Annotated in this window: 55 protein-coding genes (1 of these 55 running past the window's edge); 15 read left to right on the top strand and 40 right to left on the bottom strand. The window is 42.4% G+C overall.

What is annotated here, in order from left to right; genetic code table 11:
- Together R2Q85_RS20150 and R2Q85_RS20145 are read left to right on the top strand one after the other, a co-directional pair.
- Window positions 1-169, top strand: partial view of an SIMPL domain-containing protein gene (locus tag R2Q85_RS20150; RefSeq protein WP_316813597.1) — the 3' end only. Its footprint begins 536 nt before the window's first position; the window shows 169 of its 705 coding nt (coding positions 537-705); the start codon falls outside the window, past its left edge; it ends in the stop codon at window positions 167-169.
- A 110-nt stretch (window positions 170-279) separates the two neighbouring features.
- The gene (locus R2Q85_RS20145) at window positions 280-594 is read left to right on the top strand and encodes a hypothetical protein (protein ID WP_316813596.1); all 315 of its coding nucleotides are present in this window, start codon (window positions 280-282) and stop codon (window positions 592-594) included.
- Window positions 595-676: 82 nt separating this feature from the next.
- Here R2Q85_RS20145 and serS read toward each other — a convergent pair whose 3' ends face one another.
- The gene (gene serS, locus R2Q85_RS20140; protein ID WP_316813595.1) at window positions 677-1,948 is read right to left on the bottom strand and encodes a serine--tRNA ligase; all 1,272 of its coding nucleotides are present in this window, start codon (window positions 1,946-1,948) and stop codon (window positions 677-679) included.
- Window positions 1,949-1,990: 42 nt separating this feature from the next.
- Between serS and rsmI the strand changes: the two genes are divergently transcribed.
- The 3 genes from rsmI to lnt all read left to right on the top strand — a co-directional run bounded on the left by rsmI (window position 1,991) and on the right by lnt (window position 5,098).
- Entirely contained in the window at window positions 1,991-2,701 is a 711-nt protein-coding gene (gene rsmI, locus R2Q85_RS20135) for a 16S rRNA (cytidine(1402)-2'-O)-methyltransferase (RefSeq protein WP_316813594.1), read from the top strand.
- 125 nt (window positions 2,702-2,826) lie between these two features.
- The gene (locus R2Q85_RS20130; protein WP_316813593.1) at window positions 2,827-3,468 is read left to right on the top strand and encodes a PH domain-containing protein; all 642 of its coding nucleotides are present in this window, start codon (window positions 2,827-2,829) and stop codon (window positions 3,466-3,468) included.
- A 10-nt stretch (window positions 3,469-3,478) separates the two neighbouring features.
- On the top strand, window positions 3,479-5,098 hold the full coding sequence (lnt, locus tag R2Q85_RS20125) for an apolipoprotein N-acyltransferase (protein ID WP_316813592.1): 1,620 nt from the start codon (window positions 3,479-3,481) through the stop codon (window positions 5,096-5,098).
- Here the strand turns inward: lnt and R2Q85_RS20120 are convergent.
- Window positions 5,095-6,735, bottom strand: coding sequence for an NAD+ synthase (locus R2Q85_RS20120; protein WP_316813591.1), 1,641 nt, complete (start codon window positions 6,733-6,735; stop codon window positions 5,095-5,097). The genes lnt and R2Q85_RS20120 overlap by 4 nt on opposite strands.
- A 31-nt stretch (window positions 6,736-6,766) precedes the next feature.
- The gene (locus tag R2Q85_RS20115; protein ID WP_316813590.1) at window positions 6,767-7,432 is read right to left on the bottom strand and encodes a porin family protein; all 666 of its coding nucleotides are present in this window, start codon (window positions 7,430-7,432) and stop codon (window positions 6,767-6,769) included.
- A 40-nt stretch (window positions 7,433-7,472) separates the two neighbouring features.
- On the opposite strand from R2Q85_RS20115, the gene gldB reads away from it, so the two are divergent.
- Window positions 7,473-8,501 carry a gliding motility lipoprotein GldB gene (gldB, locus tag R2Q85_RS20110; RefSeq protein ID WP_316813589.1) on the top strand — a complete coding sequence of 343 codons (1,029 nt, stop codon included), beginning with the start codon at window positions 7,473-7,475 and terminating at the stop codon, window positions 8,499-8,501.
- Here gldB and R2Q85_RS20105 read toward each other — a convergent pair.
- From R2Q85_RS20105 to R2Q85_RS20075, 7 genes are read right to left on the bottom strand one after another with little or no spacing between them, the layout of a single operon-like run.
- Complete coding sequence (locus R2Q85_RS20105; RefSeq protein WP_316813588.1) at window positions 8,494-9,216, bottom strand: 2-phosphosulfolactate phosphatase; 723 nt, start codon at window positions 9,214-9,216, stop codon at window positions 8,494-8,496. The two genes, gldB and R2Q85_RS20105, sit on opposite strands and share 8 nt — an antisense overlap.
- A gap of 33 nt (window positions 9,217-9,249) precedes the next feature.
- On the bottom strand, window positions 9,250-10,329 hold the full coding sequence (gene gcvT, locus R2Q85_RS20100) for a glycine cleavage system aminomethyltransferase GcvT (protein ID WP_316813587.1): 1,080 nt from the start codon (window positions 10,327-10,329) through the stop codon (window positions 9,250-9,252).
- Window positions 10,330-10,370: 41 nt separating this feature from the next.
- The gene (locus tag R2Q85_RS20095; RefSeq protein WP_316813586.1) at window positions 10,371-11,573 is read right to left on the bottom strand and encodes a glycosyltransferase family 4 protein; all 1,203 of its coding nucleotides are present in this window, start codon (window positions 11,571-11,573) and stop codon (window positions 10,371-10,373) included.
- A gap of 18 nt (window positions 11,574-11,591) precedes the next feature.
- Window positions 11,592-12,203: a ribonuclease HII gene (locus R2Q85_RS20090; protein WP_316813585.1), complete on the bottom strand. Its 612-nt coding sequence runs from the start codon at window positions 12,201-12,203 to the stop codon at window positions 11,592-11,594.
- Between the two features lie 30 nt (window positions 12,204-12,233).
- Window positions 12,234-13,325: an ABC transporter permease gene (locus R2Q85_RS20085; RefSeq protein WP_316813584.1), complete on the bottom strand. Its 1,092-nt coding sequence runs from the start codon at window positions 13,323-13,325 to the stop codon at window positions 12,234-12,236.
- A complete protein-coding gene (locus R2Q85_RS20080; protein WP_316813583.1) occupies window positions 13,325-14,461 on the bottom strand; it encodes a glycosyltransferase family 2 protein in 1,137 nt (378 codons plus the stop codon). The genes R2Q85_RS20085 and R2Q85_RS20080 overlap by 1 nt, the downstream gene beginning before the upstream one ends.
- On the bottom strand, window positions 14,439-15,416 hold the full coding sequence (locus R2Q85_RS20075) for a hypothetical protein (RefSeq protein ID WP_316813582.1): 978 nt from the start codon (window positions 15,414-15,416) through the stop codon (window positions 14,439-14,441). The genes R2Q85_RS20080 and R2Q85_RS20075 overlap by 23 nt, the downstream gene beginning before the upstream one ends.
- A gap of 42 nt (window positions 15,417-15,458) precedes the next feature.
- On the opposite strand from R2Q85_RS20075, the gene ruvC reads away from it, so the two are divergent.
- Window positions 15,459-16,022, top strand: a complete 564-nt coding sequence (ruvC, locus tag R2Q85_RS20070) for a crossover junction endodeoxyribonuclease RuvC (RefSeq protein WP_316813581.1) — start codon at window positions 15,459-15,461, stop codon at window positions 16,020-16,022.
- A 10-nt stretch (window positions 16,023-16,032) separates the two neighbouring features.
- On the opposite strand, the gene R2Q85_RS20065 is transcribed toward ruvC, so the two are convergent.
- From R2Q85_RS20065 to R2Q85_RS20025, 9 genes are all read right to left on the bottom strand, one after another.
- Window positions 16,033-16,875 carry a DUF4349 domain-containing protein gene (locus R2Q85_RS20065; RefSeq protein WP_316813580.1) on the bottom strand — a complete coding sequence of 281 codons (843 nt, stop codon included), beginning with the start codon at window positions 16,873-16,875 and terminating at the stop codon, window positions 16,033-16,035.
- A gap of 140 nt (window positions 16,876-17,015) precedes the next feature.
- The gene (locus R2Q85_RS20060) at window positions 17,016-17,231 is read right to left on the bottom strand and encodes a hypothetical protein (protein WP_316813579.1); all 216 of its coding nucleotides are present in this window, start codon (window positions 17,229-17,231) and stop codon (window positions 17,016-17,018) included.
- A 159-nt stretch (window positions 17,232-17,390) separates the two neighbouring features.
- Complete coding sequence (atpG, locus tag R2Q85_RS20055) at window positions 17,391-18,272, bottom strand: ATP synthase F1 subunit gamma (RefSeq protein WP_316813578.1); 882 nt, start codon at window positions 18,270-18,272, stop codon at window positions 17,391-17,393.
- A 79-nt stretch (window positions 18,273-18,351) separates the two neighbouring features.
- Entirely contained in the window at window positions 18,352-19,926 is a 1,575-nt protein-coding gene (gene atpA, locus R2Q85_RS20050) for a F0F1 ATP synthase subunit alpha (RefSeq protein WP_316813577.1), read from the bottom strand.
- A 58-nt stretch (window positions 19,927-19,984) separates the two neighbouring features.
- Entirely contained in the window at window positions 19,985-20,533 is a 549-nt protein-coding gene (gene atpH / locus R2Q85_RS20045; RefSeq protein WP_316813576.1) for an ATP synthase F1 subunit delta, read from the bottom strand.
- 32 nt (window positions 20,534-20,565) lie between these two features.
- Window positions 20,566-21,063 (bottom strand): F0F1 ATP synthase subunit B, encoded by a 498-nt coding sequence (locus R2Q85_RS20040; protein ID WP_316813575.1) that lies wholly within the window; start codon window positions 21,061-21,063, stop codon window positions 20,566-20,568.
- A gap of 87 nt (window positions 21,064-21,150) precedes the next feature.
- Window positions 21,151-21,363: an ATP synthase F0 subunit C gene (gene atpE, locus R2Q85_RS20035; protein ID WP_012780570.1), complete on the bottom strand. Its 213-nt coding sequence runs from the start codon at window positions 21,361-21,363 to the stop codon at window positions 21,151-21,153.
- Window positions 21,364-21,405: 42 nt separating this feature from the next.
- Window positions 21,406-22,530 carry a F0F1 ATP synthase subunit A gene (gene atpB / locus R2Q85_RS20030; protein WP_316813574.1) on the bottom strand — a complete coding sequence of 375 codons (1,125 nt, stop codon included), beginning with the start codon at window positions 22,528-22,530 and terminating at the stop codon, window positions 21,406-21,408.
- A 450-nt stretch (window positions 22,531-22,980) separates the two neighbouring features.
- Entirely contained in the window at window positions 22,981-23,205 is a 225-nt protein-coding gene (locus tag R2Q85_RS20025; protein WP_316813573.1) for an AtpZ/AtpI family protein, read from the bottom strand.
- A gap of 207 nt (window positions 23,206-23,412) precedes the next feature.
- Here R2Q85_RS20025 and R2Q85_RS20020 point away from each other — a divergent pair, with 207 nt between their 5' ends.
- The 3 genes from R2Q85_RS20020 to uvrC are packed head-to-tail and all read left to right on the top strand — an operon-like array spanning window position 23,413 to window position 30,111.
- Window positions 23,413-26,070 (top strand): tetratricopeptide repeat protein, encoded by a 2,658-nt coding sequence (locus R2Q85_RS20020; protein ID WP_316813572.1) that lies wholly within the window; start codon window positions 23,413-23,415, stop codon window positions 26,068-26,070.
- Between the two features lies 1 nt (window position 26,071).
- Entirely contained in the window at window positions 26,072-28,291 is a 2,220-nt protein-coding gene (locus tag R2Q85_RS20015) for a transglycosylase domain-containing protein (RefSeq protein ID WP_316813571.1), read from the top strand.
- 23 nt (window positions 28,292-28,314) lie between these two features.
- Complete coding sequence (uvrC, locus tag R2Q85_RS20010; protein ID WP_316813570.1) at window positions 28,315-30,111, top strand: excinuclease ABC subunit UvrC; 1,797 nt, start codon at window positions 28,315-28,317, stop codon at window positions 30,109-30,111.
- A gap of 52 nt (window positions 30,112-30,163) precedes the next feature.
- Here uvrC and gldN read toward each other — a convergent pair whose 3' ends face one another.
- From gldN to R2Q85_RS19965, 9 genes are all read right to left on the bottom strand, one after another.
- Window positions 30,164-31,051 carry a gliding motility protein GldN gene (gene gldN, locus R2Q85_RS20005; protein WP_316813569.1) on the bottom strand — a complete coding sequence of 296 codons (888 nt, stop codon included), beginning with the start codon at window positions 31,049-31,051 and terminating at the stop codon, window positions 30,164-30,166.
- Between the two features lie 6 nt (window positions 31,052-31,057).
- Window positions 31,058-32,599: a gliding motility protein GldM gene (gene gldM, locus R2Q85_RS20000; RefSeq protein ID WP_316813568.1), complete on the bottom strand. Its 1,542-nt coding sequence runs from the start codon at window positions 32,597-32,599 to the stop codon at window positions 31,058-31,060.
- Between the two features lie 46 nt (window positions 32,600-32,645).
- Window positions 32,646-33,458, bottom strand: a complete 813-nt coding sequence (gldL, locus tag R2Q85_RS19995; RefSeq protein ID WP_316813567.1) for a gliding motility protein GldL — start codon at window positions 33,456-33,458, stop codon at window positions 32,646-32,648.
- Between the two features lie 39 nt (window positions 33,459-33,497).
- Window positions 33,498-34,865, bottom strand: coding sequence for an SUMF1/EgtB/PvdO family nonheme iron enzyme (locus R2Q85_RS19990; RefSeq protein ID WP_316813566.1), 1,368 nt, complete (start codon window positions 34,863-34,865; stop codon window positions 33,498-33,500).
- A gap of 169 nt (window positions 34,866-35,034) precedes the next feature.
- Complete coding sequence (locus R2Q85_RS19985; protein ID WP_316813565.1) at window positions 35,035-35,805, bottom strand: uroporphyrinogen-III synthase; 771 nt, start codon at window positions 35,803-35,805, stop codon at window positions 35,035-35,037.
- Between the two features lie 18 nt (window positions 35,806-35,823).
- Window positions 35,824-36,801 carry a DUF4271 domain-containing protein gene (locus R2Q85_RS19980; protein WP_316813564.1) on the bottom strand — a complete coding sequence of 326 codons (978 nt, stop codon included), beginning with the start codon at window positions 36,799-36,801 and terminating at the stop codon, window positions 35,824-35,826.
- Window positions 36,802-36,843: 42 nt separating this feature from the next.
- On the bottom strand, window positions 36,844-40,047 hold the full coding sequence (locus R2Q85_RS19975; protein WP_316813563.1) for a multidrug efflux RND transporter permease subunit: 3,204 nt from the start codon (window positions 40,045-40,047) through the stop codon (window positions 36,844-36,846).
- An 18-nt stretch (window positions 40,048-40,065) separates the two neighbouring features.
- Window positions 40,066-41,229: an efflux RND transporter periplasmic adaptor subunit gene (locus R2Q85_RS19970; RefSeq protein ID WP_316813562.1), complete on the bottom strand. Its 1,164-nt coding sequence runs from the start codon at window positions 41,227-41,229 to the stop codon at window positions 40,066-40,068.
- Complete coding sequence (locus R2Q85_RS19965) at window positions 41,226-42,587, bottom strand: TolC family protein (protein WP_316813561.1); 1,362 nt, start codon at window positions 42,585-42,587, stop codon at window positions 41,226-41,228. The genes R2Q85_RS19970 and R2Q85_RS19965 overlap by 4 nt, the downstream gene beginning before the upstream one ends.
- A 104-nt stretch (window positions 42,588-42,691) precedes the next feature.
- On the opposite strand from R2Q85_RS19965, the gene hemW reads away from it, so the two are divergent.
- Both hemW and R2Q85_RS19955 read left to right on the top strand, forming a co-directional pair.
- Window positions 42,692-43,831, top strand: a complete 1,140-nt coding sequence (gene hemW / locus R2Q85_RS19960) for a radical SAM family heme chaperone HemW (RefSeq protein WP_316813560.1) — start codon at window positions 42,692-42,694, stop codon at window positions 43,829-43,831.
- Between the two features lie 18 nt (window positions 43,832-43,849).
- Window positions 43,850-44,638: an SDR family oxidoreductase gene (locus tag R2Q85_RS19955; protein ID WP_316813559.1), complete on the top strand. Its 789-nt coding sequence runs from the start codon at window positions 43,850-43,852 to the stop codon at window positions 44,636-44,638.
- Between the two features lies 1 nt (window position 44,639).
- Here R2Q85_RS19955 and R2Q85_RS19950 read toward each other — a convergent pair whose 3' ends face one another.
- The 3 genes from R2Q85_RS19950 to R2Q85_RS19940 are packed head-to-tail and all read right to left on the bottom strand — an operon-like array spanning window position 44,640 to window position 49,058.
- Complete coding sequence (locus R2Q85_RS19950) at window positions 44,640-45,770, bottom strand: formylglycine-generating enzyme family protein (RefSeq protein WP_316813558.1); 1,131 nt, start codon at window positions 45,768-45,770, stop codon at window positions 44,640-44,642.
- A 40-nt stretch (window positions 45,771-45,810) separates the two neighbouring features.
- Window positions 45,811-47,079, bottom strand: a complete 1,269-nt coding sequence (locus R2Q85_RS19945) for a DUF1501 domain-containing protein (RefSeq protein ID WP_316813557.1) — start codon at window positions 47,077-47,079, stop codon at window positions 45,811-45,813.
- A 17-nt stretch (window positions 47,080-47,096) separates the two neighbouring features.
- Window positions 47,097-49,058, bottom strand: coding sequence for a DUF1800 domain-containing protein (locus R2Q85_RS19940; protein WP_316813556.1), 1,962 nt, complete (start codon window positions 49,056-49,058; stop codon window positions 47,097-47,099).
- A 122-nt stretch (window positions 49,059-49,180) separates the two neighbouring features.
- Here R2Q85_RS19940 and R2Q85_RS19935 point away from each other — a divergent pair, with 122 nt between their 5' ends.
- The 3 genes from R2Q85_RS19935 (at window position 49,181) to R2Q85_RS19925 (ending at window position 53,001) form a co-directional block, all read left to right on the top strand.
- Window positions 49,181-51,286 carry an alpha-galactosidase gene (locus tag R2Q85_RS19935; RefSeq protein WP_316813555.1) on the top strand — a complete coding sequence of 702 codons (2,106 nt, stop codon included), beginning with the start codon at window positions 49,181-49,183 and terminating at the stop codon, window positions 51,284-51,286.
- A gap of 53 nt (window positions 51,287-51,339) precedes the next feature.
- Window positions 51,340-51,891 carry a fasciclin domain-containing protein gene (locus tag R2Q85_RS19930; protein WP_316813554.1) on the top strand — a complete coding sequence of 184 codons (552 nt, stop codon included), beginning with the start codon at window positions 51,340-51,342 and terminating at the stop codon, window positions 51,889-51,891.
- 552 nt (window positions 51,892-52,443) lie between these two features.
- Complete coding sequence (locus tag R2Q85_RS19925; RefSeq protein WP_316813553.1) at window positions 52,444-53,001, top strand: hypothetical protein; 558 nt, start codon at window positions 52,444-52,446, stop codon at window positions 52,999-53,001.
- 10 nt (window positions 53,002-53,011) lie between these two features.
- Here R2Q85_RS19925 and R2Q85_RS19920 read toward each other — a convergent pair whose 3' ends face one another.
- From R2Q85_RS19920 to R2Q85_RS19880, 9 genes are all read right to left on the bottom strand, one after another.
- A complete protein-coding gene (locus R2Q85_RS19920) occupies window positions 53,012-53,647 on the bottom strand; it encodes a DUF6266 family protein (RefSeq protein WP_316813552.1) in 636 nt (211 codons plus the stop codon).
- Window positions 53,634-54,302 carry a hypothetical protein gene (locus R2Q85_RS19915; protein WP_316813551.1) on the bottom strand — a complete coding sequence of 223 codons (669 nt, stop codon included), beginning with the start codon at window positions 54,300-54,302 and terminating at the stop codon, window positions 53,634-53,636. The genes R2Q85_RS19920 and R2Q85_RS19915 overlap by 14 nt, the downstream gene beginning before the upstream one ends.
- A gap of 185 nt (window positions 54,303-54,487) precedes the next feature.
- Window positions 54,488-54,937 (bottom strand): peptidoglycan-binding protein, encoded by a 450-nt coding sequence (locus R2Q85_RS19910; protein ID WP_316813550.1) that lies wholly within the window; start codon window positions 54,935-54,937, stop codon window positions 54,488-54,490.
- A 59-nt stretch (window positions 54,938-54,996) separates the two neighbouring features.
- A complete protein-coding gene (locus tag R2Q85_RS19905) occupies window positions 54,997-55,383 on the bottom strand; it encodes a hypothetical protein (RefSeq protein WP_316813549.1) in 387 nt (128 codons plus the stop codon).
- Between the two features lie 52 nt (window positions 55,384-55,435).
- A complete protein-coding gene (locus tag R2Q85_RS19900) occupies window positions 55,436-56,077 on the bottom strand; it encodes a DUF6266 family protein (RefSeq protein ID WP_316813548.1) in 642 nt (213 codons plus the stop codon).
- Window positions 56,078-56,156: 79 nt separating this feature from the next.
- Window positions 56,157-56,483 (bottom strand): hypothetical protein, encoded by a 327-nt coding sequence (locus R2Q85_RS19895; RefSeq protein WP_316813547.1) that lies wholly within the window; start codon window positions 56,481-56,483, stop codon window positions 56,157-56,159.
- A 128-nt stretch (window positions 56,484-56,611) separates the two neighbouring features.
- Window positions 56,612-56,890 (bottom strand): hypothetical protein, encoded by a 279-nt coding sequence (locus tag R2Q85_RS19890; RefSeq protein WP_316813546.1) that lies wholly within the window; start codon window positions 56,888-56,890, stop codon window positions 56,612-56,614.
- A gap of 100 nt (window positions 56,891-56,990) precedes the next feature.
- Window positions 56,991-57,272, bottom strand: a complete 282-nt coding sequence (locus tag R2Q85_RS19885) for a hypothetical protein (RefSeq protein ID WP_316813545.1) — start codon at window positions 57,270-57,272, stop codon at window positions 56,991-56,993.
- 183 nt (window positions 57,273-57,455) lie between these two features.
- On the bottom strand, window positions 57,456-57,671 hold a 216-nt coding region (locus R2Q85_RS19880), incomplete at its 5' end, for a MauE/DoxX family redox-associated membrane protein (RefSeq protein WP_410478901.1).

The following is a 57,671-nucleotide window of genomic DNA, read 5'->3' as shown; positions in this document are numbered from 1 at the left end:
TCTGGATATACAGGAGATCGAAAACCAGGTTTACCCTCAGGCCATGTACCGCTCCAATGTAATGATGAAAGCGGAAAGCGCAGATATGGCTGGTGCAGCGGCTCCGGAGATCGATTTCAAAAAGATCAAATTAAACTACGTAATGAATGTAGTATTTGAGATCAAATAAATAAATCTGACCTGTAGACTATACAGTTTTATTAAAAAACATTCAGAAAACCTATCAATTAAGTTTGGTAGGTTTTTTGTTGTTACCATTAAACAGAAAATTAGAACATTATGAAAAAATTAATTTACTCACTGGCACTGATCTTTACGCTTACCATTACTGTAGATACGGTTTCAGCAGCAGATAAAAACAATAAGGCAAAAACGGAAATGACCGCGGAACAAAAAGTTCAGCTGGAAAGGATCAAAAGCCGCGTTGAGGAGATCAGGGATATGGATAAGTCAGGATTATCCAGGGCAGAAAAAAAAGAACTTCGTAAGGAGTTAAAAGAATTGAAAACAGAAGCCCGTGCAATGAATGGCGGTGTTTACCTTTCGGTAGGTGCCATCATCATCATCATTTTGTTGCTGATCCTTATTTTATAGATTATTAACTAACCACCTATATAAAAATCTGACATCTACCTGTTAGAAACAAAAAGCTTCCCCTTCGGGAAGCTTTTTATGTTTAGTCGATATATTCAAAGCCGGTATAAGGAACCAGGGCCTCGGGGATTTTAATTCCTTTGTCTGTTTGGTTGTTTTCCAGAATGGCCGCAACAATACGCGGCAGGGCCAGGGCACTGCCATTTAAAGTATGGGCCAGCTGCGTTTTTCCAGTGGCGCCTTTAAACCTCAATTTAAGCCTGTTGCTTTGATAAGTTTCAAAATTTGAGACGGAAGAGACTTCCAGCCAGCGTTGCTGCGCTGCGCTCCAGACTTCCATATCGTAGGTCATCGCCGCGGTAAAGCCCATATCACCTCCGCATAAGCGCAATACCCTGTAGTGCAGGCCCAGCTTTTGCAGCAGGCTTTGTACATAGGCACTCATCTGTTCCAGCACCTGGTAAGATTGGTCGGGATGAACGATCTGTACAACCTCTACTTTATCGAACTGGTGCAGTCTGTTTAAACCACGCACGTGTGCTCCGTAAGAGCCCGCTTCACGGCGGAAACATGGGGTATAGCCAGTATTTTTCACCGGGAGTTCTTCTTCTTTTAAGATGACATCGCGGTAAAGGTTGGTAACCGGAACTTCTGCCGTAGGGATCAGGTACAGGTTATCGATACCTACATGGTACATTTGCCCTTCCTTATCCGGTAATTGTCCTGTTCCAAAACCTGAAGCTTCATTTACCAGGAGGGGCACCTGCATTTCCCGGTAACCTGCTGCGGTAGCATGGTCTAAAAAGAAATTGATGAGTGCCCGCTGTAAACGTGCACCTTTGCCTTTATACACCGGAAAGCCCGCGCCTGTGATCTTGGTACCCAGCTCAAAATCAATAATGTCATATTTGGTGGTCAGCTCCCAATGTGGCAAAGCATTTTCAGTCATTACCGCAGCTGCTCCGTGCGTATATACGACCTCATTCTCTTCCGGCGTAGTTCCTGCTTTTACCAGGTGATGTGGCAGGTTAGGCAATTGTACAATCAGGTGATGCAGTTTGCTTTCAGCTGCTGCCAATGCATCAGAGAGGGTTTTGATCTGCTCTTTATTGGCCGTTGTTCCTGCTTTTAACACTTCAGCTTCTTCCTTTTTCCCATTGCGCATCAGCTCGCCGATTTGTTTGGCGCTCGAATTTGCAATGGCAGAGAGCTGGTCTAATGAAGTTTGAAATTGTCTTCTTTCTTCATCAGTTTGTATGATCTCATCAACCAGTTCTGGTTGTTTAAAGTTTCTGAGGCCTAAGCCTGCTAAAACTTTCTCTCTGTTTTCGCGGATATAGTTAACTTGCAGCATTATTTATTTTTTAGACAAAGATAATAGAGTTAAGCTTTAAAAATGACAACAGGAAAACTTTTTCTCGTGCCTACACCCATCGGTAACCTGGAGGATATGACCTTTAGGGCCATCCGGATCTTAAAAGAAGCGGATGTGATACTGGCAGAAGATACCAGGACCAGTGCGCCTTTATTGAAGCATTTTGGGATTGATAAAAAGGCTTATTCCCACCACCAGCACAATGAGCATCAGGCAACAGCTGAAATTATACGCTTTTTGAAGGAGGGTAAAAATGTGGCCCTGATTTCGGATGCGGGAACACCTGCGATATCTGATCCTGGCTTTTTCCTGGTCAGGGAAACTTTGAAAAATGACCTGGCAGTGGAGTGTTTACCTGGTGCCACGGCATTTGTACCCGCGCTGGTCAATTCGGGCCTCCCCTCGGATGTGTTTGTGTTTGAAGGCTTTTTACCGGTAAAAAAAGGCCGGCAAACGCGCCTGAAGAAACTGGCAGATGAAGAACGGACCATGATCTTTTATGAAAGTCCGCACCGCCTGTTAAAAACGCTGGAAGAATTTGCACAATACATGGGCGAAGCGCGGCAGGCTTCGGTAAGCCGGGAGCTCACCAAACTGTATGAAGAAACAGTCAGGGGTACATTAACAGAAATTAAATCACATTTTGAAAACAATATATTAAAAGGGGAATTTGTAATTTGTGTGGCCGGAGCGGAAGAGGTTAAGAAGAAAACAAAATATGACCAGGATTAATAAGCCACGTCATCCTGAGGGAAGCGCAGCGACGAGGGATCTCTTGATTAAGGATAGTTCAAGAGATCTCTCCTATAGTTGAGATGACGAAACGACAAAATTAAGTTAACAAAAAAAGAAATAACATGAATTTGATAGATAGATTTTTAAGTGACGAACAAGATCCAAAGGCGGTTGAAAAGGTTTTAGGAAAACTGAATGATATGCTGACCAGCAACGAGGAACTGATTTATATGGCCGTACAAAAAAAACCTGCGGTAAACTTACTCCCGGATTGTATTGCGGTAAGCAACAAGCGTATTTTTTATTGCGAACCTGGTAATTTCGGGATCACCATGAACTTTAAAGACATCTCCTGGAAAAGCGTTAAAGAGGTTTCTTTTAAAGAAGAGATTTTTGGTTCTAAATTTATTTGCGTGCCCTTACATGGGGAAAACATCATTACAGAATATATCCCTAAAGTACAAGCCCGTAAATTGTACCAGGCTGCTTATGAGCAACTGGAAGCTTTTAAAGAACAGCTTAGACAGGCTGAACTGGAAGATCGCCGCTCCTCAACTTCACCGGTAACGGTAAATACAGCGCCCGCGGAACCGGTAGCCGACGAGGAGCCGAAGCCCTTCTTTTCGCAACCTCCGGCTCCGGTAGAAGAACCGGAAGATGAAACTACTTTGAAATTGAGAAAGCTGAAAAGCTTATACGATAAACACCTGATTACGCAGGAAGAATATGAAGCCAAAAAGGCGGATATTTTAGACAGCTTATAAGTATAGCTTGATGAAATCCAAAAACATTGTACTGGCGCTGTTAAGTGCATTTTTAATGTGGCTGGCCTGGCCGCCAACTTCTTATACAACTCCTTTGCTGTTAATTGGCCTGGTGCCTTTACTGATCGCATTGGATCAGCTGATGCAGAACAAGACCATTAAAACAGGTAAAAAGGTGTTCCTGACTGCGGGCCTGACTTTTTTAGTATGGAATACGGCTTGTATTTATTGGGTTTACAATGCCATCAGTGCAGTAAACAACCCGGTGGTATCGGCATTTGTATCGCTTATTCCTTTTGGACTGGGCGCTTTGCTGATGACTTTTGCCTTTTGGTTGTATTACCGGCTGAACCGGGTAGCGGGCAAGAAGATCGCCTACCTGGGCCTGCTTTCCTTTTACATTGCCATGGAATACCTGCACCAGAGCTGGGACCTGGCCTTTCCCTGGATGACCCTGGGAAATGGCTTATCGGGCATGCACCAACTGGCGCAATGGTATGAGTATACGGGTGTGTATGGCGGATCGTTATGGATATTACTGAGCAATATTTTAGCTTTTGAGGCCTATAAAAAATGGGAAAACGGGGCTAAAGGGTATGCCGGTTTAAGGCCTGCATTGGGCTGGGCACTATTTGTTATATTGCCTGTGGGTTTATCACTGACAAAATACAGCCAGTATAAAGAAAAGCAAGTACCTGTAAATGTGGTGGCGGTGCAGCCCAATATAGACCCTTACCTGAAATTTGGCGGACTTTCATCTGCCCGGCAGCTGGAAGTGCTTACCCGGCTGTCTGATTCGGTGGCGCAACCCAATACGGAATATTTTATCTGGCCTGAAACGGCGATTCCAAGCAGGCTTGACGAAGACAGGATCCGCAGCTCAGGTGATTTTATAATGGCGCAGCGCTTCCTGGAAAAATACAAGAACGGTACATTGATTACGGGCGTAGAGAGCATTAAGTTCTATCCGGATCAGCAAACCTTATCAGCCAGAAAATATGACAACGGTACTTATGTGGATGTATTTAATGGCGCTGTGCAAATAGAGAACTCTGCTAATGTACAGTTTTACCATAAATCCAAACTGGTACCGGGGGTAGAAAAAATGCCTTTCCCGGCAGCATTGTCCATATTAGGGCCCGTATTTGAAGGTTTTGGTGGCACGGTGGGTGGTTATGGCTGGCAAAAGGAACCTGGTGTGTTTTATGCATACAGCGGCATTGGGGTTGCCCCCGTGATCTGTTATGAATCGATCTGGGGTGACTGGGTAGCTGAAGCGGTTAAGAACGGGGCTCAGTTCATTGCTGTGGTAACCAATGATGGCTGGTGGGGAAATACCTCGGGCAAGGACCAGCACCTGATGTATGCCAGGTTAAGGGCTATTGAAACCCGCAGGTATGTGGTCCGCTCGGCCAATACCGGAATTTCCTGTTTCATCAACCAAAAAGGAGATGTGTTAAAGCAGACCAGATGGTGGACCAGTACAGCCATAAAAGCCGACATCAATTTAAATGATGAACTGACCCTTTACGTAAGGACAGGTGACCTTATTGCAAAAGTTTTTAGTGTGCTTGCGCTTTTACTGGCGGCAATTATACCTTACCGGAAATGGGTTAGGAAAACCGTTTAAGAAAGGTATTTACCTACAATTGGCATTCTCCGTCCCATTCCGAAAGCCTTGGGCGAAACCCTTAAGATAGGTGGGGTCTGGTACCGCTTAAACTCTGCGGTATTGACCATTTTGATGATCCTTTTAACGAGTGCTTCGTCATTGCCCTGGGCAATAATGGCCGATGAGCTTTGTTTCAATTCTATGTACTGGTACAGGATCTTGTCTAGGACATCATAATCGGGTAGGGAGTCTGAATCTTTCTGGCCGGGTCTGAGTTCTGCAGAAGGGGGTTTAACAATAGAATTTTCCGGAATTATGGTGCCGTCCTTATTGATGTAATGGGCCAGCTGGTAAACCTGTGTTTTATACACATCGCCAATTACCCCTATTGCGCCACACATATCACCGTATAAGGTACCATAACCAACGGCACATTCGCTTTTATTGGAGGTATTTAATAAAATATAGCCGAATTTATTGGACATGGCCATCACAATAATGCCCCTGCACCTTGCCTGGATGTTCTCTTCGGTCAGGTTGAATGGAAGGCCTTTAAAGGCTGGTGCCATCATGCTGTCGAAGGCATCTGCGGCTTCCTTTATCGGAATGATCTCATGGTTGCAGCCGATATTCTTCACCAGGTCAAGGGCATCCTGTATGGAATGGTCGGAAGAGTATTTGGATGGCATCAGTACTGCCATTACATGCTCCGGCCCCAGCGCCCTGCAGGCCAAGGCACATACGATAGCGGAGTCGATACCGCCCGACAGGCCTAAAACGGCTTTGCTAAAGCCAGACTTGGCAAAATAATCTTTAATACCCAATACGAGGGCATCATGGATCTGTTCTATGTCAGGCACAGCCTGGTGTTGCACAGGGCTATGTCCTTTGATGATGTTATCTGTAAATTCATAGGTACGGAGCGCTTCCTTAAAATAGGGCATTTCGTCGATCAGGTTCCCTTTATTATCGAAAGCGAGTGAGCCGCCGTCAAAGATGATCTCCGTTTGTGCCCCTACCTGGTTTACATACAGTAATGGTAAATTGTATTTCCTGGCATTGTCGGATAAGACCACTACCCTTTCTTCATCATGAAGGTAAGAGAAGGGAGAAGCTGCGATATTGATCATCAGCTTTGGTTTTTGCCGGATCAGTTCGTCCATGGGAACGGAAACATACAAGGGGTTGTTGTTGATGTTCCAAAGGTCTTCGCAGATGGTAACAGCTATTTTTATGCCTTTGAAATCGATACATTCAAAATGGCTGGCAGGTTCAAAATACCGGTATTCATCAAATACATCGTAATTGGGCAATAATGCTTTCTTTATCACTCTTTTTTTCTGGCCATCCTCTATAAAGTAGGCCGCATTATAGAGGTCTTTACCGGCAAGCACTTCATTTTTAACAGGCAGGCCAACAATACAGGCGATGCCATGGCAATGGGCAGCAATTTGCTGGGCAGCCTCTTCGCAGAGTGTGATAAATTCATCAAATTCCAGGAAATCGCGGGGGGGATAACCGCATACGGCCAGCTCAGCGAATACAATCAGGTCAACGCCTTCGGTTTTGGCCTGTTCAATGTGCGCAATGATTTTGTTGGTATTGTATTCAAAATTTCCGATGTGATAGTTGAGCTGTGCTAATGCGATTTTCATGAGCTTATATACTTTTTAAAGTTAGGATTGATTAAAAGAACACCGCTAAATTAAGGCCAACATAATGGCTACGCACGGAGGTGTTATTATCGCTGGTGATGTCGGTAAAACCATTGTTATAGGTTAATCCGGCAACAATACTGGCATTGCCTGAAATATCGAACTCTCCGCCTGCACCAATAATTAAACCGGCCCTGTAAAACTTAACATTGGCCGGCCCGTCCTTGATTTCGGGTTGGCCGGATGTTTTAATATCCAGTTTGGAACCGACTTTAAAATCATTGGAAAGCCCGAACTGCCCATACCAGCGGGTTTCATTCTGCTTTTGGGTTTTAAGCTTTACAGTTAGCGGAACCTCAATATACTGGAGTTTGTACTTATATTCATTTTCGCCCTGGCTGGGTGTGCTTGCCCCCGGCGGGGTAACCGTAAAAGCTTCTGTACTTTTTCCATTGATGGTGGTAATGGTTAGCCCGGTTGAAAAGCTATAGTTCTCTGCAAAATTAAAATCGCCCAGCAGCCCGTAAGAAAAGCCTAAGGAGATGCTGTTACTTTTACCTACTTCAGGTTTTACCCATCCGAATGTTGGATGGGCGGTTAAACCCAGCCTGAAACTGTAATCTGGTATCCTGATGTTCTGTGCAAAAAGGTTACCGGTCAACAACAATAGCAATAAGCCTGGAAATAGTCTTTTCATATGAATATATTTTCTATTACTTAATATATATTTGTGATTAATGATATATAACGTAAAAATCAGTCAAAGCTATTTATTTTTTCTGTTTATAATAACTTTTCTTTCGTGTAAGCAAAGTACCAAACCCGACGTGAGTGCCCTGCACCTGGAGGTAAAAATTGAGCGCTTTGACCAGGATTTATATGCCGGAAAAACGAAAGACCTTAAACAGACCGACACGCTGCTGCAAAAAAAATATGGCGCATTTTACGATGACTATGTGCACCGGATGGTGGGCAACTTTAATTACAGCAATGAGGCAATCCTCTCTACTTTGTATAAAGATCGGGCTTATCACGATCTGAATAAAGAAAAAGACAGTGTTTTTAGCAGCCTGGCCAGTACAGAAAAAGAACTGGGCCAGACTTTTAAATACATTAAACACCATTATCCCAAAGCACAAGTTCCCAGGTTCATTTCCTTTATTTCAGGCTTTGCCGTTCAAACCCCTATTGGGGATGATTATATGGGTATTGGCCTGGACATGTTTTTAGGAAAGGGCAGCAAGTTTTACAGGGCTATTGTAGAAAGCGTGCCGCTGTATTTGTCCAGGCGCTTTACACCTCAGTACATTGTACCCCGCGTTACTGAAACTTATGCCAGGGAAGAGCTTTTCCGGGAACAGGATGCTGACCGTTCCTTACTGGCCAAAATGATCTACAATGGAAAGATCCTGTACTTTATGGACCAGGTTTTAGCAGATGAAGTGCCCGATTCTGTTAAGATCGGCTATACGGCAAGGCAGCTGGACTGGTGTAAAACGTTTGAGGGCGAGATATGGGGTTATTATCTCCAGAATGATTTATTATTTGAAACGGATTATCAGAAAATACAGGTGTTTTTAAGTGAGGGGCCGTTTACGCCTGGTTTAGGAGAAAAAAACGAGTCTGCCCCGAAACTGGGGATATGGATTGGCTGGCAGATTGTTAGAAAGTACATGAAGGAGAACCCTGCTGTTACTTTACAACAGCTGATGGCTGAAAAAGATGCACAGCAGCTATTGCAGGCGGCTAAATACAAGCCTAAATAGCCTTTAAAGCTACCAGTGCATCGCCAACCAATATAGGTATGGCCTCGCAAATGTTAAGTTGCAGGCAAAATTGAACGTCTTCTTCTATGTTCAGTTCGGCCAGCCGGTGGCTGTGTGATGATTTATGCAGGTAGTTTCTGAGGTCGTCTTTAGCCAGCAGGTAGAGGTCTTCGGCAGCAATGCAGGAATCATCAAAATGCGTAAAGTCCTTTCGCAGTTCATTCACTACTGCACCGGCAAAAAGGGTATCTTCCAGGTTAAACTTATCTTTCCATCCTGCACAAAGCAACAGCACATCCCTTTCCTGGGTTTTGAGCCAGTTACATATAGCCTTTAAATTGAGAAAAGACCCGATCACTACCTGGTATGCCTGGGCCTGCGCCATGTGCAATGCTTTGGTCCCATTGGTGGTGGTGAGCACCACTGTTTTGTCTTTTACCTTCTCGCCCACATAAGAAAATGGAGAGTTGCCAAAGTCATAACCTGCTACAACTTCTCCATTTCTTTCTGCTGCCAGTAAATATCCTTTATCTGCGTAGTTTAAACAATCTTCAACATGGGCTACCGGAATAATGGCTTTGGCACCATTGTCTATTCCATATACGATGGACGAGGTTGCTCTTAAAATATCAATGACCACAACAACACTTTCTTTGATGTCGTACAGGTTCAGTAATGCGGGAGTTAAACAAACTTCTATGCTTTTTTTATGCATATACGTAAAATGGGGATTAGGGCAGGTAAATATCTATTTATAAAAAGGGAACTTTACGATTTTAGCGCGTATTTTCTGGTTACGGATGTGGATAAAGATCTCGGTTCCTTCCTTCGCAAATGCTTTATCTATATAGCCCATTCCAATAGCTTTTTGTAAGGAGGGCGACTGGGTACCTGAAGTGACCTTACCGATCACCTTACCTTCTGCATCAACAATTTCGTAGTCATGACGCGGGATGCCCCTGTCGATCATTTCAAAGCCGATCAGCTTTCTGGAAACGCCTGCTTCTTTTTGTGCAAGGAGTGCCGCTGAATTGGTAAATACCTTAGAAAATTTGGTGATCCAGCCCAGTCCGGCTTCAATTGGCGAGGTCTGGTCATCAATATCATTGCCGTACAGGCAGAAGCCCATTTCAAGCCTCAGGGTATCTCTGGCTCCTAAGCCGATGGGCTTAATACCAAATGGCTGGCCTGCTTCAAAAATTGCGTTCCAGATGACCTCAGCATGCGCATTATCGAAGTAAACTTCAAATCCACCGGCACCGGTATACCCGGTTGCAGAGATCACTACATTGTCTATTCCGGCAAACCTGCCTTTTACAAAATTGTAGTATTCCATAGCAGCGAGGTCTACGTCCGTTAAACTTTGTAAGGCTTCGGCAGCTTTTGGCCCCTGTATGGCCAATAAAGACGTTTTGTCGGATATATTGTGCATTTCTACACCTTTGTTATTGAATTTTTGTATCCAGTTCCAGTCCTTTTCTATGTTTGAAGCATTCACCACAAGCATATAGGTAAGTGCATCGATGCGGTAAACCAGCAGGTCATCTACGATGCCACCATTTTCATTTGGCAAACAGGAGTACTGTACTTTACCGTCATATAGTTTGGAGGCATCATTACTGGTTACCCTTTGGATCAGGTCTAAAGCATTTTCACCTTTTAGGATGAATTCACCCATATGGCTCACATCAAAAACGCCTACACTGTTGCGCACTGTGGCGTGCTCTGCATTAATGCCCTCGTATTGTACGGGCATGTTGTACCCGGCAAATGGCACCATCTTGGCGCCTAATGAAATGTGTTTATCGGTTAGTGCGGTATTCTTCATACAGTTTAATATAACTAAAAGCGTGGCAAAGGTATATAAATTTAGGCACTAATTAATTTCTGATAGATGGCCAGCATCCGTTTGGAAATGGCATTGATATCATGGTCTCTTTCTACTGTCTTTCTTGCATTATCGCCAATTTCCCGCCATTTTTTTGGATTGGTTATGCATTGTAAAATAGACCTGTAAAATTCATCGGCAGTATTGGCAATGAGGATATCTTTACCATGCTCATAACCGATGCCTTCGGCTGCCATACTTGTTGCAATGATACATTTCCGCATGGCCATCCCTTCTATGATCTTAACCCGCATTCCACTGCTTGATAGTAGGGGGACAATCATAATGGCCTTGGAGTTCATAAACTCTATGGCATCAAATATCTCTCCTTCTACAACCAGGTTTTCTGAATCGTATTCAAAAAACTGGCGCTGCATGCTCTTTCCGGCAATGTAAAAACGCAGCTCGCTGTTTAGTTTTTCAATATCCGGCCAGATTTCATCCAGAAACCATTCGAGTCCTTCTTTATTAGGCCTCCAATCCATTGCGCCCAGGTGAAACAAGGTGGGGAAGCTGGTCTTTGTCTGGTCAATGGTGTATTTTTCAAAATCAAGTGCCACCGGAAAAACATCCAGCGGGGCCTCGCAGCCGAATCTTAATATATTCTGGCGGTCGGGTTCACTGATGGCAAATACCTGGTGAAAGCGATTGATCTGTTCTGTTTCGTAGTGCTTTAAACGCCGCGCTAAAAACTGCAGATACCTTCTCCGGGGGGTAAACTGTTCTCTCATCGCGATGCGTTCCCAGACATCAAATTCTATGTTGTGTGCCCTGTAAATTACCCTTGCATTGCTGTTCGCCTTTACGACGTCAAGATAAGGCACCACAAATAAGCCTTCAAACTGGATAATGTCAAATTCGTTTTCTTTTAAAATATCTTCCAGTAAACGGGCCGCATCTTCATCATAAAACCGGGATACATTATAGGATTGATTGGAAAAGATATTGAGCAGTGCGCCCCATACATTTACTTCTGTATCGAGGCTGACGGAGTGGAATTTGATCTTTTCAAACACCGGATCGTAGATATCATCCACATCAATTCTGTGTTTGTTGGTGTTGATGCTGAACAAAGTAATCTCTACCCCAAGCTCTAGCAGCCCTTTAATGGTATTGTAAACCACTATAGGATAACCACTATTGGGTGGAAAGGGAACTCTGTTTGTAAGAATCAGTGTTTTCAAATTATGTGAAAATACTAATTATCCGGCGATTTCGGAAAACAGGTTGAGTTGGGGTGGGCTAATGGTAAAAGTTTTACGATGATATGGCGATAAACCATGCGCCAGTGCGGCAGAGCGGTGCACTACTGTGGGATAGCCTTTATTTTGCTGCCACTGGTAATGCGGATATTCCGCTGCGATGCATTCCATAAACTCATCTCTGTGGGTTTTTGCCAATATGGATGCTGCAGCGATATTCAGGTATTTGCCATCGCCTTTAACAATGCAGGAATGCGGGATGTCCGGATATTTTTTAAACCGGTTGCCATCAATACTTAAATATTGAGGTTTGACAATCAGTTTCTCTATAGCCCTGTGCATGGCCAGGAAAGAGGCGTTTAATATATTGATCTGGTCGATCTCTATATTGTCTACCGCTGCAACAGCCCATGCAATGGCCTCTTTTTCTATGATGATCCTGAGTTTTTTCCGTTGCTGGTGATTGAGCTGTTTAGAATCGTTCAGTTCTCCGGCAATAAAATCAGGCGGCAAAATCACTGCAGCAGCAAATACGGGCCCCGCAAGGCAGCCTCTTCCCGCTTCATCACATCCGGCTTCTAAAAATTCCTGCTGATAACAATTCAATAGCATATCCCCAAAGTTAATAAATTCAGGAATGAACTACACAGATATATTTTGTGATTTAACATCAAAGGCATCCCGCAGCCCGATGGCCAGCAGGTTAAATGCATATACCGTAAGCATGATGGCCAGGCCGGGCAGGATGGCCAGATAGGCTGCATCCATGATAATGTACCCATAGTGTTCCTTGATCATTCCGCCCCAGCTGGGCATAGGCGGCTGGGCACCAAAGCCTAAAAAGCTCAGTCCTGTTTCCAGTAAAATGGCAGAAGCAAAATTTGCCGAAGCGACAACCAGGATCGGCCCGGCAATGTTGGGCAGGATATGCTTTACAATGGTTCTCGAAGTAGAAAATCCAAGCGCTTTAGCTGCTTCGACAAATTCGACCTCTTTTAAGGCCATCACCTGCCCGCGCACCAAACGGGACACATCAACCCATGTTGACAAGCCTACAGCGATAAAGATCTGCCAGAAACCTTTTCCAAGCGCAAAAGAAATGGCAATGACCAGCAAAAGAGAAGGCAATGACCAGATCACATTCATAAACCAGCTGATGGCGGCATCTGTTTTTCCGCCAAAATATCCGGCCAGGGCCCCCAGGCTTACGCCGATAAAAAGGGAGATGAGGACAGCCATCAGGCCTACCGATAAGGATACACGGATGCCGATGATGAGGCGGCTTAATAAGTCACGGCCGTAAATATCTGTCCCCAGCCAGAAGGTTTGGGTATAGAACTGCCCCTGGCCAATTAAAGGATACACAGATTCTTCTGCCTGTTCATCATCTCCAATATACTCTCTTACATAAACATTTTTCCCTGCAATTCTGCTCGATGTTATCGGGAGGCTTTTAAAATCTGCTTCCTGACCATACAACATCCGTTCGATGAAGTTTACCTGCTTAATGTTTTCCTTTTTGCTGACGATTATAAATTTAAATGTCCTTCCAGGTTTTTTATTACTCAACTGCAGGTGCATGGTATTGGCCATCGGGCTTTGATCAGGAGTGATCAGATAACCCAGAATACCCATAAGCGTTAACAACAAGATAAACAGCAGTCCGCCAAAAGCCATTTTATTCTTTTTAAACCGCTTCCATATTTTTTTTGAAGGACTGTTATTGCTTTCCATTACTTTACCATTCTATCTTTCCAGTTGTATTTGCCGGTATTTCCGGCAACACCTATATACACAATGTACAAGATGTGCAGTATATTCAGTACCGGCAACAAAATCAGCAGGCTCCTTCTCTTGGCAAAACCTGTTACATCGTATAAAAATAGCAATTCCATAGTCATTTTAGCCAGCAGTTGAAACAAGGCCAGCTTAAGGTAAAAGCCATCAAAAATACCTGCTGCAGCATTGACAAGAATACTTAAGTTAAACAGCCAGATACAAACACCCAATACAATAATTGATTTGTTTTTATACCTGGTACTTTTTGATGCCCAGCGTTTACGCTGCTGAATGAACTCGCCTAATGTAGCCTTTGGATGGGTATAGACTATAGCATCCTCATTTTTTAAAAATCCGATGCGGCCATTAAATTTTGCAGCCATCTTATGCAGCAGCAGTTCATCGTCGCCGGACGCAAGATCGTCAATGCCTTGAAACCCCCCCACTTCATAAAAAGCTTCCCGTTCATAGGCCAGGTTAGCCCCATTGCAGGTTGAGGGCTTTTGATTGCCGATAGTTGAAGCCCCCAAGCCGATTAAATATAAAAATTCAAGTGTCTGGGCACGTTCGAAAAAAGTCTTTTCTTCAAAATAAACCACCGGGGAGGAGATCATCTTATATTTCTTTTCCTCGTAAAAGCTGACAATGGTTGTAAGCCAGTCTGGCCCCATTCTGCAATCGGCATCCGTGGTAATGATCAAACTGCCGCTGGCCTGGGCTATTGCCCTTTGTATCGCCTTCTTTTTATAGGAATTGAGTGCCCGGTCTTCATTCAGACGGATGAGCTTTACACCCTTCGCCGAATAGGCGCTGATGATCTCAGCAGTCTGGTCGGTAGAATGGTCATCTATAAATATGATTTCTGTTAGTTCCTTATCATAATTCTGAACAATCAGATCTTCTATTGTTTTGGCAATATTCTGAGCTTCGTTACGAGCGGCAACAAGTATGGATACTTTGGTGCTCAAAGCCGTTGCCTGCGGTTTAAAATTTACCAGCTTATGCCAGCCTTTTAGAAAAGCAATGACCACGATGACGTAGAGAACCGTTAAAAACGACGATATAAAACTAATTGCGCTGAGTATTTCCAAAAAAATTAAGTTTAAACACAAAATAAGAGCCTAATATAGCAGGAATTATAATATTTATCAGCCATATACTCGCAGTACAAGCGATAACAGCTACGTCGTGGCCGGTAACAAAGCTAAAAAAGTAAGAAGCTGTGACACTTCTGACCCCTATATCAAAAAGATCGAGTGATGGAAGTGTAGATTGCACAAAGAAAAGTATACTTACCATCATTAAAACATCCAGGTAATGAATTTCCGGTATCAGCCAGAAAAATAAAATAAAATACTGAGTACTGAATACCGTATACCGGGCCAGACAATAAAATAAGATCATTAACAGTTCCTTTTTGCTATACCTGGCTAAGATGCTATAAAACTTTTTGTACTTACGCGTAAACCGCATGGACAGCAGGATACCATTTAGCCATCTGATGTTAAAATAAAAAATGATGAAAAATGCACAAAACATAGCAGACAAAGTCATCAGCGCATAAAAGAGCCTGTAATCGACAGTTACAAAACGATAAATAAAGATGGTAACTGCTATCGCCCCAAAAACATTGGTAAGCACCATTTGCCCAATGCTTCCTACCGCCATAGCCACAACGCCTATAATTCGTCTTTTAGGCGACAAAAAGAATACCCGACCACCATATTCACCGATCCGGTTTGGCGTAAATACAGCCCAGGTTAACCCGCAAAAAACAGATTCAATTGCCCGCCATATACTGATCTGCTCTACTCTGGCAATGAGTCTTTTCCATTTCAGGGCTTCCAGGCCCCAGTTTACCAGCATCAGTATACAGACTATTGTTAATACGATGATAATTTCCTGCCGGGGCAATTGGGCTAAAAGGTTTTTAAATTCCTTTAAATTCTGATTGGACGACAGTTTTTTATAAATAAACCAAAATGCAAGTATTACAATAGCTGCTTTAAGAAGGTTGGATAGTATTTTTTTATAACCGGATGTCAATTTTTTTAATTTACTCTGTGCAAATATGCTTAATATTGTTTTATGTTGGTGGAAAAAAAGGAAAGGGTGATTATGGGCATCGATCCCGGTACCGCAATCATGGGTTATGGGGTGATACTGGAGCGGGGGAGCAAAATTGAATTGATCACAATGGGTATTGTCCGAATGGACCATTTAGATGACCATTTTTTAAAGTTGCAACGTATTTTTGAGAAAACAGTAAAACTTATCGACGAATATAAACCAGACACCCTGGCATTGGAGGCCCCTTTTTATGGGAAGAACATCCAGGTCATGTTAAAATTAGGTCGTGCGCAAGGCATTGCCATGGCAGCTGCCCTATCCAGAAATATACCGATTAATGAATATGCGCCCCGCAAGATCAAACAATCAATTACCGGAAATGGAAGTGCCGGAAAGGAACAGGTAGCGGGAATGCTGCAAAGGCTACTCAATTTTAAAGAAACTCCTGAATTTTTAGATGCTACCGACGGGTTGGCTGTTGCGGTATGCCACTCTTTTCAAAAAATTGCAGAAGCTGGAAAAGGGAAGAGTTACTCTGGTTGGGAATCTTTTGTAAAGGACAATAAAAAACGTTTGAAATAAAGTGCTCAGGTTAAACCTGAGCACCCTTTTTTTTGTAAGATCTATAGGTAAAATAACCTGCCAGCAGCAAAACGATCAACATCCATAAATTGGCTAAAACCAGGATAAACTCTTTGAAAATTACCCAGCCATTCTGAACATTAAGCACAAATCGTCTTAAAAAACCCGGCTTATAATCATACAGATTATCGTTAGCTACCCTGATGGTCTTAACTGTATTGTCCTGATAAAAATTAAGCGTGATATTGCTGTACTGAACAAGGTTGTCAATCTGCATATTCTGAATCTTTTTATCTACATCATCGTCTTTAACATATAATGAGGTCTCCACATTATTGCTCTTTTTATTTGCGTACTTGTTTAACTGATCTACTGCCTCTATCCGGTTCTGGCTCTTTAATTTATTACTTAGATAAACAAGGCTTTGATCATCCAGCTTCATGGATTGAAAATCAACGAACACAGCCATTTTAGCAACCTTATTGGTAAATTCATCCAGTTTATCCGATGGGATCTTTGCGATGACGGCACCCTCGGTTCTGTAAGCTGTCAGTTCAAGCAAAGAATCTGCTGAATATTTAATTTTTTCTGTTCGCTGGATACTACTTTCGATGGAGAACTCAGCAATATTTCCTCCCTCAGCCTTTATTGCAGCACTCAACTGTACCTTAGTATCCTGCACATCCTTTACCCTAAAACGCATATCTGCAGTTTTAATGATTTTCTCCGTAAGTGAAGTATCTGATTTTTCCAGACTGGCTGCAGTTACATCTGCGCTTTCATTAGACTTATTTGCATTGCTGCAGCCCCAAAAGGCAAGCACCATTACCGGGTAAACGAAATATTGTTTCATAATATTAAAGGTTAGATTTCTCCTTAATACCTCAGGCCTGCTGAAGTAACCTTAAAACCCGGCTGCTCACTAAAATATTACAAAAGAAGCCCTCACCAGTATATACTGATGAGGGCCTGAATCTTAAAAAAATATCCAGCTTATGCAGCCAGTATTTTAAATACGCCTTTACACGCTACTATAGAACCGACAAAAAGGATTACCCATGAAACGATCGACAATGTAGTCGAATCACCTGCGAAACGCAAATAAACACCCAACATACTGATTAGAATTCCTACAACCATCAATTTATAGATGGATACTTCGTTAGCTCTTTTCATGCTTTCTGTATTGTGTTTTGGTGTCTGTTCCATGCTTATTTTATTTATGGCACAAAAATAATATTAATTAACTAAAAACCAGTATAACCGATTACTTTTTTGAACAAGTTATCAGATCCATCCCCTAATTCAGTCTACTACAAAAAAAGCCCCTATCAATGATAGGGGCTTTTAAACATATATATTTTGCTGTTAGCCATTTAGTGCTGCAGCACCACTCACAATTTCTGTAAGTTCTGTAGTAATTGCAGCCTGACGCGCCTGGTTGTAGGAAAGTTTTAAAGCTTTTAACAGATCTCCGGCATTTTCCGTTGCCTTGTCCATCGAAGTCATACGGGCACCATGTTCTGAAGCATGAGAGTCAAGTACGGCTTTATACAACTGGGTCTTAACAGACTTAGGTATCAACTCTGCAACAATCTCTTCCTGGGAAGGTTCAAGAATATAATCAACATTCGATCCTTTTGTTTCCTCAATGCTTTCCGCTTTTGGCAAAGGCAGTAACTGCTCAGTAGTCAATAGCTGAACCGCGGCATTCTTAAACCGGTTATAAACCAGTTCAACCCTATCAAATTCACCCTTTACAAAGCCGGCCATAATGGCATCAGTAATTTTGGTTACATTTTCAAAAGTAAGTGCGGCATATACCTCATTGTTATTTCCAACTACATTATAGTTACGCTTCTCATAAAAATCCTGAGATTTTTTACCAATGGCTACTATGCTTACATTACCATTTTTAAGCTGTTCACTATATTTTTCAGCAATTAAATTATTGGCAGTTTTAATCACGTTCATGTTAAACGCACCAGCAAGACCACGATTAGAAGAAACTACTACAATTAACACCTTACTAGGCTCACGTTCCTGTATAAAGGGCGATGATGATCCTTCCAGGCTCGCAGAAAGATTTCCTAAAATCTCTTTCAGCTTGGTTGCATAGGGACGTAATTGTATAATAGCATTCGTAGCACGTTTCAACTTGGCAGCCGAAACCATTTTCATGGCTTTGGTGATCTGCTGGGTAGACTGCACCGATGCTATACGAATTCTTACTTCTTTTAAATTAGCCATTTATTGTTCGCATTTAGTCGCTGGCACCTTTTCTTTGTAAAACAAATCCAGGTACCAGTTACCAGTTTAATGTTTCTGATTAATATTTACTTGAAAGTTCTTTTGCTACAGTTTCCAGTACACTTGTAATCGAATCATCAAACTTTCCAGCTTTTAATGCTTTCAACGTATCAGGATGACGCAATTCTAATTGTTGTAAATACTCCACTTCAAACTCTCTTACTTTATTTACAGGAACAGAACGCATTAAGTTCTTTGTACCTATGTATATAATTGCAACCTGTTTCTCCACAGTCATCGGAGAAAATTGGCCTTGTTTAAGGATCTCCACGTTACGTGCACCCTTATCCAATACAGATTTAGTAGCCGCATCAAGGTCTGAACCGAATTTAGAGAAGGCCTCTAACTCACGGTATTGAGCCTGGTCCAGTTTCAAAGTACCGGCAACTTTCTTCATCGATTTGATCTGGGCATTACCTCCCACACGTGAAACCGAGATACCTACGTTAATAGCCGGACGGATACCAGCGTTAAACAAGTTAGACTCCAGGAAAATCTGACCATCAGTGATCGAAATTACGTTGGTAGGGATATACGCAGAAACGTCACCAGCCTGAGTTTCAATAATTGGAAGTGCCGTTAATGAACCGCCACCTTTAACAATACCTTTTAACGACTCAGGTAAATCATTCATGGCCTGTGCAATCTCATCGTTTGAGTTGATCTTAGCGGCACGCTCCAACAAACGGCTATGCAGATAAAACACGTCACCCGGATAAGCCTCACGGCCCGGTGGACGACGCAATAACAAAGATACCTCACGGTAAGCAACAGCCTGTTTAGACAAATCATCATAAACAATTAAAGCAGGTCTTCCGGTATCACGGAAGAACTCACCAATAGCTGCACCAGAGAAAGGTGCGTAAAATTGTAATGGAGCTGGCTCAGCAGCAGAAGCTGCAACAACTACAGTGTAAGGCATTGCACCGTTCTCTTCCAACGTACGTACAATGTTTGCTACTGTACTTGCTTTTTGCCCGCAAGCCACATATATACAGAATACAGGGTTACCTGCTTCGTAAAATTCTTTTTGGTTGATGATGGTATCGATACAAACCGCAGTTTTACCAATCTGACGATCGCCAATAACCAGCTCCCGCTGACCACGACCGATTGGAATCATTCCGTCTATTGCTTTGATACCTGTTTGTAAAGGCTCGGTAACCGGCTGACGATAGATTACACCAGGAGCTTTACGCTCGATTGGCATTTCATAAGTTTCACCAATGATTGGTCCTTTACCATCAATTGGCTCACCCATTGTGTTTACAACACGACCCAACATACCTTCACCAACTTTGATAGAGGCGATTTTCTTAGTACGTTTAATTGTATCACCTTCTTTGATCTTGTCAGACGGGCCTAATAATACCACACCAACATTATCTTCTTCAAGGTTCAAAACAATTCCCTGCAAGCCTGTTTCGAATTCAACTAACTCACCTGATTGAACTTTAGTTAAACCATAAACACGGGCAATACCATCGCCCACCTGCAATACGGTACCAACTTCTTCAAGTTCTGCTTCTGATTTGAAGCCCGCCAATTGCTGCCTGATAATTGCCGATACTTCGTCTGGTCTTACCTCTACCATAATTTTATATTATTTCTTTTGTAAATTCAGTAATTGTTATCTTTTATTCTGCCCTTGTTTAAACAACACCCTGGGCAAATTCTTTTTTAAGTTTACTTAAACCGCTGGCAATACTTGCATCAAATTGCTTATCACCAACTTTTAAAATAAAGCCGCCTATCAGTTTATCATTTACTTTTTCTTTAATGACAACTTCATTGGCACCGATTTCTTTTTTTACTATCGCTACAATCTCAGCCCTGCTTTCAGCAGTAAGTTCAGTAGCGGTTGTTACATGAGCAGTTACAATCCCTTTAATTGCATTGTACTGAGCAATAAAAGCCTTTGTTGTATCAAATATAATAGCTGAACGGCCTTTACTTACAATCAGCTTTAAAAAAGCTCTGGTAACCTCATTTACCTTAGCGCCAAATATATTTTCCAGAATTCCAGCCTTTTTATCTAAAGGAACAATAGGATTTTTAAGGATAGCTTCCAATTCAGGGTTCTGATCTATCACCTGCTCTAAAAAAACCATATCATTTTTGATTTCTTCAAAAGCATTGCGCTCTGTTGAAAGATCAATTAATGATTTGGCGTATCTTGATGCTGCTTTATTTTCTGACATTTTTTACGGTATATCTAACTAAACAAAAACAATTAGTTTAATTCAACATCTTTTAAAAGATTAGCAACTAAATCCTCCTGCTTAGCTTTGTCCTGAAGCTGGTTACGCAATACGCGCTCAGCAATATCCAATGACAAGGTTGAAACCTGGTTTTTTAATTCAGCTAAAGCTGCTTTTTTCTGATTTTCAATCTCAATCTTAGCTTTTTCAATCAGTTTGGCACCTTCATTATGCGCCTGAGTTTTTGCTTCGTTGACAATATTGTCTTTCAGGGTTTTTGCTTCTTTCAGGATCAGGTCACGTTCTGCACGGGCCTGCTTAAGCAGTTCCTCATTCTGAGTGGTTAAGCGCGCCATCTCTTGCTTAGCCAATTCGGCTTTGTTAAGCGCTTCGTCAATACTTTGCTCGCGATCGTGAATAGCAGCTAAAATAGGTTTCCATGCAAATTTTTTAAGCAAAATCAATAAACAAATGAATGCTATTGCTGTCCAAAAAACCAATCCTATACTTGGGAGAACTAAAGGGTTCATAATATTTTAAATTCTTAATGTAATTAATCAGACCGGGAAAATAACCAACCGTTAAATTCCCGGTCTTAAAAACAATTCTGGTTGCTATTAAACTTGTAAGCCTAACAGTGCAACTACCACACCGAATAAAGCAGCACCCTCAATAAGGGCAGCAGCAATAATCATTGCAGTTTGAATTTTTGATGCAGCCTCAGGTTGACGGGCAATACCTTCCATTGCTTTACCACCTACTTGACCGATACCGATACCGGCACCAATTACTGCTAAACCGGCACCAATTGCCGCGATTGAACCTACCATAACTAATTTAATTTATATAATTTGTAAAAAATAGTTTTCTAATTAATGATGCTCTTCTACTGCCATACCAATAAATAAGGCAGTAAGTAATGTAAAAATAAAGGCCTGTAAAAATGCAACCAACAATTCCAGCACGTCCATAAACAATACGAAGGCAACTGAAACCGGGGCAATGGCCAATGTTTCAAAAATAAAAATTAAACAAATCAAGCTTAATACAATGATGTGACCAGCTGTAATGTTCGCAAACAAACGGATCATCAACGCAAAAGGCTTAGAAATGATACCAATTAATTCCACAGGAATCATAATCGGATACAACCACCAAGGCACATCTGGTAAAAATATATGTTTCCAGTAGTATTTGTTGCCATTGATATTGACAATGATCATCGTAAACAACGACAGTACAAAAGTTAAAGCAATGTTTCCGGTTACGTTAGCCCCACCTGGAAAAATCGGGATCAAGCCCAGCACGTTGTTGATCCAGATAAAGAAAAACACGGTCAGCAGGTAAGGCATAAACTTAGCATACTTATGACCGATATTTGGCTTTGCGATATCATCCCTTACAAAAACAATGATGGGTTCTACAAAGGATTGCAACCCTTTAGGCGCCTTACCTATACGCTTTTTATAAGCACCCGCTACCGAAATGAAAATCACCAGTATCACTGCAATGGCAATAAACATGGCAGCAACATTTTTAGTAATAGAGATATCGATCAACTTAGCCGATGCTGCTTCATCAACCAGACCGTCAGCCCCAACAATTTTCACTTTATCTTCAACCAGGCGATAGGTGTTTTTTGCACTGGTATAATCATGTTCTCCATGATGAAAATGTCCCGATGAAAAAAGATCAAACCCAGCAGGAGTATACACAATTACAGGAAGCGGCATAGAAACATGCCCCCAGAAATGCCACATGTGCGAATCCGCAATGTGTTCCATAATTACCTTAGTAGGCTCAAATTTTTCTTTTTCATGTTTTACCTCATGCGATCCCGCTTCAGCAGGCGCAGCTAAAACGGCGGTATCCTGAGCAGTAATCATACTGTCAACCTGTGCAAAAGCTGGCGACACAATAGAAAAAAACGCTAAAAAAAGCGTAAAAACAACAATTAACCTATTCACTTTAAACTCAAAAACGTGGCTACAATCCATTTAGTCGCAGATTTTTACTATTTATTTTGGTGGCGCAAGTTACGTAACAAAGAGTATATTTCAAAGAAGCTGAACAATAAATATAAAGAAAAAAAATTTAGCACCATAACTATGCCTTTTTCTTTACTGTTCAAGCTGTAAATCAGGACAAAAGCCATAGAAAAAATCATTTTCAACGCAATAGACCCCATAATGGCCATAATTCCTGTTTCGGGATTCCGTTTTATGCCTAAATCTGCCAGTACATATGCGATAAAAGTAATTCCCGCAAAAAAAACAAACAAACCCCAGAAGCTGGATACAAACAGTTTTACACCAGGAAACAAAAAGGGAAGAAAATAAACAATTACCGCTAAAAAGGCAGTATATAACAGGTAAGAAAAAGTAAATTTGGTTAGGCTCAAAGTTGTGCTTTTTCACAAAAGTATACATAACTATCGGCTTCAACAATCAGGAGTCATTTTTATTTAGTTGTTTTACAACCTGGTACATGGAAACCGCTACACCCAGCAAACTTAATGCAGCTGTAAAAATCGGCATTTTGGCATTTCGGTAAGCATCAATTTTATGCCCGATAAAGGCAAAAACACCAATAATAGCGATCATTTGAAAACTAATAGCAGTGTATTTCGCAAAAGCATTCATGCTCTTTTTTCTTTGATTAGGATCTTCCATAAACAGGTATGCTATAAATAAAAACGTGTTTTGTTAAGAAATTATTGATGAATAAAATACTTTTGTATATATATTGTTGTTTACAAGTTTTAACTCATCCTATTGAAAAATTACGCTATTCACAATTTAAAGATAATATTATTTGGCTTATGCGGCTGCATAATATATTCCTGTGGTTCCCAAAAAGACAACGCGACTACCAGGAGCATGCAAAACTTAACCGCCAGGTATAACTATATCTACAATGCTAATGTAATCCTAAATACGCATCAGCAAGAGTTTGCAGAAACCTATGCAGAGAATTATGATCAGGTATTGCGGGTTTACCTTGGTCCGGAAATCGACAGCAATTTTATACCAGCGGCTGGTTCGGGAGGTAAATCCATGGACGAGATCATTAAAAAAGCACAAATCATCATTCTGGAAAAGGGCTACAGCAATTACCTGGACGATGCCTATATCCTGCTCGGAAAAGCCCACTTTTTTAAAGGAAATTATTTCAATGCAGCCGAATACTTTGACTATGTTACCAAAAACTATAAAAACAACACAAAAAGCTATGTTGACGCTTTAAACTGGAAAGCAAGGAGCTTAATGCAGGTAAAGAGGCTAAGTGAGGCCAGGCTAACTTTGGACACGCTTGCGTATGTTATTGCTGATTTAAAAAAGGATAAGGCTGAACCCTTGGCCACATTGGCCCAAATGTGCATTTACAATCAAAAAAATGAAGCCGCTATTGCCTATCTGAAAGATGCAATTGAGGCCAGCCACAACAGCCAGCACAAGATCAGGTGGACCTACATACTCGCACAACTTGCTGAACAGCAGAAAGATTATGCTGCTGCATTAATACATTATAGAAAAGTTCAAAAAAGCAATGCACCTTTCGAGATGTATTTCAATGCAAATCTAAACCGGATCAAGATCAACGCTTTATTAAGTGGCAAAAAGATCAACAAACAGGATGAGCTGATGTCATTATTAAAAGACGATAAAAACACAGACTATACCGATCAGATCTACTATCAGATCGCGGAGAGTTTTGCTGCAGACGAAGCCTACGAAGAAGCTAAAAGATATTATCTCCTCTCGATTCAAAAAAGTACAAAAAACCAATACCAAAAAGGGCTTTCTTATCTGAAAACTGCCGACCTGAATTTCAAACAGTTCCGTGATTACCTGAATGCCAAATTGTATTACGACAGCGCAGTTAATACACTGCCAAAAAGTTATCCAGGCTATAACATTATTCTAAAAAAGAACCAAAATCTGGAATACCTGACCAAACGATACGAGATCATTGCAAAGGAGGATACCCTGCAAGCCATTGCCAAACTTCCTGAACAAGCGCGTCTGGAAAAAATACAAGCAATTTTTAATCCTGCTGACAAGTCCGGCAGTAGTGGTACAAATACCAGCTTACCGGCTTTTAACGAGTCTGGTAGCAGCAGGCCTCAGGCTACAGGGACTTTCTATTTCAGCAATGCCGCCGCTATAAGCAAAGGCTTTTCAGACTTTAAGAAGAAGTGGGGAAATAGAAAACTGGAAAATAACTGGCGCCAGAGCATCCGTTCATCTGCCCAGGCCACCAATCAGGACATCACAAATAACATGGCTACCGCTTCGGCCAGCACCGCAGGCACAAACAACCCCATACCTGCCGATCAGGCGGCTGAGATTAAAGCCTATAAAGAAGCCTTGCCCCTAAGTCCGGAGCAGTTCACTCAGTCTAATCAAAAGATCATCGACGCCTATTACGATATTGCCGGCTTTTATTTACAGGAGCTGAATGATCCTGAAGAGGCAGAAGAAGTATACCAGGTCCTTTTAGCACGTTTCCCTAATAACCATCATTTGGCAGCTGTCTATTATGGATTATTTCTCATTTATAAAAATAAAGATCAGGCAGGTGCAAATAATTATAAAAACAAGGTGTTAAAAGAATTTCCTGGTTCCATCTATGCAAAAACAATCCTGGATCCGTCCTTTTCTCTAAAACAGACAGAACTTGAAACAGCCATTAATAAAGACTATAACGCCATTTTTGAACAATACCAGAAAAAGGATTTTGAAGGGCTGATGCAGCGGGTTGAGGAAACATTGAAAAGCAACCGCGAAAATTACCTTTCACCTCAATACGCTTATTTAAAAGCAATAGCAATAGGCCGGACAAATCACGTGGACTCTCTTTTGAATGCGTTTAATGCAATAACTACAGCATTCCCCGACGATAAACTGATCAGTCCGCTGGTGAAAGACCATATTGCTTATATCAACCTGCACCTGGCCCATTTTCAAAAGAGAAAAATAGCTTTGACAGATTTTGATCCAAATGAGCCTCCCTTTGGCCTCCATCAACAACCTGTAGCCGCCCTGACGCCCCAGACACCAGCAATAACCCAAGCCGCTGTTCAGCAAAACAATAAACCAGAAGTTCCTGCAACAGCAAATCCGGTAAAAACAGAAAAACCGATAGCGCCACCAACACCAGCTAAAGCAGAAGGTATGTTCAGCACTGCAGCTTCGGTCACCTATTATTATGTTATTGATGTAGCAGATGCTTCATTAACCCTCAGTTCCTCCCGTTTTGGTATCGGACAATTCAACAGAGGGAACTACTCCGGACAGAACTTAAGGCATCAGTTGAAAGAATTTGACAATGATCAGCTCATATATATAGGGAACTTTAGTAATTTTGACGACGCAAAGCGTTATGCGAACGGCATCGGCCCGCAGCTGAAGCAAATAATGAAGGTTCCGGCCAGTATTTATACCGGCTTCGTCATCAGTAAAGAAAATTTCGATAAATTAACCAGTAAAGATATATTGAACAAATACCTAGAATTTTATAAAAACAATTATTAAAATGAACAAAAAACTTTCACAAGAGGACGTCAGGAAGTATAATTATAGATTATGGAAGTTATTGATCGGCGGGATGGTACTGTTTGCACTGTTCATTATGGCAATTGGATTTGGACTATTCGGGGAGTTGCCTTCATTCAGAGATATTGAACACCCTAAAAGTAACCAGGCCTCAGAAATACTGGCAGATGATGAGAGGGTACTGGGCACCTACTTTGTTCAAAACCGTTCTAATGTAAGCTATCAGGAAATTTCCCCTAACGTAATCAATGCTTTAATAGCTACAGAAGATATCCGTTTTAAAGACCATTCGGGTATAGATTTCAAACGCACTTTTACCATATTTCTTTATGCACTTATCGGCAAAAAACAAGGCGGAAGTACCATTACCCAGCAGCTTGCATTAAACCTTTTCTCTGAAGAGGGCAGACAAAAGAATTTTTTAAAGCGCATTCTTCAAAAATTTCAGGAATGGGTAATTGCTGTAAAACTGGAGCGCAACTACACCAAAGAAGAAATATTGGTCATGTACCTGAACACCGTAGATTTCGGAAACCAGGCTTATGGTATAAAATCAGCGGCAAGAGTATATTTCAATACGACCCCGGATAAACTCTCAGTAGCACAATCGGCCACGCTGATTGGCATCCTGAAAGGGATCAGCAGGTATTCCCCAACACGTAATCCTGAACGCTCAATGTCCCGGAGAAATACCATTATGGGTTTAATGGTAAAAGCAGATTTACTTACCCAGCAGCAGTTGGATACAGAGAAAGAAAAGCCGCTTGGCTTAAACTTCAGTGCCGCTACTGTAAATGATGGCATTGCTCCTTATTTTAGGGCCGTATTGAAAGGCGATATCAAAAGGATCTTTCAGGAGCGTTCTATCCTAAACAACGGCGTACCTTATGACCTGGACAGGGATGGGCTTAAGATCTATACCACCTTAAACTACGACATGCAGCTCTATGCCGAAGAAGCGCAAAAAGAGTACATGAAAACCCTGCAACTGTCCTTTACAAAGAGCTGGAAAGGCAGAGACCCTTTTAAAGGAAAGGAAATGCAGATCGAACAGGGGATTAAAAGATCCGACAGGTACAAAGCACTCCAGCTGGAAGGAAAATCAGAAAAAGAAATCAAAGAAGACTTCAATACTCCAACCCGATTGACCATTTTTACCTGGAAAGGAAATGTGGACACATTAATGAAGCCCATCGATTCCGTACGTTATTATAAAATGCTGTTGAGAAACGCTATGATGGCTATGGATCCCCAAACCGGACTGGTAAAAGCATGGGTAGGCGGGATCAATTATGAACATTTTAAATACGATCAGGTAAAGATGGGAACCCGGCAAGTGGGCTCCACAGCCAAGCCTTTTACCTACGCAGTTGCTATTGAAAATGGTTATTCTCCCTGTTACAGCGTACTCAACGAACCTGTAACTATCGAGGTTCCGGGAAGCAAGCCCTGGATACCCAGGTCATCAGGTACTGTTCCCGGCTACCTGACCCTGCAAAAAGCACTCGCCTTATCTCAAAACTATATTGCTGCTTATTTAATGAAACAAGTGGGGCCAACCGCTGTAGCCACGCTCGCTAAGAAAATGGGAATTACCTCTGATGTTCCCGCCTACCCCTCTATCGCCCTTGGCTCTTTTGATGCCTCTGTTTATGATATGGTTGGCGCCTACAGCGTTTTTGCCAATAAGGGTGTATGGACCAAGCCAACCTATATTGTAAGAATAGAGGACAGAAATGGTGTAGTGCTGTATAGTGAAAAGCCAATTCCGGTTCCGGCAATGAATGAGGAAGTGGCTTATGTGATGACCCGCATGCTAAGAGGCGTAGTTACCAGTGGTACAGGGTGGCGATTAGCAGGCAGATATGGTGTCAAAGCGGCTATTGGCGGAAAAACCGGAACTACACAAAACAACTCGGATGGCTGGTTTATGGGCATCAGCCCACAATTGGTTGCCGGAGTATGGACAGGATGTGAAGACCGGGCCTTCCATTTCATCAGCACTGCACAAGGTGATGGGGCTACTACTGCACTACCGATTTTTGCAGGTTTCATGAAACGGGTTTATGCCAATCCAAAGCTAAAAATTTCACAGGCTGATTTTGAGCCTCCTAAAAGCGGTGTATCCATTACCTACGATTGCAATCAATACCAGCAACAGGAGCAAAAAACAGAATTAGACGAAAAATTAGGTTTTTAATAACCTCCAAACATTATTTCCATATGAGTGCTTTCGATCATAAAAAGGCCCTGACCAATATACCCCGCAAACCTGGTATTTACCAGTACTGGGATGTTGAAGGTACGCTTATTTATATCGGTAAAGCTAAGGATCTGAGAAACCGTGTTGGTTCCTATTTTAATAAAGACAACCAGATGAACGGAAAAACCAGGGTACTGGTTTCCCGCATCCGTAAAATCACCTTTACTATTGTTGATACTGAAATTGATGCCTGGCTGCTCGAAAACAGCCTGATCAAAAAGCACCAGCCCAGGTACAACATCCTGCTCAAAGATGACAAGACCTATCCCTGGATCATCATTAAAAAAGAACCCTTTCCACGGGTATACTGGACAAGGAAGATGGTAAAAGACGGATCAACTTATTTTGGCCCTTACGCATCTGTTGGCATGATGCACACCATCATTGACCTCATTAAAGAAACTTATCCCTTAAGAACCTGTAACCTGCCGCTTACAGAAAAAAACATTCAGGATGACAAATTCAAGGTATGCCTGGAATACCAGATCGGCAATTGCAAGGGGCCCTGTCAGGCATATCAGGCAGCAGCAGATTATGAGTCAAACATTGAAGAGATCAAGGATATCCTTAACGGGAAGATTGGCAATGTCATTAAAGATGTAAAACGGATCATTAAAACAGCTGTCGACGACCTAAACTTTGAACTCGCACATCAGTACCAGCGCAAACTGACGGTATTGGAAAAATACCAAAGCAAATCAACTGTGGTCAACAGTGCCATTACTAATATAGATGTGGTAAGCATTGCTTCTGATGAACGTTATGCCTTTGTCAATTACCTTAAGGTAATGAATGGAAGTATCATTCAAACCCAGACTATTGAAATCAAGAAACGTTTGGATGAAACCGACGAAGAACTGCTAACTATTGCCATTACCGAATTTCGCAGCAGGTTTAACAGTACCTCAAAAGAGGTCATTGTTCCTTTTGATATCCTATTGCTCGATGAAACCCTTAAGTTTACAGTGCCTAAACTGGGAGAGAAAAAAAAGTTACTGGAATTATCGCAGAAAAATGTACTGTTCTTTAAAAAAGAGAAATTAAATCAATATGAAAAGCTAAACCCCGATCTGCGTACCGATAGAATCCTATCTCAAATGCAAAAAGATCTCGGGCTTACCAAACTACCCAAACATATCGAATGCTTTGACAACTCCAACTTTCAGGGTAAGTATCCTGTTTCAGCTATTGTAGTTTTTAAAGATGCGAGGCCCTCCAAAAAAGATTACCGGCACTTCAACGTGAAAACGGTAGAAGGACCTAATGATTTTGCTACCATGGAGGAAGCGGTTTACAGGCGTTATAAGCGCATGCTGGAAGAAGAGGACACCTTACCTGAACTGATCATCATTGATGGTGGTAAGGGCCAGCTTTCCTCTGCTATGAGCAGCTTAAAGAAACTAGGTATAGAAAAGCGGGTAACTGTAATCGGAATAGCCAAAAGGTTAGAAGAGCTGTTTTTCCCTGGCGATCCATATCCCCTTTACCTGGATAAAAAATCGGAAACCCTGAAGGTAATCCAGCAACTGCGGGATGAAGCACACCGCTTTGGCATTACTTTCCATAGAAAAAAGAGAGATCAGGGCACCCTAAAAACAGAACTCGAACAAATATCCGGCATCGGAAAAACCACCGCGGATAAATTACTCCGGCATTTCAAATCAGTTAAAAAGATAAAAACAGCCAAAGAAGAAGAATTGACTGCGGTACTGAACAAATCACAGGTGAAAACACTGCTCGATTACTTTGCAAAATAAGAAAGCCTCCATGCAATACATGGAGGCTTTCTTATTTATTGAGCAGGCAAAGCTAATATTCCCATAAACTTTGCTCATAATCTGAAATGGATTTTTTGATCCGCTCAGACTCATATAATTTCCTGGTGTCCTTAGGATCTGTCTGCCCCAATATGTCCACAATATTTTTATTCGCAGGATTTGTTTCTTTTACTACATAACTTGAAAACAAACGTCTCACAAAGAAGTCATCAAAAGTCAGTTGCGAAGCGTCATTAAGTGGGTTAATCAAACGTTTTTTACTCAATAATTCCCTTGCATCATCGTAATAGATCCAGAACACCGGTTGCCAGTTACCTTCTACCATCTTCATAGGGGCCAAACCTACTATTCTGGGCTCAAAGATAGAACGCTTTGTATCCAGGATCCAGTCTTCCTTGATCCTGAATTTTAAAAACTCATCAGACCTCAGTTTTCTAAGTGTAGGTTCTGCAATTTTACCCGTTACAGAATCTGCAACACCCTCGGTTACCCCTCTCGCGCCCTGCAAAGCCTGTTGGGCAGTAAGCGCAATCCGGAATGAATCATTATCTTCCAGTATTTTACCGGCGGTGGTATCCTTTGGAGAATATACCGTCAGCTCCTCATTGCCAACCGCCTCAAGTAAGATGTCAATCAGCTTGGCATCTTCGGCTTTCAATACTGAATTTATCGTATCCCTTAAATCAATCTCACGCCAGATGCGTTTTGCATAGTATACATCTTCTTCCCTAACATCTGCATAAGGAACCATTACCGCACTATCCACATCAGTTCTTACAGAAAAACCATCTTTTGGTGGCGTTTTTATTTTTAGCCTGGCCTTCTTAGCAGAATCCACAGGCATTGCTGTAGTGTTTACCTGAGCAAAAGCACTTATTCCCAGCAACAGAAATCCGATAATACCCACAATCTTCTTCATCACCTATTATTTAGCTACAAATGTAATTCCATCCAAAACCTTCTGTCTGCCATCTGGCCCTTCGCATACAATATCCTTAAATATAATGGTTGCACCGGGTTTAATTGAGTTCAATGCCCCTTTTATTTGTCCACTGAAACCTCCGCCACTATTTGATATAGTCACAGCGTCTGAGCGCGGATTGATAAAAGTAGCTGCAAACCGAATTACCCGGAATTTCACATCAAAAACAAAATCTTCCAGCTGAGTGTCAATCGACCCTGCACCTTCGATCCATTCCAAAGGAACATTACCACCGGATTTACCTTTGATGTAGGCTCTTGGCGTAGGCAATGCCTTAACCCTGAACTGCTGTGCACCCAGGTTTAATGTTTTTCCTCCGTTAGTTGCAGATACATTGATGCTTAAAGTTTTACCAACCTGATCACCACCAACCATAACTGAATATTGCCCGCTTCCAACCTTTTTAATTGATCCTCCGGAAATACCTGCGTTTACACTTTCCAAAGGGAAACCTGCCGCAGATACAGAAAACGGATTGGCAATACCCGCATAAATGACGTTCATCTTATCTGGTGAAACCGTAGCTGAAGGCTTGGCCACCTGATAAGTCTGCTCAGGAGTTTTATACTCCTTTACCTGTCCATCTGTTTGTTTTACCCTGATCACACCCGACCATTTAAAAACCCCTACACTTCCCGTTCCACCAGTATACGTTCCTTTTCCGTCTTTAACAGACAGGGAACTGCCGTTAACAGTGATGACAGGATTAGACCTGGAATCACTTGCCGTTAAAAACACCTGCGCAGTATATGGCTGGCCTTGTATCACATAAGAACTGGGTGCCACAGCAACTGCATCAAACTGATCCAGGTTAACCAATGCTTTATCCATATTGCCAAATAGTTTTTTAACTACTTCAGCTTCCGCATTTTTTACATCCGATTGAATTTTACTTAAAATCGTATTGGCTGCAGTTAACGGGGTTCCTTCACCAAAATTGATGTCTACCCAATCCTTCTTTCCATTTATACCTTTTGCAGCATCCTTTGCTTCCAAAGAAAAGGTTACGCCTGCACGGTCCTTCTCATCCAAAAGGGCTATCAGGTTTTCACGGGTTTCATTAATCTTGACTTTCAGCTTAAAGCCTTCTTTCTGGTTCACCATGATGCCCTGGGCAATGTCCATGTTTTCCCTCAATTTAATGTCGCCAGTTTCCTCATTGATACCCTCTCCTGCCGCAACAAACTTGTCTTTTAATTGCTGAACGTAATTGTTGAGCTCATCAGCATAAGCTTTAGCTTTATTGGCCTTCTCCCATATGGGTTGTGCCCTAGCTGGTTCATCCTTTAATTTTGTGTTTTCAAACGATGAAAATAACTGGTCAACGCTTGTATTAACATTCGTCTTAGACGTAACCAAACTATCATTAATGTTTTTGAAAGCATTCAATATAGTATCTGATACGTTTAAGGCAAGCATCGCCAACAATACCAAATACATGATATTGATCATCTTCTGCCTCGTTGTCTCTTTTCCTCCGGCCATTTCTAATTAGGTCTGTTTGGTTAAATAATAACTTAATGATTGCTAATTATATACGAGGCTGATTCATAGCAGACAGCATATTGCCGTATATGGCATTCAACGAAGACAAGTTTTTGGCCAGTCTACCAACCTCTTCCTTAAATTGTTTTGAATCTTCCATAGATTCATTGAAATTATTCATGGTTAAGGACAGGTTCTGATAAAACTTATTCATTGACTTCAAATGTGCACTTGAATCCTGAAGTTCCAGCTCATATACCGCATTTAATGCCGAAAGGTTTTTAGCCAGGGCATTTACCTGATCATGGTAAGCTGTAGAAGCGGTATTGCTATTACCCATCTCTACCAATTGAGCGGTGGCTTTTTCAAAAGCACCGTTCAGGTGATCAAAATTTGCAGAAGCTGTTTTTAACTTCCCTGTAAATTCGTTCGTGGCTGATGAAGCATCTGCAACGTTTGATATGGCAGCAACTTTATCTCCGAAAGTACGTAAACCAGTGCCCAGGCTTTCGATCAATTCAGGGCCGATCTTAGCGTCCACCAGCATTTTATCTAATGCGGCGGTAGAAGAAAAACCAGCAGAGGCGGCAGCAACCGGTCTGGCCGATGCCTTAGGCAATTCCCCATCAAAATCAGCATTGAGTTCAGGATATACCCTTTCCCATGGCAATTCCTGTTCCGGTTGTCTAAAGCCTGTTAAGAAAAACAGGAAAGCTTCAACACCTAAGCCTATACCAATGGCGTAGTTACCCAATGCACCACCAATATGTAATATTTTAAATAATGCACCCAAAATTACAATACTGGCCCCCCAGGATATCGCCACATGTAACCAATCGAATTTTTTCTTTGCTGCCATTGTCTTCGCTAATAAAGGATTAAGATTTTTTTTAGTTTTTTAGTTTCTGTAAGTGATGTCTGTTCCAGGGTATGCAGAAACACACCTGAAGCCAATATAAGATCTGGCCTGGTCCTGGTACTCATAAGTACCCACTGAATTCTGAAGGAAAAAGCCTATATCTTTCCATGATCCGCCCCTTACTACTTTGCGTTTCATGTATTTACTGTCGCCTGTCTTGGCCACGTAAGTAAAGTTAGGGTTAAAATCGAGCAACATAGGTGCTGCAGACTGGTTGTAAGCCGTTATTGTCCACTCCGCCACGTTACCGGCCATGTTGTATAAGCCATAATCATTAGGAAAATAAGATCTTACATTTACGGTGTACAATCCGCCGTCATCAGAGTAATTTCCACGACCAACTTTAAAGTTTGCCTGCATACATCCTTTAGTATTGCGTACATAAGGTCCGCCCCAAGGATATTTGGTTTTCACATTGCCACCGCGTGCAGCATATTCAAACTGAGCATCGCTTGGCAGTTGATATTCCGGCCTGGCATTAATAGGCTGCTTTCTTGATACCGCAACCGATTCATAAAAACGGGTACGCCATACACAAAAGGCGCTTGCCTGTTCCCAGGTTACCCCAACAACAGGGTAGTCATCATATGAGGGGTGATTAAAATAAGTTTTAACCATAGGATCGTTCTGAGAGTAGGAATAATCTACTTTCCATACCAACGTATCAGGATACACAGAAACAGAAGAATGGTGATTTGGATTACTTGGATCAGGATTATCTGTATAGGTGATGATGAAATCCTGTCTCTTTTTGGAAGGGTCCTTTCTGCCTTCAACAGCCAGGTCAGAACTTACGTAGCTATAAGCATACCTTAATTTTCTGATGTCGATTTCGTCCCTTCCCGGTAAGGCATCAGCACCGCTGTAATACATATCGGTTAACTTACTGCCCAATCCATTATTCTTTTTGCTCCACAGTGCAGATCCGTTACCGATCTTTCTCCAGTCTATATTTCTGTTTGCGCCCAGTGCTGCTCCACCCCCCGGACCCGTTGGTGCAGGCTTAAAATAGGTGGGGGCACCCGAAGGCCCCAGCGCTGTTACCGCAACGGAATCCCTTACCCAATATACAAATTGCCGGTATTCAGCATTTGTAATCTCGGTCTGGTCCATAAAAAAAGCACTGAAAGAAGTCATCCTGGTCGGAGAACTCTGCGTATTGTTGATATCCTCATCAGACATACCGATCAAAGTTCTGCCAGGTGGGATATATACCATTCCCAAAGGGATCCTGTTATTTTTGAATTTCCTATTATAAACTCCAACTAATTCTCCCTGTCCTCCTTTTCCACAGCTCGAAAATAATGCAGCGATAATAATAAAAGCAACAAAGTATACGTTTCTCATATATAGCGTCAAGCAATTTTATAACAATTTTATCAATTTTGATTGATATAAACAATTATTAAGTCATAAAAATGTGACTTAAAATAAAAATAAACACAAGTTTGGCATTTTTATTGTCAAGACCGCTATTTTTAAGAAAATTTTTAAACTATTAGCTAATCGAAAAACTTTATTTATTCGATTTCTTTATATAATTCTCAATTGCCATAATCATAGAGGGCGCTTCCGGCGAAGGAGCGGCGATATCTACAATTAATCCCGCTTCTTTAACGGCTTTGTGGGTATTTAAACCAAACGCGGCAATTCGAGTGTTATTTTGTTTAAAATCGGGGAAATTTGTATACAGTGACTGTATACTAGAGGGACTGAAGAATGCAATCACATCGTAAAAAACTTCAGCAAGATCAGAAAGGTCAGATACCACAGTTCTAAACAAAACTGCTGGCGTAAAATCATACCCATTTTTCTGCAGAAAGTTCATGGTATCTTCAGTAGCAACATCGGAACAAGGATAAAGAAATTTTTCATCAGCATGTTTTTTCAGTACCTCAGCCAGGTCAGCTGCAGTTTGTTTACCAAAAAAGATCTTACGTTTTCTGTATTGAATATACTTCTGTAAGTATAAAGCAGTCGATTCCGAGATGCAAAAGTATTTCAGATCAGCAGGAACATCATACCTCATTTCTTCACAGATCCTAAAGAAATGATCTACCGCATTTCTGCTGGTAAATACTACTGCAGTAAAATCACTTAAAGTAATTTTGTCTTTTCTGAAATCCCTGGCTGGAACTCCTTCAACATGAATGAATGATCTAAAATCAATTTTCAGGTTGTACTTCTTCGCCAAATCAAAATAAGGAGACTTCTCTGTTTCTGGCTTTGGTAAGGTTACCAATATACTTTTAACTTTACGTAACCTATCGTCTGTCATTTCTTGCATTTTACCTAATTACCGCTTTTACAATCCTATTGCCTTGATTAATATTAATATAGGGCAGATTTCGAGGGCACAAAAGTACAAAAATAAATATACTTTTGGAAACCGATAATGAGATAAAATATTTACCCCTGCCCTAATAAATTGAAAAACAAAGACTATGGTCAGTAGAATGAAGGATATGGAGATATAATATGGGCCATACTTTAAAGGAGATAACGCAAAAGCAATAACAAGTGGTATGAACATTAATGCAATGTTAAAATAACTCAAATACAATATCGACACGTATTCATTTACCGGCTTCTGAATGTTAAAAAGATAACCAAGCAGGCGCAGCAAAACAATCTTCAACACATAAAGCACCACAATCAACACAGAAATACTCACATAAAACCGGAATCCGCTATCAGCAAACGAGAGGTGATAATACTGCGTAACCAGGTAAAAGAACATCCCTATGGTAAATCCAAACTGAACAAATAAAAGTAGAAAAGGCCAGGAAGTAAACAAGTTATCTTCCTTATTTAAATTATTTAATATCCGGTTGCTAAAAAACGACTGGACAATAGTTTGCAGCTGCTTGGAAAAAGAAATTTTTAGTGAAGCAAACAACACCAATAATAACGCAATCACGCCAAGCACCCAGATGTTTCCCTTCGGCACTGGCGTACCGGTATGGTATGGATTTAATTTAACATTTGATTCAAAGTCTTTATAGCGGGTAAACAGACCAGATCTTCCATAAGTATTTGCTTTTAAAATGCTATCTATAATGATATGCTTGTTTAACAAGGAGTCTGGAATGATCCAGGTGTGCATCAGGATGGAATCCGTTACAAATTTTTGCCTCGCATAATATGCACTGTCCCTAACTACCCGTTGTGAATAGTATTTCTTTACCGCAACTGTAGTATCCGGCAAAGGGCTGCTAACCTGGGCGCTCGCCTGGTTAAAGCTTGCAACACAAAACAAACAGGCAAATAAAACATTACGCATCAAAGTCATTAACGCAAAAATAGCTTATTCTGCATTAATTTATCATTGCTTTTTTTCTTCATCTTCAGGATCCTCATCCAAATGTAAAGTATCCAGATGATCTTCCGGTTTATAGCTTGCCTGTAATTCTGCCAGTTTCCGTTTTCCGTAAGCTATCCTGGTGATGATCACGAACAGCACAGGTACAATAAACAAGGCAAGTACGGTAGCCGAAAGCATACCTGCGGCAACAGTCCAGCCAATGGTTTGCCGGGATACAGCTCCAGCCCCGGTCGAAATGATCAACGGAACAACACCCAGTATAAACGCCAGCGAAGTCATGATAATTGGCCGCAGTCTTAACCGCACCGCTTCAATGGTGGCAGCAATCAGCTCCATACCCCAGTCTACCCGCTCTTTTGCAAATTCCACAATCAAAATGGCATTCTTTGCCGATAAACCGATCAGTGTGATCAGTCCGACCTGGGCGTAAATGTTGTTATCCAGCCTGGGAAGAAAAGTTAATGCCAGAATTGCTCCAAATAGCCCCAGCGGAACTGCCAGCAGGATAGAGAAAGGAACCGACCAGCTCTCATACAATGAAGCCAGCAACAGGAATACAAAAACAATGATCAGTGCAAATATCATCGTTGTACTATTTCCAGCCTCTGTTTCCTCCAGACTAAGCCCCGAGAAATCATAAGCATAATTTGCAGGTAAAGTCTGTGCAGCAACTTCCTTCAAGGCATTCAGTGCATCCCCTGAACTGGAACCGGGTTTGGCTGCCCCACCTATTTCAATAGACCTGAAGAGGTTAAAGTGATTGATGATGGAAGGGTTTTCTACTGTTTCATAAGACACAATAGTACCTAAGGGGACTGACACGCCCTTGTTATTTTTAACATACAACTGTTTAAGGTTTTCAATATTACTGCGGTAATTGGTATCTGCCTGGCTAACTACCCTGAAGTTCCGTCCATATCTGGTAAAATCATTGATATAACTGCTACCGAGATAAGCAGAAATTGTACTATACACTGCTCCTATGGAAACACCCATTTTTTTTGCCTGCTCCCGGTTTACATGCACCTGATAATTTGGTGTTCTTGAGTTAAACAAGGTATAGGCCATTCCAATTTCAGGCCGTTGATTGGCAGCGCCCAAAAATTTCCCCACATTGCCCTCAAACTTCTTGATGTCACCGGCCTGTTTTTCCTGGATCTGCAGGGTAAACCCGCCACTTATCCCTAATCCGGGTATTGGTGGTGGTGCAACCACCAGCACGCTTCCATCCTTATCGCCGGTAAAGTCTTTTGTAACCCCTGCCATAATTTCAGAAACCGTCCTTTTCCGGGTTCCCCAATCGTTCAGCTGGACAAAAAATGTAGCTGCGTTAGATTTAAATGAGCGGTTTAAAATGTTAATTCCGCCAATAGAGGTGATATTCTTCACTTCAGGGTATTTTTTCTGAATTGTTTCGGTAATCCTTTTAACAAATGCCGCAGTACGGGCAGTAGATGCACCCTCAGGTAAATTCACCCCCATCAGAAAAATTCCTGCATCCTCATTAGGTATAAAACCCGAGGGTTTCTTCACAAACAAACCAACCGTCCCAACATACAGACAAGCCAGAATAATCAGCACCATGGGCACGCTTTTCAGCGCTTTTTTTACACCATTGGAATAACTATGGGTCAATTGGCTAAACCAGGTATTAAACTTAAAAAAGAATCTATTTAAGCCCCTCGAATCCTTGTTCAGGTTCATGGGTCTGAGCAATAAGGCGCAAAGGGCGGGAGTAAGTGATAAAGCAACAAAGGCCGAAATCAACACCGAAACCGCAATAGTAATTGCAAACTGCTGATACAGCTGTCCAACCATTCCAGGTATAAAACCTACCGGGATAAATACCGCGGCAAGAATCAGCGCTATCGCAATTACAGGAGCCGTAATGTCGTTCATGGCCCGACGTGTAGCATCAGGTGCCGAAAGCCCCTCATGATCGATGTAATGCTGTACCGCTTCCACCACCACAATGGCATCGTCTACCACGATACCTATTGCCAGCACGAATCCAAACATAGTGAGCACGTTAATGGAAAATCCGAATAAGGTAAACAAGATAAACGTTCCAATAATAGATACCGGAATGGCCAGTACAGGAATTAAAGTGGCCCGCCAGCTCTGCAAAAACAAGAATACCACAATGGTTACCAGGATCAAGGCCTCTATCAACGTATGCACCACACCATTTATAGATACCTTAACTACAGATACCGTTTCATAACCAACTTTATAATCCAGGTCATCCGGAAAAGATTTTTTCAGTTCAGCCAGCACCTTCTCAATCCCATCAGCTGTTTGTACAGCATTCCCTCCCGGCGTTTGGTTAATGGCCATCATAGAAGCCACTTTGCCATTAATCTTTGAACTGGTGGCATAGCTGAATTCTCCCAGCTCCACTCTTGCCACATCTTTAAGGTAAACCGGCGATCCGTCTTCGCCACTTTTAACAATGATCTGTTCAAACTGCTCTTTGGTATTTAAATCACCATCCAATACCACAGAAAACTCAAAAACCTGGTTGCTATTTTGTGGAGGACCACCAACACTACCTCCCGGAATCCTTGAGTTCTGTTCCTGAATAGCAGCCGAAACATCCGCAGGCGTCAGGCTCAGCCTGGCCAGTTTGTTGGCATCCAGCCAGATGCGCATGCTAAAAGGCTGCCCAAAAGCCTGTACGTCACCCACCCCGGGAACCCTTAATAAAGCATCCTTTACATAGATATTAACATAATTGGAAATAAATTTCTGATCGTAAGTACCCTTTGGGGAATACAAGCCCAGCACCATTAAAATATCATTGTTCGCTTTCTTGGTTGTTACACCTAATCTTCTTACGGCCTCAGGCAATGCAGGCTCAGCAATGCCAACCCTGTTTTGCACGTCAAGCGCGGCAACATCTATATTGGTACCTACATCAAAAGTAACCGTAATGGATGAACGTCCATCAGCCGTACTGTTCGAAGACATATATTTCATTCCCGGTGTACCATTGATCTGGCTCTCAATCGGCGTGGTTACGGTTTGTTCAACTGTCTGCGCATCGGCCCCAGTATACGTTCCGGATACCGTAACCGTAGGCGGGGCAATGTTCGGGTATTGACTGATGGGTAAGGTCGTGATCACAATTGTACCTACCAGAACAATTAATATAGAGATAACAATGGCTGTGACCGGTCGCCTGATAAATACTTCTGAGATCATATGCTGAATGCTTTAAAACTATTTTTTAGCCGCTGGATGAGCAGGTTGGGCATTCGCTTCAGCCGCTGGGGCTGTAGTAATTACCGAACCAGTCCTCACATTTTGCACGCCATCAACCACTATAACTTCAGCCTGCTTAAGGCCTTCACTCACCACCACATCCTGGCCAAACTGCGTACCCAGTTTAACAATACGCTGTTCTACCTTACTGCTGTCTCCCACAACAAAAACATTATATGCCCCCAACTGTTCAACAACTGCTTTGTATGGAATAACCAGCTGCTGCGTTTTAGCCTTATTCAATACCTTCAGGTTTACATTCATTCCTGCAACCAATGTTCCTTCTGCATTTGGGAAACTGATCCTCACTTTAATCGTCCCCGTAGCCGGGTCAACTGCCCTGTCAATCGCCACGACCTTTCCATTCCGTTTATATAGCGTTCCATCCTGCAGTTGTATGCTGAAAATTGAATCTTTTACCGCCAAAGACATGCGCTGCAATTCAGCGAAATGAGGAATTTTACTCTGGTTAACCGCAACATCAACTGCTATAGGACTATTTGTAGAAACCGTATTCAATAAAGTTGTACCTGGTGATGCCAGTGCCCCCAGTTTTACCTGCGAGATCCCGATGGTTCCGGTAAGCGGAGAAACAATAATAGAACGCTGCAGGTCTGCTGCAGCGGAAGATACTGAAGCTTCAGCAGCAGCGACCTGCGATGCCGCATTAGCCAGATCAGTAAGTGCATAATCTACACGTTGTTTGGCTACAGCATCCTGTTCAGCCAACCTGGTGTAGCGGTCTGCGTCCTTTTTCGCTTTGTCCCTGTTGGCTTTTGCCACGGCGGCATTTGCCTTTGCAGAATTGTAGGCTGCCAGGTATTTTGTGCGGTCAATTTCATACAGCTTCTGACCTTTTGTTACTTTCTGTCCGTCCTTTACATATATGGCTGTAATGTATCCCCCCACCTGGGCACGCAGCTCTACTTCATTTAGGGCAACCACAATCCCCGGATAGGTGTCAACGGTAGTCACCAATTGGTCTGCTACTGCATAAGTTGTAACCGGTATAGCAGGTGGCGGTCCCTGCTGCTGTGCAGATTTATCTGCATTTCCGCAGGATGCAATCGTTACTGAGCTTAAAATAACGATGCCTATTTTTATGGAACTGATCTTCTTCATTGCTGGTTATTGTTGTTTAAAGAGATGGTACCTAGTGCCTGTCTGACATCCAGTTTCGCAGAAAGCAGGCTATATAATGCATTTAAATAATTCAGCTGTGCGGTCCGCAAATCCGTTTCAGAAGTCATCAGGTCTAAATAAGATTTTATGCCCTCATCATATTGCAGCTTTATGGTATTATAAACCTGCTTGGAAATGATCACATTTGCGTTCGCTGTTTTCCAGTCGTTCAAATTAGACTTATAAGTGGCTAAAGCCCGCTCATAATCAGTATTGATCTGGTTTTTTACATTTTCCAGATCCAGATCCAGTCTTTTCTCCAGCAATTGCGATTTTTTAATCTCCTGAGTACGTTTTGTTCCCAAAAAAACGGGAATATTCAGTTTTAGTCCAGCAACTGAACTGGGAAAGGACTCCTCATATAAATTACTAAAATTGTTATTCATATAATTCCATCCATAGTTTATAAATCCAGACAGTTTGGGCAAATAAGCCCCTTTGGTATAGCTGGTATTGATTTGCTGAAGCTGCTTCTGCGTTAGCAACTGCCGGTATTCAATCCGGTTCTGATAGTTCAACAGTTGGGTAGTATCCAGTAACACTTCCTGTTCCATCGTATTGCTGTCAAATCCCAGGCTAAATTCCGTGTTTGTACCATATCCAATTAATTCTTTCAGGTAGGCATATTTATATTTCAGCAGTTCATCCGTACGCTTCTTATCTGCCCTGGAGTTGCTTAAGCTAATTTGTGCCCGCTGGTAATCTGTTTTATCAACCAGTCCGCTTTCATATTGTGCGCGTGCATCTTTAAGCTGCTTTTCCAGGCGGGCTGTATTTTCCGAAATGATCTTTAATTGTTGCTGGCTGGTCAGAATATCATAAAAAGCTTTACTCACCTCTACAATGGTAGTTATCCTTTTGTTTTCCGAAGCCTGTTTGTATTGTTGTCTATAGAATTTGGCAGATTTCGAAGCCTGTATCAAGCCCGCATTTAAAAACTGCTGATCTGCCTGCAGCGTTACAGCCGAAGTATTTTTTGTACCGAAAGTGATATAAGATGTTTCCCCATCTATGGTCAGCGCATTTACCTGCTGTTTAAGGTTATGGTTCAAACTGGCGTCTGCATTAATTTGTGGAAGCCATCCGGATAATGCCGATTTAATATCCCGTTCTCCTATTTCCTCGTCGATCAGGGCCTGTTTTACTTCCGGTTTATGCTTTAGTGCATATTCGATCACTTGTTTAAGACTCGCGTCAATAAGCAAGGGCCTTTCAGCATCAGTTTGCGCATGCACCGGTGCTGAGATAAATATTGGAATTGTGGCAAGCAATACCAATACTAAATTGGGTGTTCTCATTGAGCACTTATTTAGGTAGGTGACTGTCTATTAAAAATGAAACACCTAAGCCCTAAAATAAGTTTTAGTTATTTTATTGTTTAGCTTAACCTTACCTTTGCAACATGTCCGGCATTTACATCCACATCCCATTCTGCAAAAAGGCCTGTACCTATTGCGATTTTCATTTTAGCACTTCTTTAAAATATGCGGATGAAATGACCGATGCCATTTGCACTGAGCTCCTTAAAAAAAAGGACAGGGTAACCGGCCAGGTAGGCAGTATCTATTTCGGAGGAGGCACCCCCTCTGTACTTCCGGCTAAATCTTTTGAAAAGATCTTCAATACCTTAACCCGGCATTTTTCCATTTCATCCGGAGCAGAAATCACCATAGAGGCCAACCCCGATGATCTTCATGCAAAAAAAATTGCCGAGCTGAGACAATTGCCTGTAAACCGGTTCAGCATAGGCATCCAATCTTTTTTTGAGGAGGACCTGATCTGGATGAACCGCGCGCACAACGCAGCGGAAGCCGAAGACTGTATCAAACGCAGCCAGGATGCCGGTTTTGAAAACCTGAGCATTGACCTCATTTATGGCTATCCCTTGTTAAGCGACAGCAAATGGCTGCACAATATCAATAAGGCAATTGAATTCCAAACCCCTCATATCTCGGCCTATTCACTTACCGTCGAACCCCGCACTGCCCTGGCCAGTGCCATTAAGAAAGGACAGCAGCCGCCGGTTAATGATGAACAAAGTGCTGCCCAGTTCATCATCCTGACAGATCAGCTAAAAAAAGGCGGCTTTGAACATTACGAGATCTCTAATTTTAGCCAGCCGGGCAAATATGCCGTTCACAACACCAATTACTGGAGGGGCATTCCTTACCTGGGCATCGGGCCTTCAGCCCATGGATTTGACGGTCAGACCCGCTACCTCAATATGGCCAGTAACGCTGCTTATTTAAGCGCTATCCAGGCCGGAAATCTGGCCGAGACCATAGAAGAACTGAACATCTATGACAGGTTTAACGAATACATCATGACTTCCCTGCGTACAATGTGGGGTACCGGGCTCCGTAAAATTGAAGCCGATTTCGGCAAGCTTTTTTTAGCAGAGATCTTAAAGAACAGCAAACCTTTTGTAGAAAAGCAATGGCTGGTTAAACAAGATGAGCACCTGGTTCTGACACAGGAAGGTAAATTATTTGCAGATCATATCGCATCTGAATTATTTCTGATACAAGATGAGCATCTTTAACCATCAATATGGGAACGTATGAAGAATAAAGTGGTCTGGATTACCGGTGCCTCATCAGGTATTGGAGAAGCGCTGGTGTATGCTTATGATCAAATGGGCGCAAAGCTGATCTTATCGGCCCGCAACCGCGATGAGCTCTACAGGGTTAAAACTGCCTGTAAAAGCCCTGTAAACATCCATGTACTGCCCTTAGACCTTGAAAACACAAGCTCATTGGAAGCTAAGGCCGAAGAAGCCATCCGGATTTATGGGCATATAGACCTGCTGATCAACAGTGCAGGGATCAGTCAACGTAGTTTGGCCCTTGATACAAAATTGCAAACCGAACAGCGACTGATGAACGTAAATTTCTGGGGAACAGCTGTACTGAGCAAAGCAGTCATACAAAATATGATTGCCCATGGTGGCGGAAAGATCGTCTGCATCAGTAGCCTGGTTGGCAAATTCGGCACACGTTTACGTTCTGCATATGCTGCTTCCAAACATGCACTGCATGGTTATTTTGATTCATTGCGTGCAGAAGTATTTGATAAAAACATCCAGATCACCATCATTTGCCCCGGTTTCATTAAAACCAAAGTATCGGTAAATGCCTTAACAGCCGACGGCAGCCCGCAGGGCACAATGGATAGCGGACAGGAAAACGGGATGTTACCGGATGAATGTGCCAGGCAGATCATCCTGGCCGTTCAGCAAAACAAGGAAGAGGTATACATTGGCGGTAAAGAAACCAAAGGCATCTGGTTTAAGCGCTTCTTTCCGCTCAGGTTCTCTAAATACATGAGAACTGCAAAGGTAACCCGTTAAATTAATCAGCCACGCACCTGAACCCCGTATTTTCCAGGCCAGTATCCATAGAAGACTTCATTTTAGAGCTTACCCGGTAGCCCTTACAATAGGAAGAATGACACATAAACGAACCGCCCCTGATGATCTTTTTCGGGATGGTTGGTTCATCAGCATCATAGCTTTCAACAGGCCCTTTAGGATTATTTACTTTTCCTTTCAGGGTTTTATAATAATCTGCAGTATACCAGTCAGCTGTCCATTCCCATACATTTCCCGACATGTCGTAAAGGCCGTAACCGTTTGCAGCAAAAGACCTTACAGGAGCTACGCTGGAAAAACCATCTGTTTTTAAATCCGTATAAGGGAACTCACCCTGCCAGGTATTTGCCTTAACCTTACCTTTATCCAGGCTTTCATCTCCCCAGGGGTACTTCTTGCTTTTTAAACCGCCCCTGGCCGCATACTCCCATTCAGCTTCAGTAGGCAGTCGTTTTCCTGCCCATTTCGCATAGGCCGAAGCATCAATCCAGGAAACCTGGGTAACCGGGTAATTGTCCTTGCCCACAATACTACTTTTAGGGCCCTGGGGGTGTTTCCAGCTGGCACCAGTTGTCCAGCGCCACCATTGCGAAACATCATTGAGGTTTACCCGCTTCGTTGGTTTCGAAAAGGTTAAAGCTGCCGGCTGCAACAATTCTTCAGCAGGTTTCGGTGTTCCCGGCGGCAATTGTTTTTTCAGCTCTTCCCAATCCGGCTTGCGCTCGGCCTGTGTTACATAGCCTGTAGCCTTTACAAAACGCGCAAACTGTGCATTGGTCACTTCGGCCTCATCTATCCAAAAACCGTCCATAGCTACTTCATGCGCAGGATATTCGTCAGGCCGGCCTTCATTATCGGCCGCACCCATCACAAAATTACCGGCGGGTATAAATTTCATCCCTTCATGAGAAGCCTTGCCTTGCTCATCACCGGTGCCAAGCGAATCAATCTGAGCAATGGAGCCAAACCTTTTAGGCAGACTAGAATTACAACAGCTGGAATCTGTTTTTGCAGCCGTATCAGCCTGTGAGGCATCAGCTTGTTTTACATTTTTTTGATTACAGGAGGTGATTGCGATCACCGCTACCAAGGATAAAATAACTCTTTTCACCTTGCAAAATTAAGGATAAAATAAATAGCTGAGCAATAAGCTAACGCATTACACCGATTTTGTTACCTTCCCAGTCCGGGAAAAGCACCTTATCATTACTGATGTTCAGATGCTTGTCAGCTACTTCGCTGAATACACTTCTAAAATCAGTAGTAACAGCCAGGTCCCTGCCGTCTTCCAGGTTTTCAACCGCAAGTGGATTTACCAAACCATGTACCAGGCCTCCATTTACACCGTTACCTAAAATAAAGTTACACGATCCGCGGCCATGGTCTGTTCCGCCTGTCCCATTTTGTTTTACCGTACGGCCAAATTCGGTCATGGTCATCACCGTAACGTCATCCTGGTAAGTACCCATATCCGCCCAAAAAGCCATAATGCTATTGCTCAAATCGTTCACATTCCTGGCAAAAATACCGGTTTCTGCACCCTGATTAAAGTGGGTGTCCCATCCTCCCGATTCAGCAAAAGCCACTTCCATGCCCACATCCATTTTAATGAGCTGGGCAATCTGTTTCAATGAATTACCCAATGCCGTATTCGGATATACTGCATTGTTTGATGGCCTGTAGTTCTTCGTATCAACCTTTTGAAGCATTTTTATCGCATCAAAACTTTCCTTTCCGGTTTCTTTTAACAAGCCCGAAGAGGTGGTATCGTATAAATCTTCAAAACTTTTGGCAGCCATATTTGCCCCCTTTACATTTCCTCTTAGTTGTATGTTGAAATCCTGGAGGTTACTGATGGCAACAGCCGGATTATCACCGTAAAATGAACGGGGCAACGAAGAAGTCAAACTAACTCCCTGAAATGGCGTCGCTGCATCGTGTCCAAGTAAGCCAACTGCTCGGTTTAACCATCCGCTATCCGTACCCTTTCTAAAGGGAGTTCCCGATTCCATATAATCCTGCGCATCAAAGTGCGAACGGGTATTGTTTGGTGAGCCGATACCATGCACTATAGCCATTCTTTTTTCCCTGAACATTTTTTCAAAAGCCACCATAGAAGGATGTAAACCAAAATGTCCGTCCAGATCAATCAATGGTGTATTTTTCCCATTTCCCCTGGCCGCATCCATGAACAAGGTCGGCCTTGCAGCCTTTAAATATTTGTCAGTAAATGGCGTTACAGCCATCAGACCGTCCATTGCTCCACGCTGAAAAATGCAAACCATTATTTTTTTCCTTTTAAATAAACCAGGTGCTTTTGTACCGGCAACAGCCTCTGCCAAAAAACCGGGTATCCCGCCTAATCCAATTCCAAATAAGGCCAGCCCTCCTGCTTTTATAAATCCTCTTCTTGAAGTCATGATGATATTTTTAAGGTTTATTTACGTTGAAATTCCGGTGATCCGATGATTACACCTACTACCTGTGCCAGCATTGCATTATTGCCTGCTGCAAGTGTAATTGCATTTGCTTTTTTACCATATCTTTTTTTAGCAGGCTTATCTTCAACAGCCATCATCTCCATATCCATGGTTTGCGGTGGTGTTGCTTTAGCAGCTGCAGTTTCTACTTTATTTACCAGATCAGGGTCATTTAACATGGGCTTTAACCGTTTAACCGTCTCTTCCAAGTTACGTTCAGGCATAATGATCTTGCTGTAAGTAAGCAATGCAGCATCAGCACTCTCCGGTTCATGATTGTTATTTAAGGAAGCCAGATTAATTTTAACTCCCGGGATGCGTTGGGTGGCTAAGGCCAGTCCGAAGTTCATCCTGTTTAACAAAGAACCGGTATTGATCCAGTATTGTCCCTTATCGGGAAAACCTGTCGGAGCCTGGTAATAATACATTCTCTGGCCCATTTTGTTAATCCAGGAATACAGCTGATAAGGCTGTGTAATTTTAGCATCTAAGCTGCGTACCGCACTAATGGCCAGTTCAAAAGGAGATTTTGTTTTTTCCCTCAGCGCATTCTTACTCCAAAATTCCGGTGAAGTTACCATACTGATCATCACCTGTTTAATGTCACCATCCGTTTTGGAAAAAGTTTTAGCCATTCTATCTACCAGGACCGGCGAAGGGTTGTCATTAACAAACCGTGTTGCCAGTTTTCTAGCAATAAACTTTGCCGTAGCAGGATGATGCGCCAGCATAGACAAAAGTTCTACCCCTTCTTCGTATCCCCCATTTGCAGGGAAACGCTTACCCAATACCACTTTCTCTCCATTATCATGGCGTGTAGGCATGAAAAGAAAATCACCATCGTGCACAAAGCCCCTTTTTTCCAGGGCACTTTCGCCTAGCCTGTCCATCAGGTTTTTGGCTGCCGATCCATAGCCGTTATCCCCCATTGGGGCAATGGTCCAGCCGGTTAAAACTCTCGCCGCCTGCGTAACATCATTTTGTGTATATCCTCCATCCACACCTAAGGTATGTAGTTCCATTACCTCACGGGCATAATTTTCATTCAAGCCCCCCTGTTTCTTTTTAGGTTGCAGCTTTTTTAATGCTGCTGAATTTGCTTTCGGATTTGGCCTTAAGGCCTGGCGCCTTTTCATTACCTGTGCTTCGCCCATCTGCATCTGCATGCCATCGTTACTGGCTACCGGCTGCCCGCTGCTCGAAAAATTATCCAGGTACATCAGCATCGCTGGCGACTTTGCAGTTGCCAGCAATAAAGCTTCGAATTTACCCGTTACATTTGGCCTGATCACATCACGCTCATAAGCAGGGATAAACGAAGCACTTTGATTTTTTGTTAAAGAAACATTAAAGTGGTTGAACCAAAAATCGGTCAGTAATTCATGCAACTGGTTGCTGGTATACGTTGCCCTTAATATCTTCTGGTTAAAAAACTGACGGTAAAGTTCCTGCTGAGGTTTATACCCCTTCGAATCCATAAAGGCTTTCACTTTTTGCCGGTATTCCTTGCCATCGGTCTTATTCACAGAATCTTTATCGATAAAACCATCTTTAACTGCCATGCGAACCGCCTGTCCGGGACGAGGATATTTATTCTCTACTTCTGTATTACTCAGATTAATGTCTTCATATTGGCTCAGCAAATGGTCTAAAGAGTCGTCCCTCAGCTTTCCATCCAGCTGTTGCTGAAACCATTTTTCCAGACCTGTTTTAACAACTTCATCAATGTCATCGTCTTTAGCCCCGTAAGTAAACCTGCTTAAAAGATGCGCAGCTGCCTGCCGTTCATCCAATCCTGCCTGTTTATAGGGAAAAGCAAACTTTACCGCAGCCGGTTTCTCCTTTTGAAAAGAGGAACACAGTATCGCAATAAAAAGCACAAATACAAATGAATAGATAACTTTCGCTGGTGTTTTCATACCCTGTTTTAATTTGATTATAATGCTATGACCATAGAAATCTGATAAGGATTAATCAATATTTGTAATTGATGCATTATAATCCTAATTTCGGCTCATACACAATCAAAACCAAATCCATAATGCGACTAACCAAAATATTCCCTTTACCTTTGCTGTTACTCTTTACCTGTGCGTCTGTCTTTAACAATGCCTATTCACGGGTACGTACACTTGTAGAATTAAAAGGTTGCAAAGCCGTATTGACTGGCAATTTACTGATACTGGAAAATGATCATTTGAGCAGAAGTTACCACTGGAATAACGGCGACCTCATCAGCACGCAGCTTAGCGATAAAAAAACGAAGCATACCTGGCTGCTCAATGGAACTAAGCCCGACTGCATTTTACCTGGCAGCGGCAAAGCCGAAAGTGGAAAATTAACAGTAGAGGAAGTCGCTGCGACTGCCATTGCACCGGCCTATCTAAAGGCGCAGGTAGATGTTAAGTTTGGGCCACTCTTTGTAAGAAGGGTTTTCAGGATCTATCCCGGCAGTCCGGCCATTGCCTGCGATTTCTATCTAAAAGGTTCAATAGCCGCAAAATGGGCAACCGCCAATTTAAACGTCGGTGACCTCCGTAACATTGAAAAAATCGAGGCCATAACTGATGGCAAGGCAAATCCGACCATCATGGAGACGCTTTCTTTACCCGGCAAACACTGGCGCTTAAACGCAGTAGAATTTTTTGATGTGACAGACCGCAGAAACAACCTGGTCCAGGAATATCAGCAATTGCTTTACAATGGCGAAAGCCGGCTGAAAGGAAATCTCTTATTCATCAATGAGGTATTGAGCGACCGCGGTATTTTCATTTTAAAAGAAACACCAACTGCCGAAGCACAACTGGCCTATCCTGGCTTTGATTTCCTGGCTCGATGGGGAAGCGTGCAGGCTGCAGGTATTGGCGTACAGTCACAGGATATCCCTAAAGACGATTGGGTCCGCTGTTATGGTTTTGTAACCGGGGTAACAGCCAAGGGTAATCTGGGCAAACTGCAGGCCCTGCGCAGCTATCAGCAAAACCTGCGCACACACCTGCCGGGACGTGATGACATGGTTTTACTGAACACCTGGGGCGACCGCAGTCAGGACAAAAAGATTGGCCACGATTTTAGCCTCAACGAGATCAGGGCAGCCCATAAACTGGGCCTCAGCCATTTCCAGCTCGACGATGGCTGGCAAACCGGCCGTTCAGCCGCATCAGCATTATCCAAGGGCAGTTTCGAAGGCATCTGGAAAAGACATGACTACTGGCAGCCAGATGTAGCAAAGTTCCCTGATGGTCTAGGCCCCCTGGTCACCTTAGGCAAAAAACTCGGCATAGAGGTTTGTGTGTGGTTTAACCCCAGCCAGGACAGCAGCTATGTACATTGGCAGGATGATGCCGGGGCATTGATCAGTTTATATCAAAAATACGGCATCCGTACATTTAAAATTGACGGTGTTCAGGTATTGGATAAGCAGAGTGACGTCAATATCCGCAAAATGCTGGACACCGTGATGAAAGTAACCAATGACCAGGCTGTTTTTAACCTGGACGTAACCGCCGGCAAAAGATACGGATATCATTATTTTAATGAATACGGCAATATATTCCTCGAAAACCGCTATACCGATTTCGGCAGTTATTACCCCTACTGGACCTTGCGGAACCTATGGATGCTGTCGCGGTACGTACCGGCGCAAAACCTGCAGATAGAATTCCTCAACAATTTCAGAAATACAAATAAATATGCCAAAGATGATCTGCTGGCTCCTTCAACCGTTAGTTTTGAATATGAATTCGCTTTGACCATGATGGCCCAGCCCCTGGCCTGGATGGAAGCCAGTGCTTTGCCAGAAAAAGCCTTCAGCATCACACCAACAATAAAGAAATACAGAAGCCTGCAATCCAAACTGCATTCCGGACAAATATTCCCCATAGGTACTGAACCTACAGGATCATCCTGGACAGGTTTTCAATCCATCCAGGATGACGAGGGTTATTTGCTGATCATCAGAGAACGCAATGAACAGGTTAAACAAGCTGTCCAGACCTGGCTGCCCGCTGGTAAAAAAGTTAAATTGCAAGCCGTTCTTGGACAGGGAAAAAGCACTGTAGCGGAGGTAGATCCAGAGGGCCGGATCGAATTTACCCTGCCGGCACCTAACAGCTACGCACTTTATCAATATCAGCTAATTAAATAAAATTAAATCCACACTGATTTTTTCTTCGTATCTGTCTGTATAAAACAGAAATTATGAAACGAATTATTTTATCAGCAATTGCCATAGTAGCTTTGGCATTCTCTACACAAGTTTACGCTCAAAAAAACCCAATGGTGGGTGGAGCTGCCATGTATGCCACCAAAGACATTGTTGACAATGCAGTAAACTCTAAAGACCACACCACGCTTGTTGCTGCAGTTAAAGCTGCGGGCCTGGTTGAAACCTTAAAAGGAGCAGGACCATTTACCGTTTTTGCGCCAACAAATGCAGCCTTCGACAAATTGCCTGCCGGAACTGTTGCGACCCTATTGAAACCTGAAAACAAAGCCGCTTTAACCAAAGTATTGACTTATCATGTGGTTGCAGGCAAATGGACCGCGGCAGACATTGATAAAGCCATCAAAAAAGGAAAAGGCAAAGCAGAAATCAGTACTGTTCAAGGAGGCAAATTATGGGCCTGGATGGAAGGAAAAAAATTAATGCTTAAAGATGAAAAAGGCGGCAGTGCAACTGTGACTATCGCCAATGTTATGCAAAAAAATGGGGTGATACATGTGATCGACAGCGTATTGATGCCCAAATAGAAAATTGAAATGCTGAGGGGGATAAGTGTGAGCCGGTACTTAATAGTGCCGGCTTTTTTACAGGCATAATGCCTACCGGGAACATGGGAAATGGCAATATGACACTATAATTACTAATTTATAATCATTCCATATTAGGTGTTTTAAGAGTTTTAACAGCGTATGGATCATTTGTGTACACAAGGCTAAGTTGTACTATACAATTCGTTAAATCGTAGATAAATGCGTCTACAGGAATACTATAGTTGTATTGTTCAACTCAACCGTAATTTTATCGTATAATTTTAGAGTACATACTTAATATCAGTAAGATAGGGTGTTGGAGATTTCCGAAACATTTTGATAACTTTGATTATTATCTATGAAACAAATTAAATTTCAACTGTATTAATTGTATGAAAAAGGTCTTTCAAAAGCCTATCAAACTAAAAGATTCTAAAGTTAAAGGAACAAATGCTTCCCAAAGGCAAGTTATTACCTTAACTAAACGGTCTGCAGAGGAATTATCAAAATCAAGATGCGCGGCTTATGCCTATTTAATTCCTTAATTTCTTGTCAGACCATTACGCTTATCACAAGGTAGGGCAAGATATTGCGCACAATAAGGAAAATCTTATCCATGTAGTAACTTATAATTTTAAATCTCCAAACCATATGTATTTGGTTGAGATCGAAAAGTATAAGCATAATACATTCGTCATAAAATACTTCCTTAAGAAACACAAGAAAAATAAATACAGATATAATTTGCTATCAGGTGAGTTTAAATGTAGACCGATTGTGATGACCGTAATCAACATCTTGATGGATATTCTGAACCGCCATGTAGCTGGAAGTTTTGCATTTATTGGTGCTCATACTACAAACAGAAAGGGAAAAGACCTGGAGACCAAGAATAACACTAAAAGATTCCGTGTTTACCGCAGATTAGTAGAAAATAAGATTGGGCCTAAAACTTTTACCCACTATCAAAGTGAAAATGGCAGTGGCTACTTGCTAATTAATAACCAGCTGCCAGATGTAAATAAAGCTAAGGATAACATTACAGCTATGTTTAAGCGCGAATACCCTGAGCTTAGTGGTTTAGTTGTAACATGTCAGAATGAATAAATGAGTGATGCTAAACCACTATTTCACCTAAATAAACGGTAGTACTCACTGCGTCTCCCTTTGCATTTACAAAGTGTTGCCAGCAATGTACCGTATCGCCTGCAAAATCTTCGGGCAACTGCAATACCGCTTCTTTCTCCTGCCTTGTGGCCACATTTGTAAAAGTAACAAAGGCTTCTTTTGCGGGATTGTAAATGATAAAGCTGGCCTGGTCATCATCATTGCAAAAAACGGATGCTGGTCCGTTATCCCATTTGATACTCAATACCGCATTTACCAGGCATAATACTTCCAGTATCCAGGATACCAATAATTCACCTCTGCTGAATATGGCTTTTTTAAAATCGATATGGTAATCGGGGGCATCTCCTATTACGGTTTGTGTCAGGTGATGAGACACTGCCCTGTTCATTGCCGTTTTATCGCCGGTCAGTATCTGGTAGCCTATATTGATGATGTTCAGCAAGGGCTTTAACCAGCCCATAACCAGCGCAAATTTTAAGCGCTGGTTAATCTGTTTTGCTGTTGGTGCGTTTGTGGTTTCGGGTACTGCCCTTAAATAAGCTATGCCCCGGCATGTAGCGCCAACCACGTTACCCACTTTTCCGGAGATTGCCCCGTTTATTCCATTCTTATATCTTGCCATGTTCGTTTTTTCTAATTATTGTCCATTGATATTCATCTATATTTTCCGCGTCATTGGTTAATGCTGGCAGCAGATCCAGCAATAGCAGCGCATTTTTATTATCGGTTAATATCTCATAACCGTTTGTATTGTAGTAATTGCAGTAGCTTTCCGTTGTCTCCTCATATACCTCTATTTTATTCAATACAAATTGCATCATGCAATGAAACAGTATGATGTCTATTGGCTCGTAATACCAATGCAGGTTGTCTAATATGCTTTTATAACTTCCGTCACATTCCATTGTAAAAGCGTAATAATGATAGGTAGTCTCTGCAGCTTCGTTAAAGTCATCGTTATTGATTACCTCAATCAGGTCAAGGTTATTGATCATCTCGTAGGTAGCACAGCATTGGCATAGCTTATCTATAGAATTCACAATGTGTTTTACGGCTACGTCTTCTACGCCTCTTAGCAATTCAATTTCCGCAGCTATTGATATGGGTTCATCGCCTTCCGAAAGCCAGTTTCCTTGTTCTGCTTTTACCAGGTCTTTTAAATCTTTTAACTCATTTTGCATGGCGAGTAAAAAGCCGTGGCGCAGTAGTTCTATGATGATAAAGTTCATCACATGGAGTACGGAGCCGGTTATTATTTCTTCTTCTTTATAGTTCATAATTTGTTTGTTAATGATTTGCGATATCTTTTGTCTTCCAGAGGGAGTGTTTTGTCATCCAGAGCGAATGTGAAGGATCTATTACCTCATAACTTCGTATAACAATCTCGGTGGCCGGTCGAAGGCTGCGCCTGCTAAGTTCCCTTCGGTCACATACCAGCCAATGCCTTCTCTCCGGCATACCTCTATTGTTTTAAAATTATCCAATCTGCATACGCCTTAACCGTTCTCTTGTGCCTCATCCGCCTATATACACCCTGGCCTTCTCTGCTCCCTTCAACATTTGTATTTCCCTCCAACGTTAGCAAAAAATCTCCCTGCAACCGCTCCAGCAAGCCAACGTGTGCAATCCGGTTTAATTCCGGAAACCAGATGCCAAACACATTGCCCGGCAGGGCATCCTTTGTTAACCGCGAAGCGGGAAACAGCGCAGGCGACCATGCCGTTTTCGGCTGGGAATAACCGGCCTTATGAAAGCACCAGCTGACGTAACTTGCACAGTAAGGATTTCCTTTTTTGAATCCGGTATACGCAAGATATTCCTCTACTCTGGGCCCATCGTTGTTACCTGTTGCCTCCCTAACCCCCAGCTCTGCTCTAGCTATTCGCACCACGTCATCGCGTTTTCCCGTCATCTCGACAGAGCGCAGCGACGAGAGACCTCTTGAACTATGCCCAACGGACATAGAGGGGCTTACACCACCGCCCCTAAAACCCCAACTGCTGCAAGCAACAACAATGCAAAGGCCCCAAAATAAAACCCTAACTGTACACATAACTTCATTTCTCTAAAATCCAATACCAGCTCACCTAGCTCCGGCAAACCCAAACTCATCCAAAAGCGGTTGAGCAACCACCAGCACAAGCCAACCACCATTAAAAAGCAGATCAGGCTCAATACAATCAGCAACCAGATACTCTGGTCAATATAACCGGCTGTCTGGTCAATCCACTTTATCAATTCCGGAATGGCCAACCAGAGAAATAACAGCAGCCCAAACAACCGGTGTTCTTTTTTAACCTCATTTACAAGGTTAATGAGGTTCATACCCCAATACTTAATATTTAAATCTCTTATCATAACGCTATTTTTAAAGTAAAAACGGGGTGGTGCAGCGCACCACCCCGTTAAATTAAAGAACCAGGAATTCTCCTACATGAAGTGAGTCACTCACCTGCTTACCATCTGCACTTACAAATGAAATGTATACCTGCACTTCATCGCCGGAGTATCCGGGCAAATCAAGCACATAGGCCTCTGCTGATCTTGGCGCAGCACCAACCTTTTTGGTATAGTTACCTTTTGTTGGGTTAATGGCCAACACGGTTACCATATCAGTATCATTGGTACTATCCGGATCAGAATCATCAATCCAGCTAAAGTTCAACTTATTCGCGATAGTGATCGCTACCTCTGGCTGCTCCGCCATTGGCAAATTCCCTTCGCTTATCATCACTTTGGCATAATCAATGGCGTAGTTTAACGCACTGGTACCAGTAACCGCATTCTTTATATGATAAGAAGTTGCAGCATTCATAGGAGTCATTCCCTTGTTAAATTGCTTATAACCTATGTTCAAGAGTGGTTTAAGCGGCTTTAAAAAGCCTTGTACAAAAGCCATTTTGGCTTGTACGTTTAACTGCGATGCAGTCGGGGTGTAATCCCCGAAATCCGGGACACTTTTTAGATAAAATGTCCCATTCCATGAGCTCCCAACCACGGTGCCCACGAGACCTCGAAATGGGCCGAGGATGCCCTTTTTGTATTTTCCCATTGCATTTTTTTTAATGGGTTATTTTACGATTGCAACTTTGTTAGCCTGTTGTTAGCAATGTTATTAATCAGGTTTTTCTTTAAAAAAATCGTGGAAGCTTCGCTATCATCCGATCCACCGCAGCCTTAAATTCCTTGGCTGTGCCCTGCCAGCTAAACTTAACCCGCTGTTTTACCTTAAGCTCCAGCGCTACCACCTCCTGCACAAAATGGCAGATCAGTAAACGCTCCAAACCATCGGCACATTGTAAAGGATAAGGATTGCTGCATCTTTGTTCAGCACCCGTATCAATAGCTGCACTGTGCAGCTTCATTTCGCCAACAAAATGTAAAACCTCCATCAGGTTAAAAATCCGCTGCAGTTTACCCGCACTTTTAAAAACCAGGCAGCCCTGCCGGTTCTTCATTTTGTAAATCGTGAGCAACAATTCATCATTGCACATTAAATAAAAACGTTAATCTAAATTGAGGGCAGGAACCATTCTCCTGCCCCCGGGCCTTGCCCAAATTCAAGGCCCTGTTTAACCCTAAAGGCTTACTGCTGGTAAATCACCTCTGGCGGTAAGCTCAGGTTAGTCGGTGTACCTACAGCACACTCGTTTACTGTCCCGCTGCAGCCATAGTAATTCTCGGCGTCAGTTTTACTGCCCAAAAAAGGGTTGGTTTCTTCCGGTGGGGCTTCGCCACCTGTCCGGTGCCAGGTATATTCCTCATCATTAGCAGCTGGCATGTTTGCAATCGTTGTGGCAAAAGCGCCCAGGGTAGCAACTGTTAGCGCAACTACCATCATACTTGTTTTGAAGTTTCTCTTCATGATTTTGTTTTTTTAAAAATTAATAATTAGACATTTATATTCTATTCACGCTTCCGGACGCGGTAATATTCAAGGTTTAAGCATAGGCCTGCCAAAAAGATTAATTCTGGTAAAGCACCGCCACAGGGCCTCCAAGCGGATCAGCAGGTATACCAACTGCACACTCATCAAAGCTGCCATCGCAACCATAGTAACTTGCAGCTTGATCTTCTGTGCCTATAAAATAACTTTGTTCATTAGGTTGTGGATTACCGAAGGTTCTGTGCCAGGTATACACTTCCGCTGTTGCTGCAGGCGTATAGGCCAGTTTTGTAGCAAAGGCGCCTATTGTGGCCAAAGCCAGGGCAATGATCATCATGTTCTTTTTTAAGGTGGTTGTCATTTTGTTTATTTATAAGTAAGTAGTTAATTATTAGCTTAATAAGCTCGTTATCGTTGCGCATGCCCCAACCCGTCATCTCGACGATAGGAGAGACCTCTTGAACTGTGCCTAAACAAGAGATCTCTCGTCGCTGCGCTTCCCTCGAGATGACGGGATGGGGCATGCACACCCTACTATGGTGCTTTATAGCGACCGTTTAAACGGCCATTTACCCGCTACGCCCCTCAACCCCAACCACGCCACCCCCATAAACCCAGCGTTAAAAATCAAATGCCCCTTCCAGGATAGCAAGCTAACCACACCGCCACAACTACAACCCAACTTCAATCCCGACAGCATCATCCCACCGATATACAGCTCAAACACCCCCAGCAATACAAACGCTGCTTTAAACCCGAT

Source organism: Pedobacter heparinus (genome assembly GCF_032678725.1).
Taxonomy (GTDB): Bacteria; Bacteroidota; Bacteroidia; order Sphingobacteriales; family Sphingobacteriaceae; genus Pedobacter; species Pedobacter heparinus_A.
Note: the sequence above shows the minus strand (reverse complement) of the source record. Positions and strands in the feature narration are given on the sequence as shown.

Bases quoted from the DNA above. Each gene is read 5' to 3' on its own strand.
- R2Q85_RS19980 (WP_316813564.1), bottom strand. From the start codon at position 36,801: ATGCGTAATGTTTTATTTGCCTGTTTGTTTTGTGTTGCAAGCTTTAAC.
- R2Q85_RS19910 (WP_316813550.1), bottom strand. From the start codon at position 54,937: ATGACGGGAAAACGCGATGACGTGGTGCGAATAGCTAGAGCAGAGCTG.
- R2Q85_RS20120 (WP_316813591.1), bottom strand. From the start codon at position 6,735: ATGAAAATCGCATTAGCACAGCTCAACTATCACATCGGAAATTTTGAA.
- R2Q85_RS20115 (WP_316813590.1), bottom strand. From the start codon at position 7,432: ATGAAAAGACTATTTCCAGGCTTATTGCTATTGTTGTTGACCGGTAAC.
- R2Q85_RS19975 (WP_316813563.1), bottom strand. From the start codon at position 40,047: ATGATCTCAGAAGTATTTATCAGGCGACCGGTCACAGCCATTGTTATC.
- R2Q85_RS19900 (WP_316813548.1), bottom strand. From the start codon at position 56,077: ATGGGAAAATACAAAAAGGGCATCCTCGGCCCATTTCGAGGTCTCGTG.
- R2Q85_RS19990 (WP_316813566.1), bottom strand. From the start codon at position 34,865: ATGAGAAACGTATACTTTGTTGCTTTTATTATTATCGCTGCATTATTT.
- R2Q85_RS19935 (WP_316813555.1), top strand. From the start codon at position 49,181: ATGCGACTAACCAAAATATTCCCTTTACCTTTGCTGTTACTCTTTACC.
- R2Q85_RS20130 (WP_316813593.1), top strand. From the start codon at position 2,827: ATGAATTTGATAGATAGATTTTTAAGTGACGAACAAGATCCAAAGGCG.
- serS (WP_316813595.1), bottom strand. From the start codon at position 1,948: ATGCTGCAAGTTAACTATATCCGCGAAAACAGAGAGAAAGTTTTAGCA.
- R2Q85_RS20020 (WP_316813572.1), top strand. From the start codon at position 23,413: ATGCAAAACTTAACCGCCAGGTATAACTATATCTACAATGCTAATGTA.
- R2Q85_RS19905 (WP_316813549.1), bottom strand. From the start codon at position 55,383: ATGATAAGAGATTTAAATATTAAGTATTGGGGTATGAACCTCATTAAC.
- R2Q85_RS19895 (WP_316813547.1), bottom strand. From the start codon at position 56,483: ATGAAGAACCGGCAGGGCTGCCTGGTTTTTAAAAGTGCGGGTAAACTG.
- ruvC (WP_316813581.1), top strand. From the start codon at position 15,459: ATGTTGGTGGAAAAAAAGGAAAGGGTGATTATGGGCATCGATCCCGGT.
- R2Q85_RS19915 (WP_316813551.1), bottom strand. From the start codon at position 54,302: ATGAACTATAAAGAAGAAGAAATAATAACCGGCTCCGTACTCCATGTG.
- atpH (WP_316813576.1), bottom strand. From the start codon at position 20,533: ATGTCAGAAAATAAAGCAGCATCAAGATACGCCAAATCATTAATTGAT.
- R2Q85_RS20105 (WP_316813588.1), bottom strand. From the start codon at position 9,216: ATGCATAAAAAAAGCATAGAAGTTTGTTTAACTCCCGCATTACTGAAC.
- R2Q85_RS19920 (WP_316813552.1), bottom strand. From the start codon at position 53,647: ATGGCAAGATATAAGAATGGAATAAACGGGGCAATCTCCGGAAAAGTG.
- atpA (WP_316813577.1), bottom strand. From the start codon at position 19,926: ATGGTAGAGGTAAGACCAGACGAAGTATCGGCAATTATCAGGCAGCAA.
- R2Q85_RS19945 (WP_316813557.1), bottom strand. From the start codon at position 47,079: ATGACTTCAAGAAGAGGATTTATAAAAGCAGGAGGGCTGGCCTTATTT.
- R2Q85_RS20040 (WP_316813575.1), bottom strand. From the start codon at position 21,063: ATGAACCCTTTAGTTCTCCCAAGTATAGGATTGGTTTTTTGGACAGCA.
- lnt (WP_316813592.1), top strand. From the start codon at position 3,479: ATGAAATCCAAAAACATTGTACTGGCGCTGTTAAGTGCATTTTTAATG.
- atpB (WP_316813574.1), bottom strand. From the start codon at position 22,530: ATGGATTGTAGCCACGTTTTTGAGTTTAAAGTGAATAGGTTAATTGTT.
- R2Q85_RS19965 (WP_316813561.1), bottom strand. From the start codon at position 42,587: ATGAGAACACCCAATTTAGTATTGGTATTGCTTGCCACAATTCCAATA.
- R2Q85_RS20090 (WP_316813585.1), bottom strand. From the start codon at position 12,203: ATGCTATTGAATTGTTATCAGCAGGAATTTTTAGAAGCCGGATGTGAT.
- rsmI (WP_316813594.1), top strand. From the start codon at position 1,991: ATGACAACAGGAAAACTTTTTCTCGTGCCTACACCCATCGGTAACCTG.
- R2Q85_RS20025 (WP_316813573.1), bottom strand. From the start codon at position 23,205: ATGGAAGATCCTAATCAAAGAAAAAAGAGCATGAATGCTTTTGCGAAA.
- R2Q85_RS20085 (WP_316813584.1), bottom strand. From the start codon at position 13,325: ATGGAAAGCAATAACAGTCCTTCAAAAAAAATATGGAAGCGGTTTAAA.
- atpE (WP_012780570.1), bottom strand. From the start codon at position 21,363: ATGGTAGGTTCAATCGCGGCAATTGGTGCCGGTTTAGCAGTAATTGGT.
- gldB (WP_316813589.1), top strand. From the start codon at position 7,473: ATGATATATAACGTAAAAATCAGTCAAAGCTATTTATTTTTTCTGTTT.
- hemW (WP_316813560.1), top strand. From the start codon at position 42,692: ATGTCCGGCATTTACATCCACATCCCATTCTGCAAAAAGGCCTGTACC.
- gcvT (WP_316813587.1), bottom strand. From the start codon at position 10,329: ATGAAGAATACCGCACTAACCGATAAACACATTTCATTAGGCGCCAAG.
- atpG (WP_316813578.1), bottom strand. From the start codon at position 18,272: ATGGCTAATTTAAAAGAAGTAAGAATTCGTATAGCATCGGTGCAGTCT.
- R2Q85_RS19970 (WP_316813562.1), bottom strand. From the start codon at position 41,229: ATGAAGAAGATCAGTTCCATAAAAATAGGCATCGTTATTTTAAGCTCA.
- R2Q85_RS19955 (WP_316813559.1), top strand. From the start codon at position 43,850: ATGAAGAATAAAGTGGTCTGGATTACCGGTGCCTCATCAGGTATTGGA.
- R2Q85_RS20145 (WP_316813596.1), top strand. From the start codon at position 280: ATGAAAAAATTAATTTACTCACTGGCACTGATCTTTACGCTTACCATT.
- gldL (WP_316813567.1), bottom strand. From the start codon at position 33,458: ATGGCAGCAAAGAAAAAATTCGATTGGTTACATGTGGCGATATCCTGG.
- gldN (WP_316813569.1), bottom strand. From the start codon at position 31,051: ATGAAGAAGATTGTGGGTATTATCGGATTTCTGTTGCTGGGAATAAGT.
- R2Q85_RS19940 (WP_316813556.1), bottom strand. From the start codon at position 49,058: ATGAAAACACCAGCGAAAGTTATCTATTCATTTGTATTTGTGCTTTTT.
- R2Q85_RS19890 (WP_316813546.1), bottom strand. From the start codon at position 56,890: ATGAAGAGAAACTTCAAAACAAGTATGATGGTAGTTGCGCTAACAGTT.
- R2Q85_RS20060 (WP_316813579.1), bottom strand. From the start codon at position 17,231: ATGGAACAGACACCAAAACACAATACAGAAAGCATGAAAAGAGCTAAC.
- R2Q85_RS19885 (WP_316813545.1), bottom strand. From the start codon at position 57,272: ATGACAACCACCTTAAAAAAGAACATGATGATCATTGCCCTGGCTTTG.
- gldM (WP_316813568.1), bottom strand. From the start codon at position 32,599: ATGGCCGGAGGAAAAGAGACAACGAGGCAGAAGATGATCAATATCATG.
- R2Q85_RS19985 (WP_316813565.1), bottom strand. From the start codon at position 35,805: ATGCAAGAAATGACAGACGATAGGTTACGTAAAGTTAAAAGTATATTG.
- R2Q85_RS20065 (WP_316813580.1), bottom strand. From the start codon at position 16,875: ATGAAACAATATTTCGTTTACCCGGTAATGGTGCTTGCCTTTTGGGGC.
- R2Q85_RS20015 (WP_316813571.1), top strand. From the start codon at position 26,072: ATGAACAAAAAACTTTCACAAGAGGACGTCAGGAAGTATAATTATAGA.
- uvrC (WP_316813570.1), top strand. From the start codon at position 28,315: ATGAGTGCTTTCGATCATAAAAAGGCCCTGACCAATATACCCCGCAAA.
- R2Q85_RS19930 (WP_316813554.1), top strand. From the start codon at position 51,340: ATGAAACGAATTATTTTATCAGCAATTGCCATAGTAGCTTTGGCATTC.